48 protein-coding genes (1 of these 48 running past the window's edge) are annotated in these 57671 nt (G+C 58.5%); 35 read left to right on the top strand and 13 right to left on the bottom strand.

The genetic code is table 11. The features are described from left to right. Positions 1 to 232: 232 nt before the first annotated feature. Both cgtA and proB read left to right on the top strand, forming a co-directional pair. Positions 233 to 1432 (top strand): Obg family GTPase CgtA, encoded by a 1200-nt coding sequence (gene cgtA, locus NCG89_RS07370; protein ID WP_251089115.1) that lies wholly within the window; start codon positions 233 to 235, stop codon positions 1430 to 1432. A gap of 11 nt (positions 1433 to 1443) precedes the next feature. Beyond that, positions 1444 to 2571, top strand: a complete 1128-nt coding sequence (gene proB, locus NCG89_RS07365; RefSeq protein WP_251089114.1) for a glutamate 5-kinase — start codon at positions 1444 to 1446, stop codon at positions 2569 to 2571. On the opposite strand, the gene NCG89_RS07360 is transcribed toward proB, so the two are convergent. From NCG89_RS07360 to NCG89_RS07345, 4 genes are all read right to left on the bottom strand, one after another. Next, positions 2568 to 4400: a sensor histidine kinase gene (locus NCG89_RS07360; RefSeq protein ID WP_251089113.1), complete on the bottom strand. Its 1833-nt coding sequence runs from the start codon at positions 4398 to 4400 to the stop codon at positions 2568 to 2570. The two genes, proB and NCG89_RS07360, sit on opposite strands and share 4 nt — an antisense overlap. A 67-nt stretch (positions 4401 to 4467) precedes the next feature. After that, the gene (locus NCG89_RS07355; protein ID WP_251089112.1) at positions 4468 to 5742 is read right to left on the bottom strand and encodes an ABC transporter substrate-binding protein; all 1275 of its coding nucleotides are present in this window, start codon (positions 5740 to 5742) and stop codon (positions 4468 to 4470) included. Between the two features lie 174 nt (positions 5743 to 5916). Continuing rightward, positions 5917 to 6183, bottom strand: coding sequence for a 30S ribosomal protein S20 (gene rpsT / locus NCG89_RS07350; RefSeq protein ID WP_251089111.1), 267 nt, complete (start codon positions 6181 to 6183; stop codon positions 5917 to 5919). Positions 6184 to 6298: 115 nt separating this feature from the next. Further along, positions 6299 to 6676 carry a diacylglycerol kinase gene (locus NCG89_RS07345; RefSeq protein WP_432757885.1) on the bottom strand — a complete coding sequence of 126 codons (378 nt, stop codon included), beginning with the start codon at positions 6674 to 6676 and terminating at the stop codon, positions 6299 to 6301. A gap of 160 nt (positions 6677 to 6836) precedes the next feature. Here NCG89_RS07345 and NCG89_RS07340 point away from each other — a divergent pair, with 160 nt between their 5' ends. The 12 genes from NCG89_RS07340 (at position 6837) to NCG89_RS07285 (ending at position 18407) form a co-directional block, all read left to right on the top strand. Further along, complete coding sequence (locus NCG89_RS07340) at positions 6837 to 7670, top strand: LpxL/LpxP family acyltransferase (protein WP_251089110.1); 834 nt, start codon at positions 6837 to 6839, stop codon at positions 7668 to 7670. A gap of 2 nt (positions 7671 to 7672) precedes the next feature. Then, on the top strand, positions 7673 to 8578 hold the full coding sequence (locus tag NCG89_RS07335) for a mitochondrial fission ELM1 family protein (RefSeq protein ID WP_251089109.1): 906 nt from the start codon (positions 7673 to 7675) through the stop codon (positions 8576 to 8578). A 13-nt stretch (positions 8579 to 8591) separates the two neighbouring features. After that, the gene (locus tag NCG89_RS07330; protein ID WP_251089108.1) at positions 8592 to 9737 is read left to right on the top strand and encodes a glycosyltransferase family 4 protein; all 1146 of its coding nucleotides are present in this window, start codon (positions 8592 to 8594) and stop codon (positions 9735 to 9737) included. A gap of 72 nt (positions 9738 to 9809) precedes the next feature. After that, positions 9810 to 10850 carry a glycosyltransferase family protein gene (locus tag NCG89_RS07325; protein ID WP_251089107.1) on the top strand — a complete coding sequence of 347 codons (1041 nt, stop codon included), beginning with the start codon at positions 9810 to 9812 and terminating at the stop codon, positions 10848 to 10850. After that, positions 10847 to 11569, top strand: a complete 723-nt coding sequence (locus NCG89_RS07320) for a YrbL family protein (protein WP_251089106.1) — start codon at positions 10847 to 10849, stop codon at positions 11567 to 11569. The genes NCG89_RS07325 and NCG89_RS07320 overlap by 4 nt, the downstream gene beginning before the upstream one ends. Beyond that, positions 11562 to 12617 carry a glycosyltransferase gene (locus NCG89_RS07315; RefSeq protein ID WP_251089105.1) on the top strand — a complete coding sequence of 352 codons (1056 nt, stop codon included), beginning with the start codon at positions 11562 to 11564 and terminating at the stop codon, positions 12615 to 12617. The genes NCG89_RS07320 and NCG89_RS07315 overlap by 8 nt, the downstream gene beginning before the upstream one ends. A gap of 171 nt (positions 12618 to 12788) precedes the next feature. Then, positions 12789 to 13631: a glycosyltransferase family 2 protein gene (locus NCG89_RS07310; RefSeq protein ID WP_251089104.1), complete on the top strand. Its 843-nt coding sequence runs from the start codon at positions 12789 to 12791 to the stop codon at positions 13629 to 13631. A 36-nt stretch (positions 13632 to 13667) separates the two neighbouring features. Next, positions 13668 to 14729: a dTDP-glucose 4,6-dehydratase gene (rfbB, locus tag NCG89_RS07305; RefSeq protein ID WP_349631930.1), complete on the top strand. Its 1062-nt coding sequence runs from the start codon at positions 13668 to 13670 to the stop codon at positions 14727 to 14729. Positions 14730 to 14760: 31 nt separating this feature from the next. Then, the gene (gene rfbC, locus NCG89_RS07300; protein WP_251089358.1) at positions 14761 to 15318 is read left to right on the top strand and encodes a dTDP-4-dehydrorhamnose 3,5-epimerase; all 558 of its coding nucleotides are present in this window, start codon (positions 14761 to 14763) and stop codon (positions 15316 to 15318) included. Continuing rightward, positions 15315 to 16193: a dTDP-4-dehydrorhamnose reductase gene (gene rfbD / locus NCG89_RS07295; protein ID WP_251089103.1), complete on the top strand. Its 879-nt coding sequence runs from the start codon at positions 15315 to 15317 to the stop codon at positions 16191 to 16193. The genes rfbC and rfbD overlap by 4 nt, the downstream gene beginning before the upstream one ends. Before the next feature lie 137 nt (positions 16194 to 16330). After that, entirely contained in the window at positions 16331 to 17254 is a 924-nt protein-coding gene (locus NCG89_RS07290; protein ID WP_251089102.1) for a glycosyltransferase family 2 protein, read from the top strand. A 127-nt stretch (positions 17255 to 17381) separates the two neighbouring features. After that, complete coding sequence (locus NCG89_RS07285) at positions 17382 to 18407, top strand: YncE family protein (protein WP_251089101.1); 1026 nt, start codon at positions 17382 to 17384, stop codon at positions 18405 to 18407. Positions 18408 to 18429: 22 nt separating this feature from the next. Here the strand turns inward: NCG89_RS07285 and NCG89_RS07280 are convergent, their stop codons facing one another. The 5 genes from NCG89_RS07280 to NCG89_RS07260 all read right to left on the bottom strand — a co-directional run bounded on the left by NCG89_RS07280 (position 18430) and on the right by NCG89_RS07260 (position 22990). Further along, positions 18430 to 19122 carry a hypothetical protein gene (locus NCG89_RS07280; protein ID WP_251089100.1) on the bottom strand — a complete coding sequence of 231 codons (693 nt, stop codon included), beginning with the start codon at positions 19120 to 19122 and terminating at the stop codon, positions 18430 to 18432. A gap of 154 nt (positions 19123 to 19276) precedes the next feature. Beyond that, positions 19277 to 20239 (bottom strand): phosphate acetyltransferase, encoded by a 963-nt coding sequence (pta, locus tag NCG89_RS07275; protein WP_251089099.1) that lies wholly within the window; start codon positions 20237 to 20239, stop codon positions 19277 to 19279. A 197-nt stretch (positions 20240 to 20436) separates the two neighbouring features. Then, positions 20437 to 20769 carry an AtuA-related protein gene (locus NCG89_RS07270; RefSeq protein WP_251089098.1) on the bottom strand — a complete coding sequence of 111 codons (333 nt, stop codon included), beginning with the start codon at positions 20767 to 20769 and terminating at the stop codon, positions 20437 to 20439. A 1-nt stretch (position 20770) separates the two neighbouring features. Further along, positions 20771 to 22141: an acyclic terpene utilization AtuA family protein gene (locus NCG89_RS07265; RefSeq protein ID WP_251089097.1), complete on the bottom strand. Its 1371-nt coding sequence runs from the start codon at positions 22139 to 22141 to the stop codon at positions 20771 to 20773. Positions 22142 to 22201: 60 nt separating this feature from the next. Then, the gene (locus NCG89_RS07260; protein ID WP_251089096.1) at positions 22202 to 22990 is read right to left on the bottom strand and encodes an enoyl-CoA hydratase/isomerase family protein; all 789 of its coding nucleotides are present in this window, start codon (positions 22988 to 22990) and stop codon (positions 22202 to 22204) included. Between the two features lie 262 nt (positions 22991 to 23252). Here NCG89_RS07260 and NCG89_RS07255 point away from each other — a divergent pair, with 262 nt between their 5' ends. After that, positions 23253 to 27065 carry a PAS domain-containing hybrid sensor histidine kinase/response regulator gene (locus tag NCG89_RS07255; protein WP_251089095.1) on the top strand — a complete coding sequence of 1271 codons (3813 nt, stop codon included), beginning with the start codon at positions 23253 to 23255 and terminating at the stop codon, positions 27063 to 27065. A gap of 7 nt (positions 27066 to 27072) precedes the next feature. On the opposite strand, the gene NCG89_RS07250 is transcribed toward NCG89_RS07255, so the two are convergent. Continuing rightward, positions 27073 to 27480 (bottom strand): response regulator, encoded by a 408-nt coding sequence (locus tag NCG89_RS07250; protein ID WP_251089094.1) that lies wholly within the window; start codon positions 27478 to 27480, stop codon positions 27073 to 27075. A gap of 425 nt (positions 27481 to 27905) precedes the next feature. On the opposite strand from NCG89_RS07250, the gene NCG89_RS07245 reads away from it, so the two are divergent. Beyond that, positions 27906 to 30119, top strand: coding sequence for a TonB-dependent receptor (locus NCG89_RS07245; RefSeq protein WP_251089093.1), 2214 nt, complete (start codon positions 27906 to 27908; stop codon positions 30117 to 30119). 77 nt (positions 30120 to 30196) lie between these two features. Here NCG89_RS07245 and NCG89_RS07240 read toward each other — a convergent pair whose 3' ends face one another. Beyond that, on the bottom strand, positions 30197 to 31516 hold the full coding sequence (locus NCG89_RS07240; RefSeq protein WP_251089092.1) for an MFS transporter: 1320 nt from the start codon (positions 31514 to 31516) through the stop codon (positions 30197 to 30199). Positions 31517 to 31668: 152 nt separating this feature from the next. On the opposite strand from NCG89_RS07240, the gene cyoA reads away from it, so the two are divergent. The 15 genes from cyoA to NCG89_RS07165 all read left to right on the top strand — a co-directional run bounded on the left by cyoA (position 31669) and on the right by NCG89_RS07165 (position 50782). After that, positions 31669 to 32643 carry a ubiquinol oxidase subunit II gene (gene cyoA, locus NCG89_RS07235; protein WP_251089091.1) on the top strand — a complete coding sequence of 325 codons (975 nt, stop codon included), beginning with the start codon at positions 31669 to 31671 and terminating at the stop codon, positions 32641 to 32643. Between the two features lie 65 nt (positions 32644 to 32708). Then, complete coding sequence (gene cyoB, locus NCG89_RS07230; RefSeq protein ID WP_251089090.1) at positions 32709 to 34703, top strand: cytochrome o ubiquinol oxidase subunit I; 1995 nt, start codon at positions 32709 to 32711, stop codon at positions 34701 to 34703. Then, the gene (gene cyoC, locus NCG89_RS07225) at positions 34703 to 35338 is read left to right on the top strand and encodes a cytochrome o ubiquinol oxidase subunit III (protein ID WP_251089089.1); all 636 of its coding nucleotides are present in this window, start codon (positions 34703 to 34705) and stop codon (positions 35336 to 35338) included. Before cyoB ends, cyoC begins: the two co-directional genes overlap by 1 nt. Beyond that, positions 35335 to 35691, top strand: a complete 357-nt coding sequence (cyoD, locus tag NCG89_RS07220; RefSeq protein WP_349631929.1) for a cytochrome o ubiquinol oxidase subunit IV — start codon at positions 35335 to 35337, stop codon at positions 35689 to 35691. The genes cyoC and cyoD overlap by 4 nt, the downstream gene beginning before the upstream one ends. Positions 35692 to 35729: 38 nt before the next feature. Continuing rightward, a complete protein-coding gene (locus NCG89_RS07215; protein ID WP_251089088.1) occupies positions 35730 to 36638 on the top strand; it encodes an SURF1 family protein in 909 nt (302 codons plus the stop codon). Between the two features lie 111 nt (positions 36639 to 36749). Next, a complete protein-coding gene (locus tag NCG89_RS07210; protein ID WP_251089087.1) occupies positions 36750 to 38093 on the top strand; it encodes an ATP-binding protein in 1344 nt (447 codons plus the stop codon). Continuing rightward, positions 38077 to 38625, top strand: a complete 549-nt coding sequence (locus NCG89_RS07205) for a response regulator transcription factor (RefSeq protein ID WP_251089086.1) — start codon at positions 38077 to 38079, stop codon at positions 38623 to 38625. The genes NCG89_RS07210 and NCG89_RS07205 overlap by 17 nt, the downstream gene beginning before the upstream one ends. A 287-nt stretch (positions 38626 to 38912) precedes the next feature. Then, entirely contained in the window at positions 38913 to 39623 is a 711-nt protein-coding gene (locus NCG89_RS07200) for an energy transducer TonB (protein ID WP_251089085.1), read from the top strand. Between the two features lie 72 nt (positions 39624 to 39695). Next, on the top strand, positions 39696 to 40433 hold the full coding sequence (locus NCG89_RS07195; protein WP_251089084.1) for a MotA/TolQ/ExbB proton channel family protein: 738 nt from the start codon (positions 39696 to 39698) through the stop codon (positions 40431 to 40433). Next, entirely contained in the window at positions 40433 to 40846 is a 414-nt protein-coding gene (locus NCG89_RS07190; protein ID WP_251089083.1) for an ExbD/TolR family protein, read from the top strand. The genes NCG89_RS07195 and NCG89_RS07190 overlap by 1 nt, the downstream gene beginning before the upstream one ends. Positions 40847 to 41092: 246 nt before the next feature. Beyond that, a complete protein-coding gene (locus tag NCG89_RS07185) occupies positions 41093 to 42436 on the top strand; it encodes an efflux RND transporter periplasmic adaptor subunit (RefSeq protein WP_251089082.1) in 1344 nt (447 codons plus the stop codon). Between the two features lie 8 nt (positions 42437 to 42444). Continuing rightward, the gene (locus NCG89_RS07180; RefSeq protein WP_251089081.1) at positions 42445 to 45543 is read left to right on the top strand and encodes a multidrug efflux RND transporter permease subunit; all 3099 of its coding nucleotides are present in this window, start codon (positions 42445 to 42447) and stop codon (positions 45541 to 45543) included. Next, complete coding sequence (locus tag NCG89_RS07175; RefSeq protein ID WP_251089080.1) at positions 45540 to 48647, top strand: efflux RND transporter permease subunit; 3108 nt, start codon at positions 45540 to 45542, stop codon at positions 48645 to 48647. Before NCG89_RS07180 ends, NCG89_RS07175 begins: the two co-directional genes overlap by 4 nt. Then, entirely contained in the window at positions 48644 to 50080 is a 1437-nt protein-coding gene (locus NCG89_RS07170; RefSeq protein WP_251089079.1) for an efflux transporter outer membrane subunit, read from the top strand. The genes NCG89_RS07175 and NCG89_RS07170 overlap by 4 nt, the downstream gene beginning before the upstream one ends. A gap of 402 nt (positions 50081 to 50482) precedes the next feature. Then, complete coding sequence (locus tag NCG89_RS07165; RefSeq protein WP_251089078.1) at positions 50483 to 50782, top strand: hypothetical protein; 300 nt, start codon at positions 50483 to 50485, stop codon at positions 50780 to 50782. A 43-nt stretch (positions 50783 to 50825) separates the two neighbouring features. Here NCG89_RS07165 and NCG89_RS07160 read toward each other — a convergent pair whose 3' ends face one another. Together NCG89_RS07160 and NCG89_RS07155 are read right to left on the bottom strand one after the other, a co-directional pair. Continuing rightward, positions 50826 to 51506 carry a Fe2+-dependent dioxygenase gene (locus tag NCG89_RS07160; RefSeq protein ID WP_251089077.1) on the bottom strand — a complete coding sequence of 227 codons (681 nt, stop codon included), beginning with the start codon at positions 51504 to 51506 and terminating at the stop codon, positions 50826 to 50828. A 1595-nt stretch (positions 51507 to 53101) separates the two neighbouring features. Beyond that, positions 53102 to 55279, bottom strand: coding sequence for a TonB-dependent receptor (locus NCG89_RS07155; RefSeq protein ID WP_251089076.1), 2178 nt, complete (start codon positions 55277 to 55279; stop codon positions 53102 to 53104). A 305-nt stretch (positions 55280 to 55584) separates the two neighbouring features. Between NCG89_RS07155 and NCG89_RS07150 the strand changes: the two genes are divergently transcribed. The 4 genes in view from NCG89_RS07150 to NCG89_RS07135 are tightly spaced (at most 37 nt apart) and all read left to right on the top strand, a layout consistent with a single transcriptional unit that may run on beyond the window. Continuing rightward, a complete protein-coding gene (locus tag NCG89_RS07150; RefSeq protein ID WP_251089075.1) occupies positions 55585 to 56196 on the top strand; it encodes a PepSY-associated TM helix domain-containing protein in 612 nt (203 codons plus the stop codon). Positions 56197 to 56205: 9 nt separating this feature from the next. Further along, entirely contained in the window at positions 56206 to 56754 is a 549-nt protein-coding gene (locus NCG89_RS07145; RefSeq protein ID WP_251089074.1) for a DUF2271 domain-containing protein, read from the top strand. A 37-nt stretch (positions 56755 to 56791) separates the two neighbouring features. After that, the gene (locus NCG89_RS07140; protein WP_251089073.1) at positions 56792 to 57622 is read left to right on the top strand and encodes a DUF4198 domain-containing protein; all 831 of its coding nucleotides are present in this window, start codon (positions 56792 to 56794) and stop codon (positions 57620 to 57622) included. 19 nt (positions 57623 to 57641) lie between these two features. After that, positions 57642 to 57671, top strand: the start of a protein-coding gene (locus NCG89_RS07135; RefSeq protein WP_251089072.1) for a flavodoxin domain-containing protein. 1551 nt of this gene lie beyond the right edge of the window; only the first 30 of its 1581 coding nucleotides appear in the window; its start codon is at positions 57642 to 57644; the stop codon falls past the right edge of the window.

Here is a 57671-nt window from a genome sequence, read left to right as displayed (position 1 = left end):
TCCGAAAGCCTCGTCAGTTGACGGGGCTTTTTTGTATGGATGGGAGGCGCTGGACGGGAGACGGGAGACGCTAAAACTGGCGCCTTCGGCGCTATAAGCGCTTCGGGCGGCGAAGCCGCCCCCGCTTTTGCATCTCCCGTCTCCCGTCCAGCGTCTCCCCGCAGCTCCCCACATCCACCCGGTAACGTTATACACTTCCAAATATCGAACGCATCAAGAAACGGCGGGAACCATGAAATTTGTAGATGAGGCGGTAATCAAGGTCGCGGCGGGCCGTGGCGGAAATGGCTGCCTCAGTTTTCGGCGGGAAAAATTTATCCCCAAAGGCGGCCCCGATGGTGGCGATGGCGGTGATGGCGGCAGCGTGTTGCTGCGCGCCGATGATGCCCTCAATACCCTAGTGGATTTTCGCTTTGTGCGCAGCTACAACGCCGAGTCCGGCGAGCCGGGCCGGGGGAGCAATTGCCGCGGCAAAAGTGGCGCGGATCTCATTCTGGATGTCCCGGTGGGAACCACCGTGTTGGACGAAGATACCGGCGAAGTGCTGGGTGATCTGGTGTCGATCGGCGATACCTTGAAGGTTGCCCAGGGCGGCTTTCACGGCCTGGGCAATACTCGGTTCAAATCCAGCACCAATCGCGCGCCGCGTCAGTTTACCCGGGGCAGTGATGGCGAGGCGCGGACCCTGCGCCTCGAGCTTAAGGTGTTGGCGGATGTCGGCTTGCTGGGCATGCCCAACGCCGGCAAGTCTACTTTTATTCGTGCTGTCTCCGCCGCCAAGCCCAAGGTAGCTGACTACCCCTTTACCACCCTGGTGCCTAACCTCGGTGTGGTGCGGGTGCAGCCCCATCGCGGATTCGTGATTGCTGATATTCCGGGGTTGGTCGAGGGCGCCGCTGAGGGCGCGGGTTTGGGTATCCGGTTCCTCAAGCATTTGACCCGCACCCGTCTGTTGCTCCACCTGGTTGATGTGGCGCCCTTTGATGACAGTTCGCCGGCCGATGCGGTCGCCATTATTGCCAAGGAGCTGGCGCGATTTAGCCCCACGCTGGCCGGCCGGGATCGTTGGTTAGTGTTGAATAAGACCGACTTGCTGCCTGAAGACGAGCGCGAAGCGCGCTGTCAGGCAATCGTGGATGCGCTTGGCTGGACGGGGCCGGTCTATCGGGTATCAGCATTGCAGCAGCAAAATACCGATGCGTTATGCCGGGATATCCTGCAGTACGTGGAGGCACAGGCGGAACGGCTGCAGGAGGATCCGGATGCGGCAGAAGCCGAGCGCCAGGTTCAGGACGCCATGCAGGCTGAAGCCAGAGACCGCATACAGGCCCTCAGCGACGCCCGTCGCGCGGCGCGGCGCGGTGGCGAGGATGACGATGACGACTTCGACGACGATGACGACGGCGATGTCGAGGTGATTTATCAGCCCTAGGGTATCTGCCAGTGTCTGAAAATAGGCTGTTGTTGCGAAATGCCCGTCGGGTGGTGGTCAAAATCGGGTCGGCTTTGCTGACCAATGATGGCCGCGGTCTGGCTGCCGACAATCTTGACGATTGGGTCGCCCAGTTGGCCTTGCTCAGGCAGCAGGGGCGCGAAGTGGTTTTGGTCTCCTCGGGTGCGGTGGCTGAAGGCATGACCCGGCTGGGTTGGAAGCAGCGGCCCGACGACCTGCACAAGCTGCAGGCCGCGGCGGCGGTGGGGCAAATGGGGCTGGTTCACGCCTACGAAACCCGCTTCAGTCGATATGGGTTGCAAACCGCCCAGATTCTGTTGGGGCATGATGATATTTCCGCCCGGGACCGCTACCTCAACGCGCGTAATACCCTGCTTACTTTGCTGGAATTGGGGGTGGTCCCCGTGGTCAACGAAAATGACACGGTGGTGACCGACGAAATTCGGTTTGGCGACAACGACACCTTGGCTGCCCTCGTGGCCAACCTGATCGACGCCGATGCGCTGTTGATTCTGACTGATCAGCGAGGCCTTTTCGCCAGCGACCCCCGGGCAAACCCTGATGCGGAGCTGATTGCTGAGGCCGAGGTCGATGATCGCGCCCTCGATGCGATGGTGGGTGGAAGTGCTGGCAGCCTTGGCCGTGGTGGCATGCTCACCAAGCTGCGCGCCGCCCGGCTGGCGTCGCGCTCCGGGGCGGACACGGTGATTGCCGGAGGCCGAGAGGAGCGAGCGATAGAGCGAGTGTTTGCCGGCGAGTTGCTGGGTACCTTGCTGCTCTCCCGGCAGCCTCCAATCGCCGCGCGCAAGAAGTGGCTGGCGGGCCAGCTCCAGTTGCGCGGTGCTTTGCTATTAGATGACGGCGCGGTGCAGGTTCTTCGGCAAAAGGGACGCAGTTTGCTGCCGGTCGGGGTAACGGGGGTGACGGGAGAATTTCGCCGGGGTGACCTGGTGGCCTGCCTGGATGCTAACGGCGCCGAGGTGGCGCGGGGGTTGGTCAACTACAGCGCCGCCGAAGCCCGCAAAATTCAACGCCTTCCCAGCCATAAGATTCTCGACGCGCTAGGGTATTTAGGTGAGCCAGAGCTGATTCACCGGGATAATCTGGTGGTGCTCTAGGCGGCTTTTAATGCCTGGTGGGGTGGCTCTGCCGGCAGTGTTAGCCGGAAGAGCGTGCCCTGTTGCAGAGGTTGGTACTCCACCTCCGCGTGAATGATGTGTGCACTTTTTTTCACCATGTACAAGCCGAGGCCGCTGCCAAAGGAGGCCTCGGGGTGAAAGCGTTTAAACATAGAAAACATTTGATGGCGATGTTCGCTGGGGATGCCCAGGCCGTTGTCTTCTATCTCCAGTGTTATCCACTCCCCTTGCTGTTGCCCCCGGATCGTTAAATAGGAGTCGCTTTTCTCCAGGTCTTGGTACTTTATGGCGTTGGATATCAGGTTTTCGACGATTAGCGTGATCCGGCTGGCGCGGCTCCGCAGGGCGATATCGGGGGAAATTTGGCTGGTAACGCGCAGCCGTTGCGCGTTTTCCATGTGTGCGACCTTTGCCAGCGCGTCGTCGACAAGTGTGCCAAGGTCGATATCACTGAGGGCTTCCGGGGCATTTTTGGCGCGTGACAATGCCAGGATATCGCGCACAAGCTTTTCCAGCTTGGTGAGTGAGTCTTTCGCAAAATTCAGCGCCTGCTTGGCTTGCTCGGGCTGGTTCTGGCTGATGCTGTGGTCGACGATGTCCAGCAAACTCAGCGAGGCAACCAGGGGCGAGCGGAGATCGTGGGAGGTCCGGTAGGCAAACTCCTCAAGTTCTTCAGTTTGATTCTCCAGGTCTTGGGCCATCAGTTTGAATTCGTTGGCCGCCTTCGCCATATCGCCGACCTCATCCCGCCGTTGCTGGGCGGGAATTTTAATGTTGGCTTCACCCCCGGCCAGGCGGGAAAGCGTTCTGGTCATGGCTTTTACGGGGTTGGCGATGCCATTCGCAATAAAGATGGATCCGGTCAGGCCGGCAATGACCGCCAGGCCGGCAAACAGGTAGAGCAGTTGACCGGATTTTTTCATTTTGGCGGCAATATCGTCCCTCAGGGTGTTGGTGTGGACTTCCACCAAGTTGTCCAGCTCGCCAGAGAGCTGATTGATCTGCACATTTTTGCCGGCCAACACAACATTGATCAGCTGCAAATAGGCGCTGCGGTTGATTAGCAATTTCCGTAGCGCCTCGTTGTACCCTGCCAGGGTGAGCCTAAGCGCCTCCAGCGTTGCGCCGGCATTGGTGCTGTTCCCGGTGCGGGTAAGCCGCTCGACCCTGGATTGCACGGAGCGAAGCAGGCCGAGGCTGTCCTCAAAGGCAGCAATGTGGGTGGAGGTGCTGATGATTTTGGCGTTCGCGTAAATTTTAAGTAAATCCAGTTGCATGGCGTGTAGGCTGCTGAGCAGGGCGCCCTGATTCGATGTGCTCACCTGTTCGCTCAATGCCACCAGAGAGCTAACTGCCGCGTTGTGTAGCGTTTCAATGTCGGTTTCCAGGGTCGATTTCAGTTTCTTCTGGGTATCGACAGACTGACGAAAGAGCTGGGTATATTCATTGTAGGCGGCGGTCATGCTCGCCAGGCGCTCGGCGATCAGCTCACTGCCTGCTGTCAGGTCCGAGGCCAGCTGTAGCTCATTGCTGATTTGCTGCTCCAGGCGTTGAATTTTGTGGAGAACACCACTGTAGCCGACCGAGGAGTAAACCAGTGCAAGGCGTTGTAGCTCGAGGATATTGCGATTGATTTCGAGAAAGTCCAGGCGCTGTGCGTTTGCTTGCTTGAGTGTGTCGAGCTGGTCCTGTAGCTGTTTGACGCCGACTGCGCTCAGGGCGCTCAAGAGAATGAGAGTAATAAATACGGGCGAAAAGCCGAGAAGTATTTGGCTTCTGATCGGAAGGTTGGCTAAGAGCCTGAACATTGCCGTTTCGCCTCCGCGGTTTGTGTCGACAAGGGTGTGTTGTGAATGCTGTGTGACGCGGCCCTGGTTAAGAGAGCAGGAATTCGTGCCAGCGAGGGAGGCTGTATTCGTAGTTGTCCATCACTGTGTTCCAGACTGCAACATTGCTGAAGCGATTTTCGTACGAGCCGCCGCTGCGTACCGCGCCAGCTCTCACTGCGACGTTGCCCTTGGTGTTAAGCAAGTTGGTTGAGGTTTCCTCACCGGCATACCAATAGCGCCACTCGTCGGGGGACAGGTGAAGGCGGGCGCGCTGGGGGTTGGAGATGTAGTAGCCCTGTCGCGCAATGAAGGCGCCTGGCCAGCCAGATAGCCACCAATTCATGAACTTGTAGGCGGCATCTTTGGTATGCCCCTCGGCATTGGCGGACAGGCACATGACCCCATGCCATGCTCGGTACCCCTCCCGGGGCGCGGCATAAATGACGGGAAGGTTTTGCCCGTTTAGCGCAGAAACCGCCGGGGAGAACATGCTGGAGATGACGGCGCGCCCCTCCGAAAAAAACTTGACCGATTCCGGTACCGAGTTCCACAGGCCGCAAAAATGCCCTTTTTGTTTCAGCTCGATCAGAATATTGAACAGCTGATCTATTTCAGCCCGACTCATATTGCCAATATCGTTAAATTGCATCAGCCCTTTTGCCTGGGCCGCCAGTGCGGCATCGAAGATGCCGATCGTGGGCGCGTTGACCAGCGCTACCCGCCCGCGGTAGGCATCGTCGAGTAGCCAGCCCCAGCTCTCTGATTGATAGGGGGTGCCTCTGGCGATGTGGCGCGTGTCATAACCAAATGAATCCGTGTTGTGCACATAGGGAAGGAAGCTGATTTGCGGGCCCGGGTTCGCTCCCAGGGTGCCATCAGCCTGCAGGTAGAGCAGGGTATGCGGCGCGTCTCCGGCGCCGATTTTTGCGTTGGGTGTAATGTAGCCGGTTTTACTTAGATTATTGATTTCATTCCAGTAATCGAGCCGGTCGGTGTCGATTCCCTGGATCGCCTCGGCCCGCCACAGCACATTGATGCTGTCGGACCATTGTTCGTAGAGGTCAAATGACTCGGGTGCTGCGGATGCTTTCTGTAAGACTTCTGAGCTGCCGCCGGGTGTAAAGATGATGTCGATATCCAGCTCTCGTTGTGCCCGCTGACGAATTTCCTCCTGCAGGGTCACGTGGGTGCCGAGCACGCGGAGGGTTGGTCGTTTGTTCGCGCGCACAAAGGGCGCATTGATGCTTAAGGCGACATGGGTCGCTGCCGCGGCAGAGGCCTTCAAAAGCGAGCGGCGAGAAAGGCGAGGCTTGTCGGTCATGTGTTCACCCACTTGTGTCTTGACGCTGTGCGTCGGTCGTGGCGCCTTTTGGTGGCCAACTATGCATTAAGCAAGAGGGTGGGGTGGGAATGTATCCGTGGTTGTGACTATATTTGTGTCGTAGGGACGAAAAAAAACCCGCCTAAGCGGGTTTTTTTACATCAGGCTGATCGCTTACGCGGCCATGGCCTTGATGCGGGCATTCAGGCGGCTCTTGTGCCGAGCAGCCTTGTTCTTGTGAAAGATGCCCTTGTCTGCCATGCGGTCAAGTACGGGAATGGCTGCGCCATATGCCGCCTTTGCCGCTTCCTGGTCGCCGGACTCAATTGCAGCAACTACCTTCTTCAGGTAGGTGCGAACCATGGAGCGCAGGCTGGCGTTGTGCGTGCGACTTTTTTCCGCCTGACGTGCGCGCTTCTTTGCTTGGGGGGAATTCGCCACGCTTCTTACTCCTCGAAAACTGGCTCTGAAATTTAGGGCGGGGATTATTCAGCTTTGCCGGGATGATGTCAAGACTGTTCGGGGGAAAAGTCCGGTTTTCTGGCGATGGGGCCGCCTACTGGGTCAATCTTTCGAAAATGACCAGGCCCCAGACCACCAGGCACAGCAGCAGGCTCACCATAACCGCCGCCGAGCCAATGTCTTTTGCCTGGCCTGAGAGCGGATGGCGCTCGCTACCAATGCGGTCGATGGCGGCCTCGATAGCGGAGTTGATCAGCTCGACAACCACCAGCAGGGCCACGCTGAAGATGAGCAGACCACGCTGAGTCGCGTCTTCGCCGAGCCAGAAAGCGGCAGGCAGCAGGATGAGGGCGAAGGTCGCCTCCTGGCGAAAGGCCTCTTCATAGCGCCAGGCGGCTCGCAGCCCCCTCCAGGAATAAGTGCTGGCGGCGATGAGTCGTGATAGGCCTGAGCGGCCGGGCTTATTCATCATGATAAAAATGCGGTCTCTGGCGGAGAGCTTGCGTGCATTCAGTGTACAATGCGGCTCGGTTTTAGAACACAAAACGCTGCTATCTTATTGCGCTCTCATGACAATTCCGCGACACCTTTACGCTCCTAAACATTGGCCGACTTGGTTGGCGGTGCTGGCGATGTGGCTGATTTCACGTCTGCCGCAGCCGGTTTGCCATCACTTGGGTGAGGCCATGGGGCGGGGCTTTCACCTCTTGGCCCGCCGCCGCAGGCACATTTGCGAGGTCAACTTGCGCCTGTGCTTCCCATCTCTGAGCGCGGCAGACCACCGGCGTCTGGTTGCCAAAACCATGCGGGATCAGGGCATCGGCCTGTTGGAGACCCTGCGGATCTGGTTTCTGCCGCCGGACAAACTCGGTGTGCAGCTGGACCTGAAAAACGAACACCTAATGGAGATTGGCGAGGACGGCCGGGGTATTTTGGTGGTCGGCAGCCACTTCACTTGCCTGGATATGTGCGGCTTGCTGGTCGGGCTGCGTTTCCCAGCGGACTCTTTTTACCGCGTGCATAAAAATCCGGTGCTGGAGTGGGTGTGGAGCCGCTCCCGGGGGCGGTTTGGCGAGCCGATCCATCGTCGGGATATGAAGCGGGCGCTGCGCCGGTTGCGCGATGGGCACCGTCTTTTCTATCTGCCAGATCAGGATTACGGCCGCAAATCGGCCGCCTTTGTCGATTTTTTTGGCGTGACGGCGGCCACCACCCTGGGGACAAGCACCCTGGCCAAGGGCGGTCGGGCCAGAGTGATCTTTCCGACGTTTCGGCGCTGTGATAGCGGTCGACGCTTCGAGGTGTCCTTTCGCGAGCTTGAGGATTTTCCCAGTGATGATCCGGCGGCGGATGCCCGGCGGATCAATGCCTTGCTCGAGGAGGCAATTCTGCCGGCACCTGAGCAATATATGTGGGTGCATCGGCGCTTCAAAACGCGGCCCAAGGGCGAGCGGGGGGTCTACTGATCATGGCACTGCAGGTGTGGGTGTTTACCGATGGTCGGCTGGGGCATCTGAATCAGCTCAGGGGCCTGGTTGAGCGGCTGGCGTCGAAAGCGGATACCCATGTCTGCTATTTCAATTTGGCGGAGCAGCGGTTTCGCTACCGAGGCAAGATGTGGCTGCAGCGCGCCCTCGGCGCGCAGGCGATGCCAGACCTGATTCTGGGGGCGGGGCGTCGCTGCCACTTGCCGATGCTTTGGGCGGGCTGGCAAACGGGGGCAAAGACCGTGGTACTGATGAAGCCCAGTCTGCCGCTGCGGCTGTTTTCCGGTGCCTGTATTCCCGCCCACGATAATCCCCCCTTGAGAGACGGCATTCTTGTGACCAAGGGGGTGATGAATAATATCGTCCCCCGGGTTGAAGGGCGCGATGCCTCGAGTGGGCTGATGTTGCTGGGCGGAATCAACCGGCATTTTGCCTGGGACGACCTGGCTGTTGTTGAGCAGGTTGTCGATATTGCCGAGGCCAGCCCGGATATCACCTGGCGACTTAGCGATTCGCCACGCACTCCCACGAGCTGCCTGCCGTTGCTGCAAAAGATGTTGCTGGAGCGTGGCCTGGGCAACGTCGATATCACTCCCTACCGAAACACCGGGCCGGGTTGGTTGCAGGGCCAGTTGGCTGAAGTGGGGCGGGTTTGGGTGAGTTGCGACAGCGTTTCGATGGTGTTTGAGGCCATCACGTCGGGCGCATCGACAGGCTTGATTGATTTGCCGCCGCTGCGGGATTCGCGGGTGTGCCGGAGCATGGCGGGGGTGGTCAATGCGGGGCTTGCGCCCAGCTGGCAGGGGCCCAACACACTGTTGCCGGAGCCGGGGCTGCGATTGTGGGAAGCGGACCGTGCGGCAGACTGGATACTGGCTCGCCTGTGAGGAGCAGAATGAAGTGGCTGACATAGATATTGCCGCCGAAGGTGGGCGCCCACTCAGAGTGGTGCAGATTTTGCCCGCCCTGAATGCCGGTGGCGTAGAGCGTGGCACCGTGGAGTTTGCCCGAGAGCTCGCCAGGCTGGGGCATGAGTCGATTGTCATTTCCTCGGGCGGTCGACTGGCGAAGACCATTGAGAGTGAGGGCAGTCGGCACATTGACATGCCGGTACATCGCAAATCCTTGTGGTCACTGTGGCAGGTGCGGCCAATGCGCCGCCTGTTAACTGAGTTGGCCCCCGATATTGTCCATGTGCGCTCCCGGGTGCCGGCCTGGATTGCCTGGCTGGCCTGGCGGAAAATGCCTGTGGCCACCAGACCGCGGCTGGTCAGTACCTTTCACGGTATGTACTCGGTCAATGTTTACAGCGCGATTATGGCCAAGGCGGAACACTGCATTGCCATTTCGCACTGCGTTGAGGGTTATATTCGCGAAAACTATCCGCAAGCGGCTGACCGAATTACGCTGGTGCCACGAGGGCTCGACCCAAACGCGTTTCATGCTGATGCCTGTACGCCAGCGTGGTGTGAGGCCTTGTATGAGCAATATCCTCAGTTGCAAGGCAAGCAATTGATTTTAATGCCGGGCCGCCTGTCTCGTTGGAAAGGCCAGGAGGCCTTTCTGCAAATGATGGCCACGCTGACCCAGCGCCGCGGCGACTGCCATGGCGTGGTAGTGGGTGATGCGGAACCCGGAAAGCAGCATTATTTGCAAGAGCTATTGGCTCAGCGTGACGCGCTGGGGCTGCATGACAAAGTGACCTTTGTTGGCCATCGCAATGACATTGCTGCTTTCTATGGCCTGGCAGCGATCACCTGCCATATGTCCAGCAAGGCTGAGCCCTTCGGACGCACCGTACCCGAATCCCTGGCGGCGGGCACACCGGTGGTGGCTTATGACCGGGGCGGGGCCGCAGAGTCGCTCAATGAGGCGTTTCCCGAAGGGTTGGTAAAGGCAGATGATGTCGGCGCCTTTGCTGAGCGGGTGGCGTCACTCATTGATCATCGCCGCCACATCAGCCTGCCGGAGGAATATTACCTGCAGCACCAGGTGTCGGCGACGCTTAAGATTTATCGGAATTTGCTGGATAAATCGGCGCTGTAGCGGTTTGGACGCCGATGCTATAGTGACCGGCATTGTCCGGCGCTGTCACAAAATGATGAGAAAGCGATAACAATGAGAGTGTTACATATTGCCTACCAGCAATTGCGTCGCTACGGCGCCACGCGGGTCAGCTGGGCCCAAAAGCTGAGTTTTGGGCTGATCAAAAACGACCATTATTTGCAGACATTCAGCGACCGGGATGTTGCTGCCTTTGAGGCGCCGCTGGGAATACGCGATCTTGGTGTAAGCAAGGCGAACAAGCGGCTGCTGGAAATGGTCGAAGCGATGGAACCTGAGCTGGTGATTGCCGGCCACTGTGACATGATCAGCAACGCCACGCTGCAGGAAATCAAAAAACGTAATCCCCACTGTTTTATCGCCCACTGTAACAATGACCCGTTGTTTGTGCCGAGCAATGTGGAGCGGATCAAATCCAGGGCCGCGGTGACGGATGCGATTTTCGTTTCGACCGGGCGGCGGGAGTTGCGCCAGTTCGAGGGTATCGGGGCACGGGTTTACCATATGCCCAACCCAGTGGAAGCCTCGGTGGAGAATCTCGATAACTCCCAGCGCGAGGATCTGCCCATTGATCTGCTGTTCTGCAGCAACAGCACCAACTTGACCAAGCGCCTTGAAATGGTAGGGCGGATCAAACAAGCGGTAAGCGGCGAAATGAACTTCAAGACCTACGGTAGTTTTGGTGAAGCGCCGGTGTGGGGGCGCGACTATGATCGCGCCTTGGCCGACAGCAAAATGGGCTTGAACTTGAATCGTCAGGAGGGGGATTACTGGTATTCATCGGCCCGCATGGCTCAGCTGGCCGGCAACGGTATTTTGCAATTCACCCATAGCGGCCCCAAATTCGACGAGCTGCTACCCCCTGAGTCCGCCGTTTACTTTGACGATGAGGCGGACCTGCTGGCAAAAATTCGCGAGTTTCACGGGGATGATGCCAAGCGTCGGCAATGGGCGGCGCGAACACGCGATTTTTTCCACCGCGAAATCAATTCCAAGCTGTACGCGCAATACATTCTTGAGGCGTCGACCCTGCAGGCTTTCAGTCATGACTATGTCTGGGCGCGGGACATTCACCTGGATGGCAGCCAGCGATGAGCCTGGAGCTCAAACCATTAAAACCTTTTGCCCAGGGCGGAAACCGCCTGTGCTATGTGCATCCGGAATTCCCAGATCGCTGTATCAAGGTCCGGCGTCCGGACTTTACCCTCGAAGATCGGCGGCGCAAAAAAGGCTTTCCCAAAAACCTCAAACCCCTGTCGAGCTTTGACGATAACCTGGACGAATTCCGGGTTATGCAGCAATTTCAACAAGATTACGACGACGGCATGTTCAACCATATCAGTCGCTGTTTCGGTTTCGAAGACAGTGATATGGGAAAAGGGCTAACGTCGGAATTAATCCGCGATAGTGATGGGCGTATTTCCATCACGTTAAAACAATATCTTTGGGATTTTGGCTACCCGGAGACGCTCCAGGCGGCGGTTGCGGAGCTTTGCCAGCATTGGCGGCATTACCGGGTGCCCTCGCGGGATTTGCTGGTTCACAATGTGGTGGTTCAGCGTGAGTGGCGCGCAGAGCAGGAAATTATTCGGCGGTTGGTCGTCATTGATGGCTTGGGAAGCGCAGATATCATTCCCTTGGCATGGCAGCCTGAGCGCTGGCGACAAAATAAAACCGAGCGCAAGCTCAGTAATTTTCATCAGCGAATTGAAGACATGTTAGCGACGCGCGGCAATGAGACATTTCCCGGTTACCATGGCCTGTTGTTCCACGATGGCTTGGGAGAGCAGGCGGGAGAGCGCCTAAATGACTGAACGTTCCGGCAATGCGCCTATTCGCGTGGCCCAGGTGTTGGCCGGTGCCGAGCAGGGTGGCGCCGAAAATTTCTTTGTTCGCTTAACCACTGGATTGGCAGAGCAGAATGCGATGACTGTCAGGGCGTTCTTACGCCGTCATCAGCACCGCCTGGATGCTCTTCGTCGCCAAGGCGTTGACGCTGAGGGCTTTCGTTTTGGTGGTAAGTTCGATTTTTACGATCGCTGGGTATACCTGCGCCGCCTAAAGGCGTTTAACCCTGATATCGTGATGACCTGGATGGGCCGGGCCAGTGCGGCCACCCCGAGCGGGGATTACGTTTTGGTGAACCGGCTGGGGCACTACTACAACCTCAAATACTATCGCCAGGCAGATTACTGGGTTGGCATTAGCAAAGGCATTTGCCAGCATTTGATTGATGGCGGTATGCCAGCCGATAAGGTCGTTCATATCCCCAATTTTGCCGATGAAACCCCGGTCACGCCGCTGCCACGGGAGAGTTTTAATACCCCAGACGGCGTGCCACTGATTCTCGCCGCCGGGCGCCTGCACCAGAATAAGGGCTTCGACACCCTGTTGCGTGCGCTGAAAGCCATTCCCGATGCGGTACTGTGGCTGGCCGGTAGCGGCCCCGAGGAGGCGGCATTGAAAGGCCTGTGCAACGAGCTAGGCCTGGATGACCGGGTGCGCTTTCTCGGCTGGCGCAATGATGTCACGGCCCTGATGCGCTCCGTTGATCTGTTCGTTTGCCCCTCCCGGCATGAGGGGCTCGGCTCGATTGTGATGGAGAGTTTCTGTCACGGCTGTCCTATCGTGGCGACCAACTCCCAGGGGCCGGGAGAAGTCATTGAGGACGAGTACAGTGGCCTGCTAACAGAGATCGATAATGTTGACCAATTGGCGGCTGCCATCGCCGGGCTGTTGGCCAACGACAAGGCGAGAAACCGACTCGCTGAGAACGCCAGGTCGGTTTACCAGAGCACCTATAGTAAGCAGGTTGTCATCGATGCCTACCACGCGTTTTACCAGCGTATTGCGGTTAAGTAAGTCTGGCCGGGTGGCGGTAATGATAGTGGGTATGACCCTGATAGGTGCGCGTCTCAACAACGAATGGACAATGATTGAGGTGCCTGAGTGGGAATGTTAAAGGCTTATCAGGCGCGCCGTCGAGCGCGCCGCGCGCGCGAGGAGATCCGCGCTGCGATAGCGCAAAAAACGATGGCGCTGACAATCCAGTATCAGGACTATGCGCTACATCGGCAGGAACCGGGGGTGGCGGCAAACTCCCCTCGAGAACTGATTGTTTCGCTGACGAGTTTTGGTAAGCGTATTCACGACGTCTACCTGACGGTGGAGAGCCTGTTTCAGCAGTCCCACAAGGCTGACAGAATTTTACTGTGCTTATCTGCCGAGGAGTTTAATGAAAGCAATCTGCCGGCTGTGCTGAAAGCCCAGCGCCAGCGCGGTTTGGAGATAGAGTTTGTAGAGAAGGATCTAGGCCCTTATACCAAGTTTTACTATGCCCTGCGCAAATACCCTGATGCGCTGTTGATCACTGTCGATGATGATATTTTGTATCCAATCGATATGGTTGATCGCTTATACAGTGCCCACCTGCAAGCGCCGGAGATGATTCACTGCGGCCGGGCACACCGCATTGCATTGGATGAACATGGGGCGTTGCTGCCCTACAAAAAATGGTGGCGATCCAGCAAAGCGGCGGAAAGCTCGTTGCTGATTTTCCCCACTGGCGTTGGCGGTGTACTTTACTTCCCGGGCTGTTTTGATGAGGAGATTTTTAATCAAGACGCTTTCTTGCGGCTGGCGCCGGGTGCTGACGATGTTTGGTTAAAGGCGATGAGTCTAAAACAGGGGGTGGAGTGCCGCGTATTCGAGCAGCGAGGCAATTGGATGCTTAATCACCCCTCGATTATCGGCAGCCAGGAAACTTCGCTGAAGCGCAGGAATAAAAGCACAGGCGATGGCAATGATGTGAAAATTCGGGCGGTGTTTGACGAATATTCATTGCTGCCCGTCATTCGAAAAGCGCAAATTGAGTAACGACTACTTCTTTCGCTTCGATGGCGGCGCACACTAATGTCTGGGGTGAAAACAATTCTCGTGACCGGTGGCGCCGGTTTTATCGGGAGCGCGGTCGTTCGCCATATTCTTTCCGAAACGGATTTCAGCGTTGTTAATGTCGATGCCCTGACCTATGCCGGTAGTCTCGACGCTATCCCCATCGCCCTGCAGCGTTCGCACTATGTCTTTGAGCGCGCTGATGTTTGCGACGGCAAAAGAATGGCCGAATTGCTTGAGCGTTATCGCCCCGATGTACTGATGCACCTCGCTGCAGAGACTCATGTGGATCGCTCGATTGAGGGGCCGGATTACTTCATTCGAACAAACTTCGTTGGCACTTATACCCTGTTGGAGGCGGTGCGCGTTTATTGGCAGGGCCTGTCGGTTGATCGCAGAAAGGCCTTCCGTTTTCATCATGTGTCCACTGATGAGGTCTATGGCGACCTTGGTGCGCGGCCGGAATGGCTCGCCACCGAGGATTGTGCTTACGCCCCCAGCTCACCCTACGCCGCCAGTAAAGCGGGCGCGGATCACCTTGTTAGAGCCTGGGCGCGCACCTACGGCTTGCCCGTTGTGTTGTCAGCGTGCTCAAACAACTACGGCCCGTATCAATATCCGGAGAAGTTGATACCCAGGATGATTTCCTGTGCGCTCGCCGGTAGGCCACTGCCTGTTTACGGTGACGGAAACCAAATGCGAGACTGGTTGTATGTTGAGGATCACGCACGGGCCCTGCTGGAGGTCGCCTGTCGCGGTGAAGTTGGCCATACCTACAATATCGGTGCGCGCTGCGAACAACGAAATATCGATGTAGTCCGGGCGGTTTGTGAGCTTCTGGAGTTATTGGCGCCGAACAATCGGCATTCCCGCGTGTCAGGAGCAGGGTACGCCCAGTTAATTCGGTTCGTATCGGACCGTCCCGGTCATGATGCTCGGTACGCCGTTGATCCGAGCAAGCTTGAGGCCACTTTAGGGTGGCGTCCTCGGGAGCGTTTTAGCGAGGGGTTACACAAAACCGTTCAGTGGTATCTCGACCACCCCGAATGGCGGCAGCGCGGCGGCAGTATCGAGTCCTAGGCGACGTAAGTGAACTTATTGGCAATAGATGATGAACGTGATCCCTACTTCGTTGAGTAACTGTGTTGTGATCGAGCCCAACGTACACAGCGACCGGCGCGGGCTGTTTCTTGAGTCGTATCACGCTCAGCGTTTCTCCCAGGAGGCCGGTATTGACCTGCCCTTTGTGCAACACAATTTTTCTGTTTCAGTTCGTGGCGTTTTGCGGGGGCTGCATTTCCAGCGCCGCCAGCCTCAGGGAAAGCTGGTGCGAGTTACTCGTGGCGAAATATTTGATGTGGCGGTCGATATTCGGCAGGGGTCGCCTAGCTTTGCGCAATGGTTTGGCGTAACGCTTTCATCGGCGAGCCATCGTCAGCTTTGGGTGCCACCAGGGTTTGCACACGGATTTTTGGTGCTCAGCGATGTTGCCGAGGTGGAGTACAAATGCACTGCCTACTACGCCCCTGAAGATGAGGCGAGCATAGCTTGGGATGATCCAGTGCTGCAGATTGCTTGGCCTTTACCCTCGGGCGTGATACCGATCCTGTCTGACAAAGATGCTGCCGCTCCCGGGTTTGAATGGTTTTGCAACGAGGGGGTATTGTGAGAATTCTGCTCGCCGGCGCAGGCGGTCAGTTGGGCCGTTGTATTCAGGATGCCATTGATCCAAATCGCCATCAGCTGATCGCCCTGGATCGATCAGCTTTGAACGTTGCCGACGGAACGGCGGTGGCGAGGGCGGTATCGCGATTGGAGCCAGATGTTGTTATCAATGCTGCGGCCTTCACGCAGGTAGATAAAGCGCAAGCTGAGCCAGAAATGGCCGCCCTGATCAATATACAAGGTGCGGCAAATCTTGCGGCGGCCAGCCAGTTATGTGGTGCGTTGATGATTCAACCGTCATCAGATTATGTCTACGACGGCGCCAAGGCTGCCCCGTATTACGAAGATGATGCTACCGGACCTATCAATGTTTATGGGTTTACCAAGCTCCGTGGCGAGGAGGAGGTTCGGCGACGCTGCGAACGGCACGTCATTTTGCGAACCTCGTGGTTGTTCAGTAAATACGGGCAGAATTTCGTTGCCACCGTGCTGCAATTGGCCCGCGAAAAGGGCGTGCTGCAAGTAGTAGATGATCAAATTGGGTGCCCAACCTTTGGGCCTGACCTGGCTGCAGCCTGCCTCGCGCTGTGTGATGCCCAATCCATGGGGCAGGTTACGTATGGCGTCTTTCATTTTGCCGGGGATGGCCATGTCAGCCGCTACCAGTTCGCCGGGGAAATTTGTGATGCTGCGTTTCAGCAAGGAATGCTCCTGGGTCAAACCGAGATTCGACCCATTACCTCAAATCAGTGGCAGGCGGCTGCTCCCAGGCCACTGAACTCGCGTCTTGGCGTTGCCAAATTTGAAGACTGTTTTGGCCCTGTGCCGCGGAACTGGCGGCAGGGGCTTGATCAGCTGATCCGCTCGGGTATGCGCTAAGGTTTCTGGTTTTCGCGTAGTCCGTGTGCGAAGTCAGCGGATTACCAAGGCGGCGCGTTGCGGTTACAATCCCTTATCACTCATTTCTTGGTCGCTTCGCTTGCCGGTGAAACGAACTGAATAACCCCGTTGGAAACATGAAAAAGCCTCTAATAAATATCGCTGTGTGCACTTGCCAGCGTCTGAAGTTGTTGCGGATTTGTCTGGCGAGCCTGGTTGAGATGTCGCTACCGGAAGGGGTTGAGGTCTGTTTGTCGGTAATCGATAACGACGTAGAGGGCTCGGCTCGCGATCTGATTGCCGAGTTTGCCGATGGCTGCCATTTTGCAATCTACTATGTTCATCAGCCTAAGCGGGGCATCCCTGTCGCCCGAAATACGGCAGTTGAAAAAGCCCATGCGCTGAATGCCGATTATTTGGTATTTATTGACGACGACGAGTGGGTCGAAGTTGACTGGCTACTCAATCTGTACGCTTATGCAATGGAAGTGGGTGGCGACAAGGTCATTTCCGGAGCAGTTTGTCCCGAGGTGCCTGCGGATGTGCCTGAGCACCTCGCTAAACTGTTTGTCATGAAAGAGCGAAGAACAGGGACTCGCCTGGAAACTTGCGCAACAAACAACGTCATGATCCCGTCGTTTGTGACTCGGGATATCGGGATGCGCTTTGATGAAAGCCAACCCTTGGCCGGCGGCACAGATACCTTGTTTTTTTTGGCTGCCGCGGCCAAAGGGGTGGTGATTCTAAAATGCGCCGAGGCTCTGGTACATGAGCTGATTCCCCCTGGACGTGTCAGCCTAGGTTGGCTGTGGCGGCGCAAATACCGGGTCGGGATTACGCTGGCGGGGCGTCGGCAGCAACAGGGACGAGGGGTACACGGCCTTTTTCTGTCGTCGATAGTGAAAGTATTGGGGCATGGTTTGGTGGCGCTAGCCTGGGTCGTTATCTGGCAGCCGCTGCTGCGCAACAAGGCCACTCTCAAAGCGGCCCGCGACATGGGGGTGGTTGTGGGTTGCCTGGGTGGGCGCATAGACAGCTATTCCACCGTAGATGGTCAGTAAATAGCGCCGCCTGCGGAGCGGTGTGGAACCGGCATTGCCCGTAAGTGTTTCCGTTATTGCTCCCCACCTTTGTCTTGCTCTAATATCGAGGCTCCCCGATTGCCGCTTTTTAAATGGAAGGCTTGTCATGTCTGCGACAGCAAAAAAGATGGATTTTTCCAGTGTTGAGACCGTCAAGGTTGATCTGCTGGGGGAGCCAATCCCCTTTCCGGTGCCAGAGCCCCACTATGCGTATGTTAGGTCTCTGCGGCGAAACTCCGGGCTGACCTCGGTGCGCTGGTACGATCAGGAAACGCTGTTTGCGGGTGACTTTGCTGCCAAAGCCGTATACCGGGTAAAGCCTTTCTCCGCTGATCCCATTGTTGACTGCATTCCCACACCGAGCGGTCAGGGCCTCCCTACTGAAACAGACCTGATGGATATTCGCGGCGATACCATGGTCATGACCAATTTTTATACCGGCGAAGTGGCGTTCTATGATGTCGGGGTCGATAAGTTAGCGTTCTCTCACACCATTGAGCCCCCCTCGTTGATAGAAAACAAACGCGGTTGGCTCAGCACCATGGTGCGCAGGGCCAAAGGGAAGAAACTGACCGGTCGCCGGAAAATCCACGGCGCCATCTTTGTACCGGGATATGATGACCTGCTGTGGGTATCCTACTGCGATGCGCGGGATAAAGGGGCTGAAATCGTAAAATTGAACGGTGACCCTGTTCATTCGCTGAAATTGCCAGAGCAAGGTCAGGATGTGGCCTTTCTGGAAATCGATGGTCAGCACTACGCGGTGCAGGCCGCGCGCACAGACCACATTACCGTGGACAAACCCAATGAGCGCAATATCTACGTTACGATGTTTGTTTACCGTCTGCCGAAGGACCTGCATTCTGAGTCGCCAGAGCTTGTGCTGACAGAGTATTTCCCGGGACACTTGGATGCGATCAAGCCGTACAAGGGCGCGATCTATGCCGCTAACCAGCACGATAGCTGCGTCGACGAATTCTTTTATGATCCCGCCCAGAACGCATTGACCTTGCTGCGTCGGTTTACCGGCTTTGATATGCCGCATGGCTTAGATGTCAGCCCTGACGGGAAAGTCGCTGTCACGAACTACGGCCCTGCAAACGATTTGCGCATTTTCCAGCTGGATCGCTAGCCAGCGCAGGCTGTTCTCTTTTTTAAGTCGGGTCGCGTTGGAAGTGGTTGATTGCGCTCTCCAGCGCCGCCCGATCGATGTCTGGGCGTTCTACAAAGACTGCCATCCTGCCGACCATGCCGGAAAGCCGGGCAAATTTTTCGATTGCCTGGTAGCGGTATTTGCCGTGATATTCGTAGTCATCCACCAGCAGCTCCCAAGATTTTCGGTGTCCACTGAGGTGTTTGATAGCGCATAGCGCGCTAGCCACCCGGAAGCGCCCGTCGACCAACACCAGGTCTGGGTTGTGCGCTGTGGTCTGTCGCCAAGGTGCCTCGCTGTAAGCTCGCCAACGATTCAAACGCTTGCGTGAGTGCTGAGTGAACAGGGGCTTTCCCCATTCTTTGGTCAAGCCAATGTCTGCGTGCAGGAACTGCTGGGTATCGGGCGACAGGCACCCGCGGTCGCGGATTTTGCTGACCACTGAGTCCAGAAAGATGGGGTCAGAGTCCACTGACGTCATTGGCTTCCCTTTTTCGGCCGCTAACACCGTTGAGCCACCGGAGCCGTACTCCAGGTATCGTTGGCAGCGATCCAGCGCCGCGACAAAGTAAGCGGTGCTATCCGGATCAAAATGAGGTTGCTCTGGTACATCAAAGCCGTACAAGCGCCGGTGTGCGAAGAAGGTGAGTAGGTTGATGCGCTTTCTTAGCGATTTTGCCAGCTTGGTAGCCATTACGGCCCTCTTGCAGAGATTAAAAACGGTTAGGTTTTTATCTCTGCCGAGGGTTTCAGTTGGACTGCGCGTCAGATGTGATCTTGTTCAAACTAACCAGAAGTAATCTCGCGCCTGGGGAAATGGGGTGTCTCCTGATTGACTGCCCGCTCTCTTACCCCAGCACCCCCGCAATCACCGCCACATCCACAATATCCTCAGCACTACACCCCCGGGACAAATCCATCCACGGTTTTGCCAGGCCTTGCAGCAACGGCCCCAGGGCTTTTGCGCCACCGATACGCTGGGTAATTTTGTAGCCGATATTGCCCGAATCCAGGTCGGGGAAGATAAAGACATTGGCATGGCCGGCAACGGCGGAGCCCGGTGCTTTTTTCTCACCAATGGCGGGCACAAAAGCGGCGTCAAACTGCAGTTCGCCGTCGATGGCCAGCGCTGGCGCGGCCTGTTTGGCCAGGTCCAGTGCGGCGCGGACTTTGTCGACTCGGGGGTGCTCGGCACTGCCTTTGGTGGAGAAGCTCAGCATGGCGACCTTGGCTTCTTCGCCGGTGAGGCGTTGGTGGCTGGCGGCGCTGGCCACGGCGATTTCCGCCAATGCGGCGCTGTCGGGGTCGGGGATGACGCCGCAGTCGCCATAGGTCAATACCCGGCCATCGGTAAGTTCCATCAGGAAGAAGCTGGAGACTTGCTTGGCGCCCTGGGCCAAACCAAGGCCCTGAATTCCAGCGCGCAATACATCAGCGGTGGTGGCGGTGGAGCCGGCGACGCCGCCGTCGGCAAAGCCTAATTTGAGCAGTACTGCCGCCAGCAGTACGGGGTTTTTCAACTGCTCGGTGGCTTTTTCTGCAGTCATGCCCTTGGCGGCGCGGGCTTCGGTAAAGGCCGCGATGGCTTTGTTAGTCCACTCGGCGGCGTCGCTACGCTGGCGGAAGACTTCAACACCGGCAGGGGCTTCGTTGATCTCGTCGGGCAGGTCGATCAAGACAGGCACCGCCAGCTGGCGCTCGGCCAATGCGGTGGCGGCGGCAATCACCCGCTCGTCGTAGTGCTCGGGCAGCAAAATTCGGCGGGCTTGGGTCTTGGCGGTGTGGCGGAGGCTGTCGAGGATTCCTGTCATGCTTGGGCGTCTCTTGGTTAATGGCATGGGGGATTCTGGGCGGTCTTTTCCCCTGATTCCAGCCCTCTCCCGAAGCGTTGGAGCTCACGCCGGGAAGGGGTAACGAGTTGTGCTGGTTGGAGAATTAAAAAAGGCCGGGATTGCCGGCCTTTAGAACAAGCCGTGGTTAACAGCTTGCTGACTTACTGCTTAGCTTTTTAGGCCAGCAGCTCGTCGGGAACGTCCATCTCCAGGTACAACATGGCCAGACTGTGAACCTTGCCCTGGGCATCCATAATCAGGGTCTCGGTGCCGCCACCGCCCAGGGAGTCTTCCAGGATGAAGTTCAGTACGTTGAGGTTGTCCAGCTCGTAGCGGGTGACCTCGCCAAAACAGATTTCCTTGAAGTGCTCTTTGACGACCTCAGTGGTCAGGTTGGCTTTCAGGAATTCGTAAATGGCGGGGGTTTTTGCCTTCACGCCGACGTTGCTGCCGTCGCCCTTGTCGCCGCTGCGAGCAATGGCGATGTCCATCAATTTTACTTTAGCCATCTTAAACTTCCTCTACGGTGACAGTGGTGTGTACTTTGGTTTTGTCCATCAGCGCCGGCCAGTAGCCCACGATCTCGGTGGGGCGGGGACGACCTGCGGCAAAGCCAGTCACGCCAACGGGGCCGCTAGTGATCAGCGGGGCCAGTTCACGGCCGAGGATGTTGAGCAGGTTTTTGTCGTCGCTCTTGGCGCCAACACGCAGCATGACTTCGCCGGGCTCCTGCTCTTGCTTGTAGATGCCCTTGTAGCAGACGTTGGTGCCAAACAGTTCTACAAAGCGATCTTCTTTGGGGATCTCTTTGCCGTACATGCCCACCCGCTCAAACAGGATTTCGGCGGCCAGTTCAGCTTTCTCCACCGCGTCGGGGGCGGTGTAGGTCAGCTGACCGACGATTTTGTAGCCGTTTTCAAAGGCCATAGACACTTTGTAGGTCGGGGTGGGCTCGCTGCCTTTGATGCCCCAGACCTTAACCCGGTCTTTGCCGTCCTGCTCCATCTGGATGGTGGTGAAGTCAGATTTGCAGTCGGGGCCGAGGTAGTTTTTCGGGTCGCCCAGTTCGTACATGATCTGAGATACCACGGTATCAACGGTGACCAGACCGCCGGTGCCTTCGTGCTTGGTCACGGTGAAGGTGCCGTCTGCCTTGGCTTCGACAATGGGGTAGCCGATGCGGGCAAAGTTGGGCACGTCGCGCCAGCCGTTGTAGTTACCGCCGGTACACTGGGCGCCGCACTCGAGGATGTGGCCCATCACGGTGCCGGCGGCCAGTTTGTCGTAGTCTTCCATGGACCAGCCGAATTCGTGGATCAGGGGCGCAACCACCACAGAGGGGTCGGTGGCACGGCCGGTAACCACGATGTCAGCACCTTGATCCAGCGCGTCAGCGATGGGCTTGGCACCGATGTACACGTTGGCGCTGGAGATTTTGTCGAGCACGTCCTGAATCGGCGCGCCGGTGTCTAGGTTTTTGAACTCTTCGCCAGAGGCGATCAGCTCGGGCAGCTGGTCGAGGATGTCGTCACCCTCAACGATACCGATCTTGATGCCCGTCAGGCCCAGCTCTTTAACCACCTCTTTAATGGCCTTCAGGCAGCCCTTGGGGTTAACACCACCGGCGTTGGCAATGACCTTGATGCCCTTTTCTTTACAGGTCGGCAGGATTTCCTTGAGCATGGATACGAAGTCAGTGGCGTAGCCCGCTTCTGGGTTGCGCAGTTTCTGCTTCTGCATGATGCTCATGGTGACCTCGGCCAGGTAATCCAGGGTCAGATAATCCAGAGGGCCTTCTTCTACCAGGCGCTTGGGGCCCAGGAGGCTGTCGCCCCAGAAACCCTGGCCATTGGCAATCAGAACCGTTTTGTCGTCGCTCATAGTGTTTTACCTAAACGTCAGTGTTTTCGGTGAGTGGGTGTCCCGTGTTTAGACAGGGGCTTATTGAATCCAGTTGGGCTTGCGCTTTTCGAGGAAGGCAGTAAGACCTTCCTGACCTTCATCAGAGCCCCGGGTTTCGGCGATGCGCTTGCTGCTATCGGCGATCAAATCCGGGGTGATTTCCTGGTTGGCGTAATCCAGTACCAGGCGCTTGGCTTCGCCAACGCCACGTGGGCCATTGCGCAACAGGCCTTTCAGAATACCGTCGATGGTGTCGTCGAGCTGGTCAGCCTCCACCAGCTCGGAAACCAGACCAAGGGTATGTGCTTTCTCGGCGGTGATCAATTCAGCGGTGGTGAAATACCGGCGCGAGGCGCGCTCGCCAATGGCATTGATGACATAGGGGCTGATGGTTGCCGGAATCATACCCACTTTGACCTCGCTCAGACAAAACGCGGCTTGGGGGGCGGCAATCGCCATGTCACAGCAGCTTACCAGGCCCACGCCACCGCCAAAGGCAGGGCCTTGCACCCGTGCGATGGTCAGCTTGGGCAGGGTGTTCAGGCGGCGCAGCATTTCAGCCAGAATGGTGGAGTCGCGCAGGTTTTCTTCATAGCCGTACTTGGCCATGCGCTTCATCCAGTTCAGGTCGCCGCCAGCACAAAAGCTTTTGCCGGTGGAGGCCAGAATAACCGCGCGAACAGCCGGGTCTTCGCCCGCCTTTTTAAAGGCCTCGCTCAACGCGCCAACCACCACGTCGTCAAAGGCATTGTGAATCTCGGGGCGGGTCAGGGTGATGGTGGCGACACCCCGTGAGTCGACGGCGTAATCAATGGCCTGGTCAGACATATCCTGGTCCTGTTGTCGGTTTGCGCATCACTCTGTCGCGGCAGAGTGGTAATAAGATTCGCTGCATAATAATACACGAGCATACCATAATGCGAGCGGTGTTGGCGCCTCGCGCGCGTCAGCCGGGGAACGACCTTAGGCGCGGTATGCTAATTCATTGATTTTTGTGCGTTCTATTGTGCTGGTTTTCCGTTTACTCTGCAGGTAATACTGTCGGCATCAGCGCATTATTCTATGCAGGCTGTGCGCAGGGGAGTGCAGGATGGCAAAAACCGTGAAAGCAATACTGACAATGCGGCCAACCTGGGGCGTTCTGCTGGTGTCTCTTGCGGTGAGCGGTGCCATTGCCTGGGGCCTTGAATTGCGCAACCAGCGGGAGATGCAACAACAGCTGGCGAGTCTGACAGATCAGGTCGTCGCCCGGGTGAGCGACCGAATCGAATTGTATCAGTACGGGCTCCGAGGGGCGCGCGGTGCGATGGTGAGCCTGGGGCCGGAGGGGCTTAGCCGCCAGGCCTTCCGGCGCTACAGCGAAACCCGTGATACCGACAGCGAATTTCCCGGTGCCCGCGGCTTCGGCTTTATTCGGCGGGTGCCGATTGAGCGCGAAGCTGAATTTGTGGCGCGTGCTCAAGCGGATGGCTGGCCCGACTTCAGTATTCGCCAGCTCACCCCCCATGATGGTGAGCGCTTTGTCATTCAGTACATCGAGCCGGTATACCGCAATGTGCAGGCGGTGGGGTTGGATATTGCCTCGGAGGCAAATCGGCGCTGGGCCGCTGAGGAGTCCATGCGCACGGGGCAGGTGCGGCTTACCGGCCCGATTACCCTGGTGCAGGCCAGCGGCGAGGCCCTGAAGTCCTTTCTGATCATGATGCCGGTGTTTGAATCTGCTGCGCTTCCGCCCAATGAGGCTGAGCGGCGCGCCCTGGCCTATGGCTGGAGTTATGCGCCGCTGCTGATGGAAGAGGTGCTCGCCGATGCCGATATTTTTCAGGACCGGGTCCGCCTGACTCTCCACGATATTACCGATGAAACCTACGACGAGCCCTTCTTTACGGGCAAGTTTTCAGGGCGGTTGATTGATCTGGTCAGCACGGACCAATTTACGGTCTATGGTCGGCGCTGGCAGGCTCAGGTGCAGGCGAGTGAGCAGTTTGTGGCGTCGCTGGCATTAAATTCGCCGCTGGCAGTATTTGCCATCGGTGGGGTGGTGTCGCTATTGCTCGCACTGCTGGCGGGTTCGATCAGCAAAACCCGGGAGAATCACCGGCGGATTCGGGCAGAAGAGCAGAATTTGGCCAGCCTGGTGGAGAGCTCCGCCGATGCCATTATCTCGGTTAGCCCAGCGGGTACCGTGCTGAGTTGGAACCGGGGCGCAGAGCTGATGCTGGGGTATAGCAAAGCGGATGCGGTGGGCCATGATCTCGCCGATCTGGTCGATCAGAAGGGGCTTATCTCATCATTGATTGAGGACACTCTCGCCCGAGTGGACAGCGAACCGGACGGTGTCGAAGGCCAATGGCAGACCAAGTTTGGCGGACGGGTTCCTGTTGAAATCAGCCCGTCGGTGGTGCGCAGCCAGAGCAAAGGCCCGCTGACACTGTCGCTGACGGTGCGGGATATTGCCAAGCAGAAGCAGCTCGATGCCAGTATCAGAGAAATTAACGAGCGCCTGGAGCGCCAGGTGGCCGCCCGCACCGTGGAGTTGAGCCAACTCAACCGGCTGTTAGGCAGCATTATGGATGCGGCGACCCAAGTGGCCGTGGTGGCCAGTGACAGTGAGGGTCGCGTTACCGTGTTCAATTCGGGCGCGGTCAACCTGATGGGCTATCACGACAGTGAGGCGGTCGGAAAGCTGTCGCTGACCGATCTGGTCGACCCCGCGGCATTGGCACAAATGCAGGCGGAGGTGCGCGCCAGTGAGGGCCTGGATTTGCCACCCTTGGCGGCGCTGGTGTTCGGCGCGGATGCCGGCAAGGCCGAGATTTGCGAGTCTCAATTACGACGCAAGAGTGGTCGGCTGTTGCCGGCGCAACTGATGCTCAGTGCAATTCGTGATGGCGAGGGAGGGGTTGTCGGTTATTTGCTGATTGCCCTGGATATTACGCAGCAACAGGAGTCTCAGCAGGAGCTGCAAGCGGCCCTGAGTAAGTTGTCGATTGCCTCCGAGGTGGCCCACTTGGGGGTGTGGACCTGGTATCCCGGCGATGATGCCCTGGATTGGAACGACAAAATGTTCGAGCTGTACGAACAGCCGAAATCCCTCGCTGGCAATGGCCTGAATTATGAACACTGGATTTCCCGGGTCGCCGAGCAGGACCGGGAGCTGGTCGTACAGCATCTGGACGATGCGTTGTCAGGACGGCGGGATTTCGCTCCCGAGTTCCGCCTGGATTTGCCCTCAGGCCGAGGCCGGGTCATTCAGGCCGGCGGCATGGTGCTGAGAGATAAGTCTGGCGAGGTGCAAAAGATCACTGGCTTTAACCGCGATATCACCGCTGAGGTGGAACTGGAGCAAAATTTGCGCGTGGCCAAAGCGCAATCCGACGCCGCCAGCGCGGCAAAATCCAGCTTTCTGGCCAACATGAGTCACGAAATACGCACCCCGATGAATTCGGTGCTGGGCATGTTGAGCCTGCTGCAGCATAACGCCCTCAACACCCAGCAGCGAGACTATGTGGACAAGGCCCATGTGGCGGCCAGTTCGTTGCTGTTGTTGCTCAACGACATTCTGGATTTCTCCAAAATCGAAGCGGGCAAACTGGCGCTGAGTGAGCGGGAATTCAACCTGGAGGCCATGCTGGAGGAGGTCGCGACCATCCTGTCCGGCAACATGCAGGATAAATCCTTCGAGCTGTTTTTTGAGTTGCCCTTTGACTTGCCCGAAACCGTGCGAGGGGACGATCTGCGGATCAAGCAAGTGCTGGTTAACCTCATCGGCAATGCCATTAAATTTACCGACGAGGGCTACGTGTCCGTGCGGGTGGAAACCCAGCGGCTGCCCGGTGAGCGGCTCGCTGTGGCAATGGAGATTGAGGACACCGGCGTCGGCATGGGCAAAGATTTCCTGGCTCGGATTTTTGGTGGCTTTGAGCAAGCGAGCCACAGCACCTCTCGCCGTTATGGCGGCAGCGGCCTTGGTTTGGCGATCAGTCAGCGGCTGGTTGAGCTGATGGGTGGGACCATTTCGGTAACCAGCCAATTGGGTAAAGGCAGCTGTTTTCGGGTGGCTCTGGCGTTGCCTGGCGCGTCCAGGCCAGTTCAGGTGACGTCCGACTTACTGGCGGGTACCCGGGCGCTGCTGGTGGCCGAGGCAGATTTGCTGGGCGATTGTGTTGCCAAGGACCTGGGCCAAACTGGCCTGGAGGTGGTGCGTACCGACGCTGCTGGTGTGGTGGCATTTCTGGGCGCGGCGCCAAATAACCTCGATATTGCCGTGGTCGTTGCGGGCCGCGCCTTCGGTAATGAGGCGGCGAAGGTGGTCGCGTCGGCGCTTTCCAGTCATCGGTTGCCGGCCTTGCTGATCCGATCGGCCGCTCTGGGGGCGTCCCGGTTGCCGGCGCTGGCAGAGGTAGCCACCACAATGGCGCTGCCCTACACGCCGGGGCAATTGATTGCGCGCCTGCGGGAAACTATGGGCGCGACGGCCAAAGCCGCTGTGCCTTCGTCCCTCGAGTCGGGCTTGCCGCTGGCCGGCATTCGGGTGCTAGTGGTAGATGATATGCCGGTGAATCGGGTGGTGGCAGAACAGTCGCTGATGATGGAGGGCGCCGAGGTTGAGTGTGCTGCGAGTGCCGAGCAGGCCCTGGCCTTGCTTGAGTCGGCGGCAGAGTTCGACCTGGTCTTTATGGATATGCAAATGCCGGGCACCAACGGGGTCGAGGCCACCCGCATGATTCGGCGCAACCCCAGGTTTGCCAACTTGCCCATTGTGGCGATGACGGCCAATGTGATGGCAGAGGAGGTTCAGGCCTGCCTTGATGCGGGCATGAACGGTCATTTTGGTAAGCCGTTTCAGCGGGCAGAGCTGGTCGACACGGTGCGGCGGTTCTGTTTAGCGGACGTGATCTGATACGCGCTTAGCGATTGAAGTTAGCGGTCATGATATTCGCGATTTTGCCCAGGGTGAGGGGTTTGGTGATGAAATGCTTCACCCATTTGTTGCCTCTGGCACGCTGCAAATTTTCCTGGATATTCGCATCGCTCAGCACGCAGATAATGCTTTTGTAAGTACACTCTTCGGGCAACTCGGCGAAGCTGTCCAAAAAATCCCAGCTGCTCCCGTCTGCCAATGCCAGCTCTAACATAATCAGCTCAGGTGTGGGGTAGCCCAGCTCAGTTGGTGTGACCAGGTAGTCCAGAGTGTCGTGCGCGTTTGTCATCTCGACAATGTTGTGTGCCACACCGGACTGGGTGAGCACCAGTCGGTTGAGATAGCGACTGGTCTTCACATCATCGATGAGCAGGGCTTGTTTAACTTTCTTCAACGTCCTTTTCTCCAGTCAAACTTTCCGCGGGCGGTACTGCCTGGGAGGGCGGCGCTTGATTGACCTGCTTTAACGCAAATCATCAAAAAAGTAACTTTGTGTTGCCCGGCGCGAGCTAGTGTGTCTGGGCGCCGTGTTGGGGTCAAGGCGGGATTCAAAAGAAGGCCGGTGATGTCGTGTGGGAAAATAGTTTCGAGGAGCACAAATACGCACTTCTTTTCTAGTGAAAAGTAGTGGGCTGAAATTTTTGAAAGCGGTGTGGTTGGCGTGTTTTATATCGTCGTTTCAGACGACGATACCCGGCTTGCAGCGTAGAAAATAACAGTAAGGTTATGCCATAAGATAGTTGACTTTGTGACGTAGCGGTCCCCGTTCGCAATGCAACTATCGAAATAAAAATCATAATTGCTGGAGAATTGATCTACATGAAAACGAAACGGTATTCGTCATTTTGTCGTGCTTGGCTGCTCCTGTTCCCTGTCACTGCGGTCAACGCAGGTCCGGTGTTAGAAGAGGTTGTAGTGACGGCCCAGAAGCGGGCAGAGAATCAACAAGAAGTGCCGGTCGCAATCTCCGCTTTTACCGCCGCCACCCTGGAGCAAAAAGGCATCACCACCACCGACGATCTCAGTATCGTCACACCGGGCCTGCAGGCGGGGCGACAGACCAGCTCCAGCACGCCGTATCTGCGCGGCGTGGGCACCCAGTCAGCAGCGGCGGGGGACGAAAGCAGTATTGCCATGTATGTCGATGGTGTTTACTCGCCAACCACCCGCTCCAATACCATGTCGTTTAATAATGTCGAGCGCATAGAGGTCTTGAAAGGCCCTCAGGGGACGCTGTTTGGCCGCAATGCCACCGGCGGTTTGATTCATGTGATTACCAAAGACCCCTCAACGGAGTTTGGCGGTAAATTGGAAGGCTCCATCGGCAACTACAACACCGTCGGTAGCAAGCTCTACATTACAGGCCCCCTCAGTGACACCCTGGCGGCAGATTTGGCGGTGTTGTACGAAGATCAGGACAAAGGATGGGGGAAAAACCGGGTCACCGGTAATGATGTCAACCTGGCCAGTACCACCGCCTTGCGCAGCAAGTTTTTGCTGATGCCCTCGGACAAAACCGAAATAAAACTGGGTCTGAGTTATACCGACAGTGAGGGGGATATCGGGATGGCGCGGCAGGTGGCGCCGGGGTTCCTTGGTGCTGATGGCGCGGTCTATTACCAGGGCTGCCTCGCGGGGCCCAACCCTGACCCGGCCACCTGCGGCGCCTTTGCGGCTCAGAATGCCTCCAGGTACACCGGCGATTGGTACGACGTGGCCACGGAAAAGGACGTTTTTTCAAACGCGGAAGATTCCGGCGTTTCACTCCATGTTAGCCACAGCTTCGAGCATTTTGATCTGCTTAGCATTAGCGCCTGGCAGGACAACGACATCGAGCAGTTTATGGATGTCGATGCCTCGGCGCTGTTATTCCAGTCTGCTGACTTGAGCTATACCACCGAGACGGTCACCCAGGAGTTCCAGTTGACCTCCACCAATGATGGGCCCTTTAACTGGATAGTGGGGTTCTTTTACATGGACTCCACCGCCGATTACGCACCCTTTGAACTTTACGTGGTCGGCATGCCCTCGCCCTTCCTGACCTCCACCAACGCTCAGGACACCACCTCCTATTCGGTGTTCTTGCAGGGGGACTACCTGCTGACCGACACAACCAAGTTGACTTTGGGCGTGCGCGGCACCAAAGATGAGCGGAAGCTGGACGCCGACCTGACCTTCTACAATGCCGATGGCTCAATGATGCCGGTTGGCTATTACACCGTCACCGACGAGCTGGAGGAGGATTGGGTCGAGCCCACTTGGCGGGTGTCCCTGGATCATCAGCTCAATGACGATATGCTGCTGTTTGCTAGCATCAGCCGTGGCTTCAAGAGCGGCGTCTACAACCTGGCGGGCTTTCCGGCTGATCCGGTGGACCCCGAAACCCTGGATGCCTATGAAGTGGGCTTTAAGTCAGATCTGTTGGCGTCCAGCCTGCGCTTGAACGGCTCGGTATTTTTCTACGACTACAAAGACGTGCAGCTGCAACGGGTAGAGCAGGGCTCGGCCTTCCTGGTCAACGCGGCAGCCGCCGAGATCTACGGTCTGGAGCTGGATGCTCTGTGGCTGGTGAGCGAGGCCTTGACCCTGACCGCAGGTTTGTCGGTGACCGAGAGCGAGTACACGGATTACCCGGATGGCACGGTCAACACCCCGATCGGTATCGGTGGCAACGCCCAGTCCTCAGCGGATCTGTCCGGCAACAAGGTGATCCGCACACCGGATTTCACCTTTAATTTTGGGGTGAGCTACGCCTGGCAGGTGGCCGCGGGCGAGGTGGTTGCCAGCGCGAATTACTATTACAACGACGGTTACTTCTGGGAGCCTGAAAATCGCCATGAGCAGCCGTCCTACGAACTGGTCAACGCCGACCTCAGCTTCACCACCGCTGATGAGGAGTGGAAATTTAAATTCTTCGTGAAAAACCTGATGGACGAGGAGTACTCCTATTACGGCAACAGCTCTGCTGCAGGGGATGCAGTGTCAGCCGCGCCGCCCCGGACTTTCGGTGTTGCAGCGGAGTATCGCTTTTAATTCTGGCAGGTAAAACGTCAAACGCCAGCACGTGTTTAGCGTGCTGGCGTTTTTGTTTGTGGGGCAGGTGGTAAGGTTTACTGGGCCTGCCCTTCCAGTGACCGGCTGATACGCAGGGCCAGCAGCGTACAGATGGTGCCAGACAACAGGTAGAGACTCACTGCGGCCAGACCAAAATGAACGGATACGCCCAGCGCGATCAGGGGGGCAAAGGCGGCGCCAAACAGCCAGGCAAAGTCGGAGGTAAGGGCGGCGCCGGCGTAACGGTAGCGGCGCTCCAGTTTGGCGGTTACGGTGCCGGCAGACTGGCCGTAGGACACGCCCAGCAGGGCAAAGCCCAGCAGAATAAAGGTGTTTTGCAGGGCGGGTGAGCCGCTCATCAACAGGGGGGAAAGGATGGCAAACACCCCGATCAGCACCGCCATCAAGCCTACGGTATTGCGCTTGCCGATGCGGTTGGCGATCAGGCCCGAGGCCAGGGTCGCCACAAAACCGACCACGGCACCGAAAATCTGGATGTACAGCACCCGGTGGATTTCCTGGGAGGCATTAATGGAAATCCATGACAGGGGAAAGATGGTCACAATGTGGAACAGGGCATAGCTGGACAGCGCGGCGAAGGCGCCCAGGAAAATATGGGGCCCTTGCTTGTCGAGCAGTTCCTGGGTGCTTACCGGGTTCAGCGCACTCTCTTCCAGGGCCAGGGTATATTCTTCCGTCAGCACCAGGCGCAGGCGGGCGAACAGGGCGACCACGTTGATGGCAAAGGCCACAAAGAAGGGGTAGCGCCATGCCCAGGCCTGAAAGTCCTCGGCGCTGACCGCACTGACTAGATAGAAGAACAACAGGTTGGCCAGCAGGAAACCCATTGGCGCGCCTAACTGGCCGAACATGGTGTACCAGTTGCGTTTGGCCTTCGGAGCGTTCAGGGCAAGCAGCGAGGGCAGGCCGTCCCAGGAACCGCCCAGGGCAATGCCTTGTAGAGTGCGGAACAGGGCCAGCAGGAAGATCGACCAACCGCCCAGTGTCTCGTAGCCGGGCAGAAAGGCGATGCCGGCGGTGGCGGTGCCCAGCAAAAACAGCGAAGAACTGAGTTTGACACTGCGTCCCCAGTGGCGTTGTATCGCCATAAACAGGGCGGTACCGAAGGGCCGGGACACAAAGGCCATGGCGAAAATGGCAAAGCTGTAGAGGGTGCCGTCCAGCCGGTCGGTGAAGGGGAAGAACACACCGGGGAACACCAGTACACAGGCGATGCCGAACACGAAAAAGTCAAAGTGCTCGGAGGCGCGACCGATGGTAACTCCCACCGCGATTTCTGCGGGGGCCAGGGGTGAGTGCCCGGCGGGGGTTTGCATATCGGTGTGGTGGGATTGCGGTGTGCTTACATTGGCCATGCGCGGAGTTCTTCCGGGTAGTTCATCACAAAGTGGGGCAAGACTACTCGCTTTGCCTCAGTGCAACCATAGGACAAATTGTCCAATTCAAACAGGTGTTGCTTTCGCTTAAAGTCTGCATCCGAATTCAATAGCCGGATTTGCGAGCGCTAATGTCGATTTTACCCTCTCCTTCGCTGAAAAAAGCCCTGCCGCTCGCCGCCGCAGCGGTTCTGTTGCCGGGCTGCGACTGGGTGGTTATGTCGCCCTCAGGCGATATTGCCGCCCAGCAGGCCGACCTGATTATCTGGGCCACCATCCTGATGCTGCTGATTGTGGTGCCGGTCATTGTGATGACCCTGCTGTTTGCCTGGCGCTACCGCAGCTCCAACCGGGATGCGACCTATTCGCCCGACTGGGATCACTCCACCAAGCTGGAGCTGGTGATCTGGGCTGCGCCGCTGGCCATCATCATTGCCCTGGGCGCCCTCACCTGGGTGAGCACCCACAAACTTGATCCCTATCGGCCGCTAGAGCGTATCGCCGAGAAGCAGCCCATCCCCGAGGGGGTCGAAACCTTGGTGGTAGAAGTGGTCGCCATGGACTGGAAATGGTTGTTCTTCTACCCCGAGTACGGCATTGCCACGGTCAACGAGCTGGCGGCGCCGGTGGACCGGCCGATCCAGTTCAAGATCACCGCCACCACCATGATGAACTCCTTCTATATTCCGGCATTGGCGGGGCAGATTTATGCCATGGGCGGCATGGAGACCCAGCTGCACGCGGTGATTAACGAAGTAGGCAGTTACGAAGGCTTCTCCGCCAACTATTCCGGGGCCGGCTTTAACGGCATGCGCTTTACCTTCCTCGGGAAGTCTGAGGCCAAGTTTGACCAGTGGGTGGCCAAGGTGCGCAGTGAGGGCGAGGCCCTGAGCTACGAAACCTACAAGGCGCTGGAAAAGCCCAGCGAATATCACCCAGTGGCCTACTACACCGACATCATGCCCGAGCTCTACGACAAGATTCTCAACCGCTGCGTCGACCCGGGCACGATGTGTATGAAGGACATGATGGCAGGGCACAAGGGCCACGCCAAAAAGCACAGCCCTTTCGACGGGCATGAGCACCATGGTCACAAAGCACATTGATACCGCAGGACGATTGCCGAACTGCGCAGATTTTTCACAGATTTTAAGGGGCGCCAGTACTTCCCATGTCTGACAACGTTGAATTGAGCAAGCTGATTTTCGGTCGGCTCACCTGGGACTCGATCCCGCTGCACGACCCGATCATTCTGGCCACTTTTAGCATGGTGGCCATCGGTGGCATTGCCCTGGTTGTGGCGCTGACCAAGTACAAGGTCTGGGGCTACCTGTGGCGGGAGTGGATCACCAGCATCGACCACAAACGCATCGGTGTGATGTACATGATCCTGGGTATCGTGATGTTGCTGCGGGGCTTTGCCGACGCCTTGATGATGCGGATTCAGCAGGCGATCGCCTTTGGAGATTCGGCGGGGTATCTGCCGCCAGATCACTACGATCAGATATTCACCGCCCACGGCGTCATCATGATCTTCTTTGTGGCGATGCCCTTTGTAGTTGGCCTGATGAACTACATCGTGCCCCTGCAGATTGGCGCCCGGGATGTGGCCTTTCCCTTCCTGAATAACTTCAGCTTCTGGATGACGGCCTCTGGCGCGGTGTTGATCATGGTCTCACTGTTTGTGGGTGAGTTCGCCAAATCGGGCTGGCTTGCCTACCCGCCACTAACGGGGATCATGCAGAGTCCCGGGGTCGGGGTGGACTACTATATATGGGCCTTGCAGATCGCCGGGGTGGGGACCCTGCTCTCCGGGGTCAACTTTGTGGTGACCATCGTCAAGATGCGCGCCCCCGGCATGAACATGATGAAAATGCCGGTGTTCACCTGGACGGCCCTGTGTACTAACGTGCTGATTGTGGCGGCCTTCCCGGTGTTGACGGCGGTACTGGCGCTGTTGTCTCTGGACCGCTACCTGGACATGAACTTCTTCACCAATGATCTTGGCGGCAACGCCATGATGTACGTGAACCTGATCTGGATTTGGGGTCACCCGGAAGTATATATCCTGATTCTGCCGATCTTCGGGGTGTTCTCCGAGATTGTCGCCACCTATTCCGGCAAGCGCCTGTTCGGATACTCCTCCATGGTTTACGCCACTGTGGTGATCACCATCCTGTCCTACCTGGTATGGCTGCACCACTTCTTTACCATGGGCAGCGGCGCCACGGTGAACAGCTTTTTTGGTATCACCACCATGATTATCTCCATCCCCACCGGGGCGAAGATTTTCAACTGGCTGTTCACCATGTATCGGGGCCGGATCAAATTCGATGTGCCCATGCTGTGGACCATCGGCTTTATGGTCACCTTTGTGATCGGCGGTATGACCGGCGTGCTGCTGGCCGTGCCCCCGGCGGACTTTGTGCTGCATAACAGCCTGTTCCTGATCGCCCACTTTCACAACGTGATTATCGGCGGGGTGGTGTTCGGGGTGTTTGCCGCGATCGCTTACTGGTACCCCAAGGTAACCGGTTACAAGCTGGATGAATTCTGGGGCAAGCTGTCCTTCTGGTTCTGGCTGGTGGGTTTCTACTTTGCCTTTATGCCGCTGTACGTGCTCGGCCTGATGGGGGTGACCCGCCGCATGAGCCAGTTTGATGATCCGTCCCTGCAGATCTGGTTCCAGATCGCCCTGTTCGGTGCGGTGCTGGTGGCCATCGGTATCTTCTGCTTCCTGATGCAGTTCTACGCCAGCTACCGCAAGCGCGAGTTCCTGCGGGATGAAACCGGTGACCCCTGGAATGGCCGCACCCTGGAGTGGTCCACTAGTTCGCCGCCGCCCAAGTACAACTTTGCTTTCACACCCAAGGTCTACGACAACGATGCCTGGTGGCAAATGAAAGCCGAAGGTTTTGAGCGGCCCAAGGATGGCTTCCTGCCGATCCATATGCCCAAAAACACCGCGGCGGGGATTGTGATTGCCGGTATCGCCACGGTATTTGGTTTCGCCATGATCTGGCACATGTGGTTGCTGGCCGGGCTGTCCTTCGCGGCACTGGTTGGCGGCACCATCATCCATACCTTCAATTACAACCGGGATTACTACATCCCCGCTGAGGAAGTGGCCGAGACCGAGGCCAAACGCGATGAGGTAATTGCCTGATGTCTACGACCGTGTCTACCACCGTGTCTACCAACGAAACCGGAAAACGCGAATTTCTGGTAACCGGCGAGCACCACGTTGCCAACGGCACCCTGCTGGGTTTCTGGCTCTATCTGATGAGCGACTGCCTCATCTTTGCGGCCCTGTTTGCCACCTATGGCGTGCTCAGCTCGGCCTACGCCGGTGGCCCAACGGGGGCCGAGCTGTTTGACCTGCCTCTGGTGGCGCTGAACACCACCTTCCTGCTGTTGTCGTCCATCACCTATGGCTTTGCCATGCTGCAAATGCAGCAGAAAAAAGTGAAGGGCACGATGACCTGGCTGATGATCACCGGCTTTCTGGGCCTGTGCTTTTTGGCGGTGGAGCTGTACGAATTCCAGCACATGATCCACCTCGGTGCCGGTCCCCAGCGCAGCGCCTTTTTGTCGGCCTTTTTTGCCTTGGTCGGCACCCACGGTCTGCACGTCACCTTTGGCTGCATCTGGTTGGTGACCCTGCTGGTGCAGATCAACAAGCACGGCTTGAACACCGCTAACCGTCGCCGGGTTTATTGTCTGTCTATGTTCTGGCACTTTTTGGACGTGGTCTGGATTGGTGTCTTTACCTTTGTTTATCTGATGGGGTCCATGTCATGAGCGATCATCACTCACATAACGATCACGACCACCACGAGGAAGAAGGCCCCCACGCCAGCTTTAGCGGCTACATGATCGGCTTTCTGGCCTCGGTGTTTCTCACCGCCATTCCCTTCTGGCTGGTGATGGGCGATGTGTTTACCTCCCAAAATGTCACCGTGATGGTGATTCTGGCCTTTGCCGTGGTGCAGATTGTGGTGCACATGGTGTACTTCCTGCACATGAACTTTCACTCGGAGGGTGGCTGGAACATGCTGGCACTCATCTTTACGGCGGTGCTGCTGTTTATCACCCTGTTTGGCTCCCTGTGGGTGATGTACCACATGAATGCCAATATGATGCCGGGCATGTGACGGGCACCGCCCTGAATCACTGCTGCTAAGGTTTTCCGATGGCATCGCATCAAAAATCCCGCACCCGCCTCCGGCAGGTCGCGGGATTGTTGTTTCTGGGGCTCGCGTTGATCAGCCTGGTGGGCTTTGTGTTGCTGGGCAATTGGCAGCTTGAGCGGCGAGTGTGGAAGCTCGATTTGATTGAGCGAGTAGAACAGCGCGCCCATGCCGATGCGGTCAGTGCACCGGTTCGCGCCGAGTGGTCCGCGGTGACCCGAGACGCCGCTGAGTACCGGCGGGTGTGGGTCAGTGGTCAGTTTCTGCAAAATGCTAACACCCAGGTCGTGGCGGCTACCGAGCTGGGCAGCGGCTACTGGGTGCTTACGCCGCTGCAGCGGCCCGACGGCACCCTGGTGTTGATCAATCGCGGTTATATCGGTCAGGGCGAGAGCCCGGCGCCGGTTCCCGAGGGGCAAGTGCGCCTTGAAGGTTTGCTGCGCATCAGTGAACCCGGTGGCGCCTACTTGCGTGACAATGATCCCGATGCGGATCGCTGGTACTCCCGGGATGTGGCCGCCATCGCCGAGGCCAAAGGCTACGGTCAGGGCCGACCTCTAGCGCCCTATTTTATCGATGCCGACGCCGCTCAGCCCGGCAGCCCCGGTTCAGCGGCGGTGTCCGCCGAGCCGGCCGGTGGGCCCGTCGGCGGTCTGACGGTGATCACTTTCCACAACAGCCATCTTGTCTACGCCCTCACCTGGTATGGCATGGCCTTGTTGATGGTGGTGGCCGCGGGACTGATTGGCCGGGGGCTGCTGCGGGATTGGCGCGGGGCGGTCGGACGTCGGAAGTCGGAAGTCGGACGTCTGACGCGAAACCCGCTCGGCAGGGTTCTGCTGGCCTGGGGCTCCGGCACTTGGAAGCCTGGCAGTATGCATTGCGGGTATTGCCGCTGGATCTTGCCCTAGACGTCAGACGTCAGACGTCCGACTTTCGACCCAGACCCTCCAAAGCTGCCACCCTCTGCCCAAATGCGTATACTTCCCGGCTAGCACTTCCAGCTCAGAGGTATCCCGACAATGGGGCTGTACGCCGCCGGTAACTCCAGCGCACTGATGAACTCAGCGCTGGTGAACACTGAGGATTCCAACACCCTCGGCAAACACATGCGCGAGCTGGTCAAGCTGCGCTGGGTGGCGGTGCTGGGCCAGTTGCTCACCATTGTGGTCACCCATTACAGCTTCGGCATTGAGCTGCCTCTGCGCTTGATGTTTACCGGCTTGGCGGTGCTGGTGTTCTTCAATGCGCTTTATGAAGTGAGTTTTCGGGTGCGGCGGCGTATCCATGCCCGGGAGCTGTTGCTGGGGCTGGTGGTGGATATGATCACCCTGACCTTCCAGCTCTATCTCAGCGGCGGTGTCGCCAATCCCTTTGTCTTTTTGTATCTGTTTCAGGTGGCGATGGCGGGTGTGCTGATGGCAGCGCCCTATGCCTGGGCGCTGCTGGGCCTGGCCTCCCTGTGTTTCTTCTGGCTGGCCGAGCGGGCGCCGACCATCAATCTGCCCCACGACTACAGCCAGGGGCTGGACAGTTATTACGTGCAGGGCATGTTTATCTGCCTGCTGCTGAATGCGGCCCTGGTGGTGGTGTTTGTCAACCGCATCAATCGCAACCGGCGGGAGCACGACGCCCGGCTGGCGGAGCTGCGCCAGCGCAGTCTGGAGGGTGAGCATATATTGCGCATGGGCCTGTTGGCGTCGGGGGCGGCCCATGAACTGGGCACCCCGCTGGCCACCATCGCGGTGATTCTGGGCGACTGGCGGCATATGCCAGCGCTGATGAAAGATCCGACGCTGCGGGAAGAAGTGGAAGACATGCAAACCCAGGTGGCGCGCTGTAAATCTATCGTTAGTGGCATATTGCTGTCGGCGGGCGAGACCCGGGGCGAGGAGTCCGAAGAGACCAGCGTCTGCGAGTTTTTCGAACAGCTCACCGAGGAGTGGCAGCAGACCCGCAAGACCCAGGCCTTCCACTTCGACAACGAGTTTGGCGATGATGTGGATATCGCCTCGGACTCGGTTCTCAAGCAAACCGTCTGCAACCTGCTCGACAATGCGCTGGAGGCCTCGCCCACCTGGGTGGGCTTGCGACTGTCTCGCCAGCAGGACGCGGTCTTGCTGCAGGTGCTTGATCGTGGGCCGGGTTTTGACCGTAAAGTCATTGAGAATCTGGGCAAGCCCTACCAGTCCACCAAAGGTCGGCCCGGTAGCGGTCTCGGCCTGTTTCTGGTGTTTAATGTGGCCCATATTCTGGGTGGCCAAGTAAGCGCAAAAAACCTGCCCGAGGGCGGGGCTGAAGTGAGCTTGCGTTTGCCCCTGAGCGCCCTGCGATTGAAGGAGGATGGCGATGACCCACGCCGCTGAAGCAGTCCGTCAATTGCTATTGGTGGAAGATGACGACACCTTTGCCCGTACCCTGAGCCGCTCCTTTGAGCGGCGTGGCTACCAAGTGTTTCGCGCCACTGGCCTGGACGGTTGCAAGGAGGTTTTGAAAACCTGCACCCCGGGGTACGCGGTGGTCGACCTGAAACTGGAGGGCGAGGCCTCCGGGCTGGCCTGCGTGCAGGAGCTCAATACGCACGACGCGGATATGTTGATTGTGGTGCTGACCGGCTATGCCAGCATTGCCACGGCGGTTGAGGCGGTCAAGCTGGGTGCCTGTCATTATCTGGCCAAGCCGTCTAACACCGATGATATTGAGGCCGCCTTCCAGAGTGTGGAAGGCAATGTTGAGACCAAAATTACCGGCCGCTCGACCTCCATCAAAACCCTGGAATGGGAGCGAATTCACCAGACCCTGGCCGAAACCGGTTTTAATATTTCCGAAACCGCCCGTCGCCTGGGCATGCATCGCCGTACCCTGGCGCGCAAGTTAGCCAAGCAACAGGTCAAGTAACCCCCCTCTGTTTTCAGTCTGGCGTTCGCCGCGGCCAAGACTCATCTGGCTTTTTATCCCTCTGTGAGCGCCCTGGTGCGAAGGGGGCTTCGCGGGTCTTTCTAATTGCAGATGCAAATAATATGAATTATCATTTGCATATTTGCGCAGTAGGCCAGTCGCCCGTTAGGTGAGTATCAGCTGAGCCATCTTGGGTGAAGTTTGCTTTGGATAAGCCGCACTCAGGAGCGTCGCCACTCACTGGTGTGGGGCGACAAGGTCTTTCTGCGCAGACGAGATTTTAGCTAATGCATTTGAAGGATTCCTGGCTGGGGCTGGTTTTGGTTGTGGCTGTGCACGCTGGCGCCATTGTCTGGCTGACCCGGGCGCCTACGCCAGCGGCCGAGACGTTGGTCATGCCGACCCTGGCGGGAGTGCTGGTGCCTGCACCGCCGGCGGAACAGGTGCAACAGCCCAGTGCCAGCAAGGCGCCACCGCCAAGGCCCAGGGAAAAGGACCAGCCCAAGCCAAAGCCGGACCCGAAACCCAAACCAAAGCCCAAACCAAAACCCAAGCCCCGGCCTGAACCCAAGACCCAGCCGCCGCCAGTGGCGGCGCCGCCCTCGGAAAAGGCGATTACCCAGGAGCCCGTAGAGCCGCCTCAGCCGGAGCCGGTAGCGGAGCCGCGGAAAAAGTCGGCGCTAGCTGATAAACAGAACGATCATCAAGGCGCACCGGTGACGCCACCCCGGCACGATGCCAATCCGATGAACAACCCGGCCCCGGCCTACCCGAGTATTTCACGGCGGCTGAAGGAAGAGGGCATCGTGGAGTTGCTGGTGTTGATACTGCCCGATGGCAGTGTGGGGGAGATCAAAATCAAGGTATCCAGCGGCTATCCCCGGCTGGACAAAACGGCGGTGGCGGCGGTCAAGCGCTGGACGTATCTGCCCGCCAAGCGCGGTGATACCCCCATTGCCTTCTGGTATCTGCAGCCCCTGGAGTTTTCCCTCAATTGATGGGAACGGGGCGCAGGCTGAATTGAATACTGCGGCGTGCCAGAAGGCGGCCGCGCGAATGAGGACAGAGCAATGAATAACCCCTACGGTGTCGAGGCAATGTGGAACCAGGGCGATGCCATCATCAAGGCGGTGGCGATAACCCTGTTGCTGATGTCGGTGGCTTCCTGGTTTGTGATTGTGGTGCGCACCTGGCGTCTGAGTCGGCTGCGTAAATCGGAAGCGGCGCTGCAAAAATTCTGGCATACCCACAGTTTTGAAGAGGGCCTGGCGCTGTTTGGCCCGGTCAAAGATAACCCCTACCGCAACCTGGCCGAAGAGGGCGAGGCGGCGGTGGCGCACCACTTGCACCATCGGGATGATCTGCACGGCCATATGCCCCTGGCCGACTGGGTGACTGCTTGCCTGAAGGGCTCCATTGACGAAAGCGCCGAGCGCCTGCAACGGGGCCTGGCGATTCTGGCCTCGGTGGGTTCCACTGCGCCCTTTGTCGGCTTGTTCGGCACCGTGTGGGGGATTTATCACGCCCTGGTGGGGATCGGCGTTTCCGGTCAGGCCAGTATCGATAAGGTCGCCGGCCCGGTGGGGGAGGCGCTGATTATGACGGCCTTCGGCTTGGCAGTGGCGATACCCGCGGTGCTGGCCTACAACGCGCTGGCCAAGGCGAACAAAGGGGTGATCGGCAAGCTCAACCGCTTTGCCCACCAGCTGCATGCCTACCTGTTAACCGGCGCGCCACCGTCCCCCAAAAAGTCGGCCATTCCTGTCGCCGTGAGCAAGTTTAGCCTCGCCCGGCAGGAGGCGAACTGATGTCTTTTGGTGGTGGCTTTGATGATGACGGCGAGGTAATGAGTGAAATCAACATGACCCCGCTGGTGGATGTCATGTTGGTGTTGCTGATTATCTTTATTATCACCGTGCCGGTGATTACCCACTCGGTGAAAGTGGATCTGCCCCGGGCGAGCAATACGCCAAACCAGGTCAAACCCGACACGGTAAACCTGGCGGTAAACGCGGCGGGGGTGATTCACTGGAATACCGATGAACTGACCCCGGCCGAGCTGGATGCGCGCTTGGCTGAAGCGGCCCAAAAGCAACCCCAGCCCGAGATTCACCTGCGCGGCGATCGCAAGGCCAACTACGAGGAAGTCCTCAAGGTGATGGCGGCAGTGCAGCGGGCGGGCATTTTGAAGCTGGGGTTTGTGACGGATCCCCAAGGCTAAGCGGTTGCGCTGAGCTTCAGCGCTGAGTCTGAGCGACAGATTATTCTGCAAAAAGTCCGAAGGGTTTTCTTCCTTGCTGTGTTAAATACTCCAAGGGCGCCGGTTAAGTTGCCGCTGCGCCCTTTCTTTTCGAGCTGACCACCATGACGACTGTGGGTGGTCCCAACGAGCCCACCGTTGATTGCTGCCGCTAACCCGAGGAGGCAGGCTGCCGGTCAGTGGTCCGCGACAAGAGAACGTCATTTCATGAGCCAATCTTTTCCCTCCCGTCAGCAACGCAATGTGATGATCTGGTTGCTGCTCCTGCTCGCGCTAATTGGCGGTGCCTGGTATCTGCTCAGTGCCAGCGGCGGTGAAAGTCAGCCCGAGCCGATGCGCCGGGGGTGGGGCGGGCAGGCGACCTCGGTGAGGGTGGTGCCTGCCGAACTGGGCAGCCTGAATGTGCGCCTGCATTCCATCGGTACCGTGACTGCCCTGAATACGGTGGTGGTACGCAGCCGGGTGGCCGGGGTGTTGGATGAGGTGTTGTTTGCCGAGGGGGCCATGGTCGCCGCCGGCGACACCCTGGCTCAGATCGACCCCGCGCCCTTTGAGGCCCAGCTTGCCCAGGCTGAAGGTCAGCTGCAGCAGAACCGCGCTCAGTTGGAAAACGCCGAGGCGGATTTAAAGCTTTATCAGGGGCTGTATGACGAAGACTCCATTGCCCGCCAACAACTGGATAGCCAGGCGGCGCTGGTGCGTCAGCTGCGCGGTGCGCAAAAGACCGGCCAGGCCGAGGTGGACGATGCCCGACTGCAACTTTCCTGGACAACGATCAAGGCGCCCATTGCCGGGCGGCTCGGCTTGCGTCGGGTAGATGCCGGTAATTTGATTGCCGCCAATGAGGAAGAGGGGCTGGTGACCATTACCCAGACCCAGCCCATCGCCGTCTTTTTTACCGTGCCGGAGGTGCAGGTGGGTGCGCTGCGGCGGGCGATGGTCGAGGCGAACTCGCCTTTGGTGGTAGAGGCATTGAGCCGGGACGAGCAGCAAGTCATGGCCAGCGGCATCCTGCAGAGCCTGGATAACCAGATTGATACTGCCACTGGCACCCTGCGCATCAAGGCGGTGTTTGCCAACAGCGATGAAGTCTTGTTTCCAAACCAGTTTGTAAATGTGCGTCTGCGTCTGGCGCAAATCGACGATGTGCTGACCATCCCTACCGACGCGGTGCAGCATGGCTCCCAGGGCGATTATGTGTATGTGGTTGAAGACGGCAGCGCCTTTTTGCGGACCGTCGAGTTGGGCGCCAGCGATGCCGACCGGGTTGCGGTGACCCATGGCTTACAGGCCGGGGCTCAGGTGGTGCTGGAAGGCCTGGACCGTTTGCGAGATGGCCGCCCAGTCGTGGTTGAAGGGCAGGAGGCCGCTGCCAGTGCACCGGTGGATGGCGCTGCGCCTGTTCAGCGTGGTGAAGGGCTATCGAGTGAGGGACTGCGTGGAGAGAGACAGCGCGGCGAGGGCAAAGTGGGCACGGGCCAATCGGGTCAAGGAATGCCCAGGCCGCCCCGTGATGGCAATGGTCCCGGTCAGCGCTCGGCCCAGGGGTAACTCAGCCGATGAACTCCCTGTCGCAACCCTTTATTCTCCGCCCCGTCGCCACCTCATTGCTGATGGCGGCCCTGCTGGTGATGGGCCTGCTGGCCTGGCGCTTGCTGCCGGTGGCCGCTCTGCCCCAGGTGGAATACCCCATTATTCAGGTGTTCACCTTTCACCCCGGTGCGGGACCGGACGTTACCGCCCGAACTATTACCGCGCCGCTGGAAAAACAGCTGGGGCAAATTCCCGGGCTGAAACAAATGTCGTCCACCAGTTCCGGTGGTGCCTCGGTGATTACCCTGCAGTTTGCCCTTGAAGTGGACTTGGGGGTGGCCGAGCAGGAAGTGCAGGCGGCGCTGAACGCCGCCGATAATTTATTGCCCTCTGATCTGCCCACGCCGCCGATTTACCGCAAGGTGAATCCGGCGGACGCGCCCATTCTCACGCTGGCAATCAGCTCGGGCAGTTTGCCACTGCCAGAGGTTTACGACCTGGTCGATACCCGCATGGCCCAGAAGCTGGCCCAGCTGACCGGGGTGGGGCTGGTAACCCTGGCTGGCGGCCAGCGTCCGGCGCTGCGAGTGCAGGTGAACCCCACCGCGGTAGCGGCTTACGGGCTGAGTCTGAACGATATTCGCAGCGCGATTGCCGCCACCAACGTCAATCAGCCCAAGGGCAGTTTTGACGGCGAGTATCGCAGCACCATGCTCGATGCCAATGATCAGATTCGCTCGGTGGCAGATTACGAAAAATTGATTATCGCCTGGCAGGATGGCGCACCCCTGCGCCTGGGGGATGTGGCGACCATCTCCAATGGCGCCGAAAATCGCTTTATGGCGGCCTGGGCAGATACCCAGGCGGCAGTGCTGCTCAATGTACAGAAGCAGCCGGGCGCGAACGTGATTGAGGTGGCGGACCGGGTTCAGGCCCTGTTGCCCCAATTGGCTGCAACCCTGCCTAACGCCGTGGATGTGGCGGTGCTGACCGACCGCACCGACAGCATCCGCGCCTCGGTGCGGGACGTGCAAAAGGAATTGCTGTTCGCCATCGCCCTGGTGGTGCTGGTGACCTTCGCCTTTTTGCGCAGCATTCCCGCCACCCTGATTCCCAGTATTGCCGTGCCCCTGTCCTTGGTGGGCACTTTCGGCTTTATGTATCTGGCGGATTACTCGGTTAACAACCTGAGCCTGATGGCCCTGACCATCGCCACCGGCTTTGTGGTGGACGATGCCATTGTGATGCTGGAAAACATTGCCCGCCACCGGGAGGCGGGGGAGTCGCCGCTGATGGCGGCATTGAAGGGGGCCAAGGAAATCGGCTTTACCCTGATCTCGCTGACCATCTCGCTGATTGCGGTGCTGATTCCGCTGCTATTTATGGCCGATGTGGTGGGGCGCATGTTCCACGAGTTCGCCGTGACCCTGGCGGTTGCCATCGGCCTGTCGTTGGTGGTGTCGCTGACCCTCACCCCAATGATGTGTGCCAGGATGCTGCGCCAGCCTCTGGCCCCTAATCAGGCACATGATCAACATGAGCAGGGCGCCATGGCCCGGCTGATTTGTCGCTACGGAATCGCCTTGGATTGGGTGTTAGCTCGCCGGGCGGCCACCATGCTGGTGATGCTCAGTACCATCGCCCTGACGGTGCTGCTGTACTTTGCCGTGGATAAGGATTTCTTCCCGGTTCAGGATAGCGGCGTGATTCAGGTGGTGACCGAAGCGCCCCAGACCTCCTCCTTTGCCAATATGTCCCGGCGTCAGCAGGCCCTGGCGGCGGCCCTGCTGGAAGACCCGGGGGTGGCGAGCCTGTCGTCCTTTATCGGCGTAGATGGCAGCAACACGACGCTGAACAGTGGTCGGATGATGATTAACCTGCCCCCTCACGGTGAGCGCGATGAGTCGGTGTTTGAGGTAATCCGTCGTCTGCGCGAGCGGGCTGCAGAGGTGCCGGGCATTACGGCCTGGTTTCAACCGGTGCAGGAACTCAGTATTGAAGACCGGATCAGCCGCACCCAGTATCGCTTTACGCTGACCGCAGCCACCAGCGCCGATCTGGCCGAGTGGGTGCCGCGGCTTATCAGCGCCCTTGCCGAGCGCCCGGAGCTGGCCGATGTGGCCAGCGACATGCAGCAACAGGGTCTGGAAGCCTACGTGGATATTGATCGGGATGCCGCCGCCCGGCTGGGTGTCAGTGTTTCCGATATTGCCGACACCCTGCAAAACGCTTACGGCCAACGCCAGATCGCGACCCTGTTTACCCAGGCCAACCAGTACCGGGTGGTGCTGGAAGTCGATCAACGTCAGGCCCAGGGGCTGAGCGCGCTGGCGAGTTTATATGTACCGACGGCCTCGGGCACCCCAGCGCCGCTGAGCAGCGTGGCCACGGTGAAGCAGCGACCGGCCGCATTGCTGATAAATCATCAAGGCCAGTTTCCCTCGGCCACCTTGTCTTTTAATTTGAGCGACGACGCCTCGCTGGGTGAGGCCATTGATGCCATCGACGAGGTGCAGGCAGAAATCGGTTTGCCGTTGGGGATCGAGAGTCGCTATCAGGGCGCGGCGGAGGCCTTTCAGGCATCCCTGGCCAACAGTCTTTGGCTGATACTGGCGGCGGTGGCGACCATGTACGTGGTGCTGGGGGTGCTGTATGAAAGCACCATCCACCCGGTCACCATTTTGTCTACCTTGCCCTCAGCCACCGTGGGTGCTTTGTTGGCCCTGCTGATTACCGGTCGACCGCTGGATCTGGTTGCGGTGATCGGGGTGGTGCTGCTGATCGGCCTGGTGAAGAAGAACGGCATTATGATGGTGGACTTTGCCCTCGACGCCCAGCGCAACCAGGGCATGTCGCCGGAGGTGGCCATTCATCGGGCGGCAATGCTGCGCTTTCGGCCCATTTTGATGACCACCCTCGCGGCGCTGTTTGGCGCCCTGCCGCTGATGTTTGCCGGTGGCTCTGGCGCCGAGTTGCGCCAGCCACTTGGTCTGGTGATGGTCGGCGGCCTGCTGGTGAGTCAGGTGCTGACCCTGTTTACCACGCCGGTGGTTTATCTGTTCTTTGATCGCTTCTCGTCGCCGACGGCAGCCCCGGCCTTGACTGCCGACGAGGCCCGCCGGTGAACCTGTCGCGGCCCTTTATTCTGCGGCCGGTTGGCACCGGCTTGCTGTCATTGGCACTGGTGCTGGTAGGTATGTTGGCCTGGCGGATGCTGCCGGTGTCGCCCCTGCCCCAGGTGGATTTTCCGGTGATTAGCGTCACTGCCAGTCTGCCCGGCGCCAGCCCCGAAAGTATGGCCAGTACCGTGGCGACCCCCTTGGAGCGGGCGCTGGGGTCCGTGTCGGGGGTAACTGCCATTTCCTCCTCCAGCAATCAGGGCAGCACCCAGGTGGTGCTGACTTTCGATCTGGAGCGGGACATTAACGAAGCCGCCCGGGACGTGCAGGCCGCCATTAACAGCGTGCGCAGTCAGTTGCCCTCGGGGATGCCGGGCAACCCCGAGTTTCGTAAGGTCGACCCCTCCCAGGCGCCGATTATGGGCCTGGCCCTGAGTTCACCCAACCTGATGTCGGCCCAGCTTTACGATGCCGCCTCAACCATTCTTGCCCAACGTTTGGCCCAGGTGGTCGGGGTGGGTGAGGTGAGTGTGAGCGGCGCGTCACTGCCCGCGGTGCGGGTGCAGCTCAACCCCGGCGCGCTGCTGCATCGGGGCCTGTCCCTGGATGAGGTGCGCAGCGCCATCAGTCAGGCCAATGCCCTGCGGCCCCTGGGGGTGATTGAAGACAGCCAGTACCGCTGGCGGGTCAGCACCAGCGATCCCTTGCGCAAGGCCAGCGAGTATCGGCAGCTGGTGGTCAGCCAAAACGAGGGCGCTGTGGTGCGTCTGGGTGATGTGGCCGAGGTGAGCGACTCGGTAGAAAACCGCTATAGCAGTGGTTTTCACAATGACCGACCGGCGGTGATTCTGATGATCAGCCGCCAAAGCGGCGCCAATATTGTGGAAACCATTGACGCGATTTACGACGAGCTGCCCCGGTTGCGCGCGCTGATGCCCGCCGACAGCGAACTGGCGGTGATTATGGATCGCTCCCCCGGCATTCGCGCCACCCTGAGCGAAGCCCAGCTCACCCTGTTGATTTCCGTTGCCCTGGTGATTCTGGTGGTGTGGGGGTTTCTGGGCAGTTTGCGCACCGCCTTGATTCCCACCCTGGCTATTCCGGTGTCGCTGATCGGCGCTTTTGTGGTGATGTATTTTTACGGCTTTTCGCTGAACAACCTGTCGCTGATGGCACTGGTGATTGCCTGTGGCCTGGTGGTGGATGACGCCATTGTGGTGTTGGAAAACATTGAGCGGCACATTGAGGCCGGGCTATCGCCTCTGCAGGCTTCCCTCAAAGGCACCAGCGAAGTGGGCTTTACCCTGCTGGCGATGAACCTGGCCCTGGTAGTGGTGTTTGTTTCCATCCTGTTTATCGGCGGGGTGGTAGAGCGGCTGTTTCGGGAGTTTTCCATCACCCTGGCCGGCGCCATGCTGATCTCGCTGGTGGTGTCTATTACCCTGACGCCAAGTTTGAGCGCCCGCTGGTTGGTGGGCAGAGAAGCCCGCCAGCAGGGTCGCTTTGCGCGAATGTCTGCCGAGTTGTTTGAATCCCTGCAGATTGCCTACGGCAACAGCCTCGACTGGGTGTTGCGCCACGGGGTGCTGGTGATTCTGCTGCTGGCGGGGGTGGTGGCCTGCAATGTTTACCTCTATGCCAGCATCCCCAAGACCACCTTGCCCAACCAGGACACCGGACAGGTGCGGGGTTTTGTGCGCGGTGACGACGGCTTCTCTTTTCAGGTTATGCAGCCCAAGATCGAGGCTTTTCGCCAATACCTGTTGCAAGATCCGGCAGTGGCCGATGTGACCGGCACCAGTGGCGGCGACGGTGGCCTCACCAACGCCCAACTCACCGTTAACCTCAAACCCTTGGCCGAGCGCAAAGTATCGGCCCAGGCGGTGGTGGATCGCTTGCGGGAAAATGCGCCGCTGGTATCGGGCGGTCGACTCATGCTGATGGTCGATCAGGATATTCGTCTGTCGTCGCCCTTTCGGCGCAGCGAGTATGAATTGCTGCTGCGCTCGGACTCTCTCGAAGACCTGAAAATTTGGGCCACCAAGGCCGCCATTGCCATGCAGGATCTGCCCGAGCTGGTTGACGTGGATGCCCCCGGCGGCGATGAAACCCAACAGATCGTGCTGAATATCGATCGGGAAAAGGCCCGCCAGTACGGTGTGGATATGAACACCATCGCCACCATGCTCAACAACTCCTTCTCCCAGCGGCAGGTTGCGACCCTGTTTGATGAGATGAACCAGTATCGCGTGGTGATGGAGCTCACCCCGGGGTACACCTCAAGCCCCGCAGTGCTGGGGCAGTTGGAAGTGGTGACCAGTGAGGGCAATAACATCCCGCTGTCGACCATTGCCAGCTGGGAATACGGTATGGCGGAAGATCGCATTCGTCATGAGGGTCAGTTCGCCTCTGAGGGCATTGGCTATGCCCTGGCACCGGGGGTCACTCCGCTGCAGGCCGAGGCGGCGCTGGCGGAGATGGTGGATAAAATCATGCTGCCGACCAAAGTCCATGTTGCCGGTGACGACGATACCGGCCGGGATTTTGGCGCAGACCTCAGTCAGCCCTGGCTGATCTTATGGGTGTTGCTGGTGGTGTATCTGGTGTTAGGAGTTTTGTATGAAAGCACGCTGCACCCGCTGACGATTCTCTCGACCCTGCCTTCTGCTGGCATTGGCGCGCTGGCCGCATTGAAAATTTCTAACAGCTATCTCAGCTTGATTGCCCTGTTAGGCTTGTTCCTGCTGATTGGCATCGTGATGAAAAATGCCATCCTGATGATCGATTTCGCCCTGCAAGCCCAACGCCGGGACGGCCTGACACCGCTCGAGGCCATTCGTAAGGCCTCCGTGCTACGCCTGCGCGCCATTTTGATGACTAACCTGGCGGCCCTGCTCGGCGCGGTGCCGCTGGCGATGGGCTTTGGTGAAGGCGCCGAGCTGCGCCGCCCCCTCGGTATTACCATTATTGGTGGCTTGCTGGTCAGTCAGTTGCTGACCTTGTACACCACCCCGATTATTTATCTGTACCTGGAGCGTCTGCGCCAGCGCTTTATTCGTCACGATGCGCTGCCGGCCGATGCCGAACCTGCCGCGATGGATCAATCATGAACCGCTTTACCCAAAACCTCCCACGCAAGCCGCTCGCGGCGCTGATGGTTAGCGCTGTGCTGGTCGGTTGCGCCGCTGGCCCCGATTACGTCAAACCGGAAATCGATTTGCCCTCCACCTACAAGTACGAGGCGGGCTGGCAAACGGTCACTCCCCAGAGCTGGGCAGCCCAGGGCAAGTGGTGGCAGGCCTTTAACGATCCCATGTTGGACAACCTGATTCGCCAGGCAATGTCTGCCAACCAGACCCTGGCCCAGGCTGAGGCCCGCTATCGCGCAGCCCGGGCACAAGTGCGAGGCGCGCGCAGTGACTATTTTCCGCAGCTTGATGGCTCCGTCGCCGGTACCCGCAGCGGCGGTGATAATACTGACCTGCAGGAGCGGTACCGAGCGGGCCTTAGCCTGAGCTGGGCGCCAGATGTGTGGGGCCGGGTACGCCGTCAGGTGGAAAGCCAGCAGGCCAGCCTGGAGGGCAGTGCTGCCGATCTGGTGGCGGCACAACTGAATATCCAGCTGGCGGTGGCGCAAAGCTATATTCGTCTGCGGGCCTTTGATCTGCAGCGGCAGATTCTGGAGCAAACCCTTGTTACCTATGATCGCTCCTATGAGCTGACCAACAATCAATACAAGGCGGGCATTGCGCCGCGCTCCGATGTGATTCAAGCCCAGACGCAGCGCCAGTCATTGTTGGCGGATATGACGGATCTGAAAAATCAGCGAGCGCTGGAGGAAAACAGCATCGCCGTGCTGCTGGGCAAGGCGCCGGTGAATTTCAGTCTGGTGCAGGGTGAACCGCTGCCATTCGTGCCGGCCATTCCCGAGCAATTGCCGTCTACTCTGATTGCCCGCCGACCGGATGTGGTGGCTGCCGAGCGGCAACTGGCGGCGGCCAATGCTCAGATTGGTGTGGCCAAAACGGCCTGGTTACCCAGCTTTAGTATCAGTGCCAGTCAGGGTGTCGAGGCTGCCCAGTTCAGCCGCTTGTTTGATGCGCCCAGTATGGTCTGGTCGGTTGGGCCGAGCCTGGCCCAAACGCTGTTTGATGGTGGTGCCCGTCGCGCCGATCTTGAATCGGCCAAGGCGCAGTACGACGAGCAGTTGGCCAACTATCGTCAGACCGTGCTCGATGGTCTCGCCGAGGTGGAGAGTGCCCTGGCCAGTATTAGCTTGCTGGCAGAGAAAGGAGTGCAACAGCAGACTCTGGTGGAGTTGGCGGAAGAGAACGAGCGTATCGTCAATAATCGTTACAAGGCTGGCATTGTCAGCTATCTGGAAGTGGCCACCGCCCAGAACCTTACACTTAACGCCAAGCGTGCTCAGTTGAACAACAGCGCAGATCGTTTGCAGGCGGCTTTGCAATTGGCTGCCGTGATTGGTGGCGGCTGGCAGTTGGATGATCCTGTGATCCAGTCGGTACAGCAGGCAGATGAGTGAGCAAAATCTGGTAGTGCTCCGCATTTTTGACAATGGGTGCTTGATGGTCGGTTGTGACTTAGGCAGTTTTTGTTGTAAAGACCCATTGCCATAAGTGTATTGCAAGGCTATAAAATAGCGGGTCAGCCTCTTTTTGGTTGACGCAAGCCCGATGTGGCATCAGGGATGGTGTGTGCAGTAACGGCGCTTTAATAGCGTGGGTCAGCGTGAGGTGGGTAGCGGGCGCTGGGTCTTTGCTGTGATGGCGCTTAGTTCGTCAGTCGCTCAGGTAAAGGATTATCACAATGGCATCAGCACGTTGCGGCGCTTTTTTCTCCGAATTTTTCTCATCTCGCAGAGTGCCTTTGGCGCACTCCGCCTCACAGTGGTTTTCTGGGCGCCGCCTGTTTGGAAGTTGGCGCCATGGTTAAACGCATATTGCTAGGGCTGCTCGCATTGGCGGCCACGGTTGCGGCGGTGACCTTTGCCTTTCGTTTTCTGGTCCCCGATATCATTGAGCGCTGGTATTTGATGACTTTGAGCGGTGATCGAACCCGAGAGGATGAGATCTGGCTGTGTTTGATCTACCTGTTGACCTACCTGCTAGTGCTCAATCTGACCTTGCTCAGTAAACCTTCTATCTCGCTGTCCGGACCTCCCTCTCCCGACCCGCAAGGTGATCACAGCGGGCGATTGAAGTACTTCTCTAGTGGTAAGAAGTAAGCCCGCTTGCGCTGGTGTGTAGTGTTTCTTTTGGGTGGGGCCCCTAAGTTTGGGCCCACTGGCGCAGCAGATTGTGATAAACACCGGTCAGTTGAATGATCGCCGGATCGTCTTCCTTTCCCTGACTCAAATTCTGGATCGACATGTCCATGTCGAACAACAGGCTGCGTTTCTCGTCGCTGGCTACCATGCTTTGTAGCCAAAAGAAGGAGGCCAGCCGCTGGCCCTCGGTGACGGGGGTAACGCGATGGAGACTGGTGGAGGGGTAGAGCACCATGTCGCCGGCGGGCAATTTAATGCTGTGGGCGCCGTAGGTGTCTTCGATAATCAGTTCGCCCCCCTGGTACTCTTCCGGCTCGGAAAAAAACAAGGTCATCGACAGGTCGGTGCGTACCTTCACGGGTGTGCCCGGCACCTGCCGAATAGCGTTGTCGACGTGAACGCCAAAGGCGTGTCCACCTTGATAACAGTTAAATAGAGGCGGGAAAATTTTCAGTGGCAATGCGGCCGACATGAACAGGTTGTTCTTGGCCAGTGTGGCCAGAATGATGTCGCCCAGCTGTTTTGCAGCATCGGAGTTTTCAGCAATTTGAATATTGTTCTTGTTGCGGGCGGACTGATAGCCGGCCGTTACCTTGCCATCGACCCAGGGGGCCTCGGCCATGATCTGGCGGCACTGGGCGACCTGCTCCTTGCTTAGCAGCTGGGGGATCTTGATCAGCATGGTTTGTTGGCCTGTGGTGGTTTGTTTGATCAAAGGTTGAGTGTGGTGATTTCACCCGGTTGTTGTAAAGCCCGAGTTGAAAGTTGCGTTTGCTGCCTATTCATCGCGCTGCCCATGGTTATTAAGACGGGCTTTGGCCCGCTGCCTTAACTATGGACCCTTCCCCTGCGTTCCACTTCGGGTCAGGGAGCGACGGCGGGGGTTGGAATTACTGAACCCATCCCGCCGCTTCCTCCCCGTCGTTCTCTGAGCGCAGCGAAGAGCGGCACGATCATTCCGATTGCTGCCTTGCCAATGGACCCTTCCCCTACGTTCCACTCCGGGTCAGGGAGCGACGGAGAGGGCTGGCATTACTGAACCCATCCCGCCGCTTCCTCCCGGTCGTTCTCTGAGTGCAGCGAAGAGTCCATGAACAACGGCACGATCATCCCGATTGCTGCCTTTCCAGTGGACCCTTCCCCTACGTTCCACTCCGGGTCAGGGAGTGACGGCGGGGCTGGCAGTGCTGAACTGAACCCATCCCGTCCCTTACCCCCCGTCGTTCCCTGAGCGCAGCGAAGGGTCCACGAACAACGGCACGATCATTCCGATTGCTGCCTTGCCAATGGAGCCTTCCCCTACGTTCCACTTCGGGTCAGGAAGCGATGGCGGGGGCTGGCATTGTTGAACTGAACCATCCCGCCCCTTCCTTCCCGTCGTTCTCTGAGCGCAGCGAAGAGTCCACGAACAGCGGCACGGTCATCCAGGCTACTGCCTCAAATATGGACCCTTCCCCTGCGTTTCACTCCGGGTCAGGGAGCGACGGCGGGGGCTGGCAGTGCTGGACTGAACCCATCCCGCCCCTTCCTTCCCATCGTTCTCTGAGCGCAGCGAAGAGCCCACGAACAGCGGCACGGTCATTCAGGCTACTGCCTTGAATATGGACCCTTCCCCTACGTTTCACTCCGGGTCAGGGAGCGACGGCGGGGGCTGGAATTACTGTGTGCTCATCCCACTTCCATTCCTTCCCATCGTTCTCTGAGCGCAGCGAAGAGTCCACGAACAGCGGCGCGGTCATTCAGGCTACTGCCTCGAATATGGACCCTTCCCCTACGTTTCACTCCGGGTCAGGGAGCGACGGAGTAGGCAGCCGCAAATCTTTGCGCTTTCCCCCACCGCTCCCGTCGTTCTCTGAGCGCAGCGAAGAGCCCACAAACAGCGGTACGGTCATCCAGACTACTGCCTTGAATATGGACCCTTCCCCTACGTTTCACTCCGGGTCAGGGAGCGATGGCGGGGGCTGGAATTACTGTGTACTCATCCCACTTCAGTTCCTTCCCATCGTTCTCTGAGCGCAGCGAAGAGTCCACGAACACTGGCACGATCATCCAGACTACTGTCTCAAATATGGACCCTTCCCCTACGTTCCACTCCGGGTCAGGGAGCGACGGCGGGGGTTGGAATTACTGAACCCATCCCGCCGCTTCCTCCCCGTCGTTCTCTGAGCGCAGCGAAGAGTCCACGAACGGAGACGCGGTCATCCCGAGCGCCGCCATCCAGATGGATTCTTCCTTTGCGCGGACAACGGGTGGACCGCGCTAACCGCCTGAGCTGTGTTAGAACTCCACGCTTGCCGTCAGGGTAATGCTGCGACCGGTGCCGGGCACACCGCGGCTGCCCCGGGGTTTGAGCAGGTACTTCTCGTCGGTCAGGTTGTTGCAGTTGAGCTGCAGCTTGATGTTGTCGGTGGCCTGCCATGCCGCCAGGACATTGACCAGGGTCACCGAGTCCAGTGAGGTGCTGCTGCCGTTGTCGTATTCACCGATGTACTGAAAGCCGCCGCCCACTTCCCAGTCCTGATTCAGCAGGTAGGTCGCCCACAGATTGGCTGAATGCTCGGGAATATTAAACAGGTCGGTGCCTTCCTCGTCCGGGTCGCCAGATTCGGTAATCTCGGTATCGGTATAGCTGTAATTGGCAATCACTGACAGTCGATCATTGATGGTGCCGTTCAAGCCCAGCTCCAGACCGCGTACCTGCTGCTCGCCATCGAGGACCAACAAGTCGTTCTCGTCGGTGGTTTGGGCGTTGGTTTTGGTGGACTGGAAGATCGCCGCGGTGGCCAGCAGTTTGTCGCCAAACAGCTCCCACTTGGTGCCCAGTTCAATCAGTTCGTCTTCTTCCGCGTCGATGTCTTGCTCATCTTCGCTCAGGGTCAGGTTGCTGCCGAGTGGGGTTTGGGCGTTGGCCAGACCGAGGTAGACCGTGCCGTTTTCCACCGGTTTGTAGCTGACCGAGGCATTCCAGCTGACCAGCGTGTCGTCAGTTTCATACTTGAAGGGTGGGGTGTCGCCGCCGCGACCGGATGACGTGTAGTTTTGCGAATATTCCTGATCGTACTGCTCGGCGCGCAAACCCAGGGTCGTGCTCCACTGGGGGGTGAAGGTAATGGTGTCGCTGACAAACAGCGCGATGGAGTCGTAGCTGCCTTCATTCTCGCCACCACCACGGCGAATGCTGCCAGTGTAAGCATCGTCGGTTTGCGGGTTGTAAAGATCAACTTCGGCGGGGTCGTCATTTTCGGTAACCATTTCATAGCGAACGTATTCTTCCTGGGTAAGGTCGATGCCGGTTACCAGGTCGTGTTTCACAGAGCCGCTGGTGAACATTGAGCGCAGGGTGGTCTGGTTGGAAAAGATATCCCGATCTTCGTCCCGGGCTTTGACACCACCACGACGAACCATGCCTGTGTCTGAGTTGAAGCTGGGCCGGGTAAACGCCGCACTGGTTTCGGTTTGGCCTATAAAGGTCTGGTTGCGCAGGCTCAGGTTGTCGTTGAACTGGTGGTCCACCGCAAACTTGAAGCTCAGCACTTCGTTGTTGTCGTAGTCCCGGTTCTCAACACCGTAGTAGTTTTCAGCGGTGTCTTCATCGAGGTAGCGCTTGCCATTGGCATCGGTCAGCAGGGGAACGCCGCCGTCGGGCAGGTTTTCCTGGTCGAGGTAGGTCACACCGCCGGTCAGGGTGGTTTTGGGGCTGAGTTTGAAGGTTAGGGCGCCGGCAACGCCGGTGGATTCCCGCTCGGTAACGTCCCGGCCGGGTACGCCGCTATCTTCGGTCATCAGGTTGAGGCGACCGGCCACGGTGTTGCTGAGCTGGCTGTTAACGTCAATGGCGGCGCGCAACTGGCTGTCGTTGCCGACCATCACGTTACCCCGTTTGAACTCTTCAAACTTCGCGGTTTTGCTGACAACGTTGATCGAGCCGCCGGCCGAGCCGCGACCGCTGGTGGTTGAGGAGGGGCCTTTGGTGACTTCTACTGCCTCGAGGTTAAAGGTGTCACGGCTGTAGGAGCCGATGTCGCGGACGCCATCAACGTAGAGATCGTTAGTGGCATCAAAACCGCGAATGCTCAGGTTGTCGCCGGCGGCCACGCCGCCTTCACCCGCCTGCATGGTAATGCCAGAGACGTTGCGCAGGGCGTCGCGCAGGGTAGTCACCGCCTGATCTTGCAGCACTTCCTGGGTAACCACGGTGATGGTCTTCGGGGTTTCAGCCAAAGGCTGAGTGTAAATCGGTGATGAGGCCTTATTTGCCTTGTAGGGCGTAATGGCGTCGGCTTCCACTTGCACTTTGGGCAGGGTTGCGGGGGCGTCGGGGTCGGGCTGTTGTGCCCAGGCGTTCATGCCGCTGCCCATCAAGCCCAGGGCAATCGCCTGGGCCAGGACGGTTTTTTTGCCAAAGCTGGCGGGGGTATTGCTATGGTGCCCGGTGGTGGTAGTCATTTTGTCCATATTGCTTGGAAGCTCCTCGATAGTGGTTACCCTTGGGCCGGCGGTCCTGGGGACGGGTCGAAATGGGACTCGTGCCGGGCAAGTGCCTGGTTACGGCGGTGGTTTGTTGTCTATGGCGATTCGTGACGAGACGACTTCGGCTCGACGGGCGACAAATATAAATAATAATAATTCTCAAATGCAAATATAATTTGTTATCATTCCCAAATTGCCAGGGGTGTTATGCCAGCGGCAGGGATAGTCAGGAAGCAAGTTTGTGGTGACATCGATATCAGTAGGTCGCGGGCTTGGCGAAGGGGTGGCAGGTGAATAGCCTCCGGCGTTGGGCACTGGGCAGCCTGCGGCAATGGCACTGGATTAGCTCGGCGGTGTGCCTGGTGGCCATGCTCGGTTTTGCGATTACCGGGGTCACCCTTAATCACGCCAGTTGGATTCCGGCGACGCCGACGGTGGTGACGGTAGAGGCCGCCGTGCCCGAGTCGGTGTTGGCCAGCCTGCAGGCGGTGGATCGAGACTCCCAGCGGGTGCCGGCCGAGCTCAGACGCTGGCTGATAAGTGAAAAGCAGGTGTATTTGCCCCCGGTGCGCTCGCTTGAGTGGAGCAAAGAAGAGCTGTACCTGGCCATGCCTCAGCCCGGCGCTGACGCCTGGTTGAGTGTCGATTTAGCCAGTGGAAACTTGCTTTACGAGCGCACGGATCGAGGCTGGGTGGCTTACTTTAACGATCTGCATAAGGGCCGGGATACTGGTCTTGCCTGGATCGTGTTCATTGATGTCTTTGCCGTAGCCTGCGTGGTGTTTTCGATCAGCGGCTTGCTGTTGTTGCAGCGGCAGACCCGTCAACGGCCGAGCACCTGGCCAGCCGTCGCCCTGGGGCTGCTGATTCCTGCATTGATTCTTGTGTTGTTTGTTCATTAGAGGATTGAGATGAAAAAGACCTTGATGTGGATTGCGCTGGCGATGGTGCCAGCCTGGTCGCCGGTGCAGGCCGACCCCGCGCCAACCGACGGGCAGAGTTACCTGGCGCTAACGGTGCCGAACATTGATGTGGCCGAGTATCACCGACCCTATGTCGCGGTGTGGCTGCGCAATCAGGACAGCGGCGAAATCCACAATATTTCGGTGTGGTACCAGTTAGGCCGGGGCGGCCCTGCCGGTAAGGGTGGGGACGATAAGGGCGAACAGTGGCTGAAGGACATGCGCCAGTGGTGGCGTTACAGCGGCCGTCGTCTGGATATGCCGGTGGATGGCATCAGTGGTGCAACCCGTCAGCCCGGTGATTATCAGTTGGCGCTGCAATCGACGTTGTCGACCCTGGCGCCCGGCCAGTACGTGCTCAATGTGGAAGCCGCCCGGGAAGTGGGCGGCAGAGAGATGCTCAAAATTCCCTTTGTTTTGCCGGTGAGCAAGGTGGCGGTACTGACCGCAAAGGGAGAATCCGAGCTGGGTGAAGTGGCTTTGCATTTGGTGCCCTGAGCGGTCGCCAGCAACAAACGATGGTTAAGGAGAAGCAATGAAGCGCGTACAGTTCTATTTCTTGGCAGTATTGTGTTTGCAGTTGGGGTTGCCGTTGACGGCCAACGCCCACCGGGCCTGGTTTCTACCCGCGGCGACCGTGCTGTCGGGTGAGGCGCCCTGGGTGACAGTGGACGGCGCCGTGTCCAATGATATTTTCTACACTGACCATGCGCCGCTGCGCCTCAACGAACTGCAGGTGCTGGCGCCGGATGGCAGTGCGGTTGAGGCACAAAACCCCCACACCGGTAAGCACCGCAGCAGTTTTGATCTGCAGTTAACGCAGGAAGGCACTTACAAAATTGCCATTGCCAGTAGCGGCCTGCGGGCGCGCTGGGAAACTGCCGATGGTAAGCGCGGTGGCTGGCCGGGTCGTGGCCCCAATGCCACCAACGCGCCCTTTGAAAAAGCGGTGCCTAAAGATGCCAAAAATCTTGAGGTAAGCTATTCGTCTCGCCGGATCGAAACCTTTATCACGGCGGGGCAGCCCTCGACCAAGGTGTTTACCCCAACCGGCCAGGGCTTGGAAATGCAGCCCATCACCCATCCCAATGACCTGTTTGCCGGTGAGCCAGCCAAGTTCACCTTCTTGATCGACGGCAAACCGGCGGCGGGCACCAAGGTGACGTTGATTGTTGACGGCATGCGTTACCGCAATAGCCAAAACGCCATTGAGCTGACCGCCGATGACAAAGGCGTGGTCAGCGTGACCTGGCCGGAGGCGGGGCGTTATTGGCTTGAGGCCGAGTATCAGGACAACAAAGCAAAAGCGCCCGCCACTACCCGTCAGGGCGGCTACGTGGCCACGCTCGAAGTGCTGCCCCTGTAAGGCTTGTTGAGCGAGACCGGTGATTCTCTGGCACAAACTGCTGGTCACG

The organism is Spongiibacter taiwanensis, assembly GCF_023702635.1.
GTDB classification, from domain to species: domain Bacteria; phylum Pseudomonadota; class Gammaproteobacteria; order Pseudomonadales; family Spongiibacteraceae; genus Spongiibacter; species Spongiibacter taiwanensis.
Note: the sequence above shows the minus strand (reverse complement) of the source record. Positions and strands in the feature narration are given on the sequence as shown.

What these genes read in the sequence shown, in the direction of transcription:
- cgtA (WP_251089115.1), top strand. Translation starts at nt 233, where the DNA reads ATGAAATTTGTAGATGAGGCGGTAATCAAGGTCGCGGCGGGCCGTGGC.
- NCG89_RS07360 (WP_251089113.1), bottom strand. Translation starts at nt 4,400, where the DNA reads ATGTTCAGGCTCTTAGCCAACCTTCCGATCAGAAGCCAAATACTTCTC.
- NCG89_RS07355 (WP_251089112.1), bottom strand. Translation starts at nt 5,742, where the DNA reads ATGACCGACAAGCCTCGCCTTTCTCGCCGCTCGCTTTTGAAGGCCTCT.
- NCG89_RS07345 (WP_432757885.1), bottom strand. Translation starts at nt 6,676, where the DNA reads ATGATGAATAAGCCCGGCCGCTCAGGCCTATCACGACTCATCGCCGCC.
- NCG89_RS07340 (WP_251089110.1), top strand. Translation starts at nt 6,837, where the DNA reads ATGTGGCTGATTTCACGTCTGCCGCAGCCGGTTTGCCATCACTTGGGT.
- NCG89_RS07335 (WP_251089109.1), top strand. Translation starts at nt 7,673, where the DNA reads ATGGCACTGCAGGTGTGGGTGTTTACCGATGGTCGGCTGGGGCATCTG.
- NCG89_RS07325 (WP_251089107.1), top strand. Translation starts at nt 9,810, where the DNA reads ATGAGAGTGTTACATATTGCCTACCAGCAATTGCGTCGCTACGGCGCC.
- NCG89_RS07320 (WP_251089106.1), top strand. Translation starts at nt 10,847, where the DNA reads ATGAGCCTGGAGCTCAAACCATTAAAACCTTTTGCCCAGGGCGGAAAC.
- NCG89_RS07315 (WP_251089105.1), top strand. Translation starts at nt 11,562, where the DNA reads ATGACTGAACGTTCCGGCAATGCGCCTATTCGCGTGGCCCAGGTGTTG.
- NCG89_RS07310 (WP_251089104.1), top strand. Translation starts at nt 12,789, where the DNA reads ATGGCGCTGACAATCCAGTATCAGGACTATGCGCTACATCGGCAGGAA.
- rfbB (WP_349631930.1), top strand. Translation starts at nt 13,668, where the DNA reads ATGTCTGGGGTGAAAACAATTCTCGTGACCGGTGGCGCCGGTTTTATC.
- rfbC (WP_251089358.1), top strand. Translation starts at nt 14,761, where the DNA reads ATGAACGTGATCCCTACTTCGTTGAGTAACTGTGTTGTGATCGAGCCC.
- NCG89_RS07290 (WP_251089102.1), top strand. Translation starts at nt 16,331, where the DNA reads ATGAAAAAGCCTCTAATAAATATCGCTGTGTGCACTTGCCAGCGTCTG.
- NCG89_RS07285 (WP_251089101.1), top strand. Translation starts at nt 17,382, where the DNA reads ATGTCTGCGACAGCAAAAAAGATGGATTTTTCCAGTGTTGAGACCGTC.
- NCG89_RS07280 (WP_251089100.1), bottom strand. Translation starts at nt 19,122, where the DNA reads ATGGCTACCAAGCTGGCAAAATCGCTAAGAAAGCGCATCAACCTACTC.
- pta (WP_251089099.1), bottom strand. Translation starts at nt 20,239, where the DNA reads ATGACAGGAATCCTCGACAGCCTCCGCCACACCGCCAAGACCCAAGCC.
- NCG89_RS07270 (WP_251089098.1), bottom strand. Translation starts at nt 20,769, where the DNA reads ATGGCTAAAGTAAAATTGATGGACATCGCCATTGCTCGCAGCGGCGAC.
- NCG89_RS07265 (WP_251089097.1), bottom strand. Translation starts at nt 22,141, where the DNA reads ATGAGCGACGACAAAACGGTTCTGATTGCCAATGGCCAGGGTTTCTGG.
- NCG89_RS07260 (WP_251089096.1), bottom strand. Translation starts at nt 22,990, where the DNA reads ATGTCTGACCAGGCCATTGATTACGCCGTCGACTCACGGGGTGTCGCC.
- NCG89_RS07255 (WP_251089095.1), top strand. Translation starts at nt 23,253, where the DNA reads ATGGCAAAAACCGTGAAAGCAATACTGACAATGCGGCCAACCTGGGGC.
- NCG89_RS07245 (WP_251089093.1), top strand. Translation starts at nt 27,906, where the DNA reads ATGAAAACGAAACGGTATTCGTCATTTTGTCGTGCTTGGCTGCTCCTG.
- NCG89_RS07240 (WP_251089092.1), bottom strand. Translation starts at nt 31,516, where the DNA reads ATGGCCAATGTAAGCACACCGCAATCCCACCACACCGATATGCAAACC.
- cyoA (WP_251089091.1), top strand. Translation starts at nt 31,669, where the DNA reads ATGTCGATTTTACCCTCTCCTTCGCTGAAAAAAGCCCTGCCGCTCGCC.
- cyoB (WP_251089090.1), top strand. Translation starts at nt 32,709, where the DNA reads ATGTCTGACAACGTTGAATTGAGCAAGCTGATTTTCGGTCGGCTCACC.
- cyoC (WP_251089089.1), top strand. Translation starts at nt 34,703, where the DNA reads ATGTCTACGACCGTGTCTACCACCGTGTCTACCAACGAAACCGGAAAA.
- cyoD (WP_349631929.1), top strand. Translation starts at nt 35,335, where the DNA reads ATGAGCGATCATCACTCACATAACGATCACGACCACCACGAGGAAGAA.
- NCG89_RS07215 (WP_251089088.1), top strand. Translation starts at nt 35,730, where the DNA reads ATGGCATCGCATCAAAAATCCCGCACCCGCCTCCGGCAGGTCGCGGGA.
- NCG89_RS07210 (WP_251089087.1), top strand. Translation starts at nt 36,750, where the DNA reads ATGGGGCTGTACGCCGCCGGTAACTCCAGCGCACTGATGAACTCAGCG.
- NCG89_RS07205 (WP_251089086.1), top strand. Translation starts at nt 38,077, where the DNA reads ATGACCCACGCCGCTGAAGCAGTCCGTCAATTGCTATTGGTGGAAGAT.
- NCG89_RS07200 (WP_251089085.1), top strand. Translation starts at nt 38,913, where the DNA reads ATGCATTTGAAGGATTCCTGGCTGGGGCTGGTTTTGGTTGTGGCTGTG.
- NCG89_RS07195 (WP_251089084.1), top strand. Translation starts at nt 39,696, where the DNA reads ATGAATAACCCCTACGGTGTCGAGGCAATGTGGAACCAGGGCGATGCC.
- NCG89_RS07190 (WP_251089083.1), top strand. Translation starts at nt 40,433, where the DNA reads ATGTCTTTTGGTGGTGGCTTTGATGATGACGGCGAGGTAATGAGTGAA.
- NCG89_RS07185 (WP_251089082.1), top strand. Translation starts at nt 41,093, where the DNA reads ATGAGCCAATCTTTTCCCTCCCGTCAGCAACGCAATGTGATGATCTGG.
- NCG89_RS07180 (WP_251089081.1), top strand. Translation starts at nt 42,445, where the DNA reads ATGAACTCCCTGTCGCAACCCTTTATTCTCCGCCCCGTCGCCACCTCA.
- NCG89_RS07170 (WP_251089079.1), top strand. Translation starts at nt 48,644, where the DNA reads ATGAACCGCTTTACCCAAAACCTCCCACGCAAGCCGCTCGCGGCGCTG.
- NCG89_RS07165 (WP_251089078.1), top strand. Translation starts at nt 50,483, where the DNA reads ATGGTTAAACGCATATTGCTAGGGCTGCTCGCATTGGCGGCCACGGTT.
- NCG89_RS07160 (WP_251089077.1), bottom strand. Translation starts at nt 51,506, where the DNA reads ATGCTGATCAAGATCCCCCAGCTGCTAAGCAAGGAGCAGGTCGCCCAG.
- NCG89_RS07155 (WP_251089076.1), bottom strand. Translation starts at nt 55,279, where the DNA reads ATGGACAAAATGACTACCACCACCGGGCACCATAGCAATACCCCCGCC.
- NCG89_RS07145 (WP_251089074.1), top strand. Translation starts at nt 56,206, where the DNA reads ATGAAAAAGACCTTGATGTGGATTGCGCTGGCGATGGTGCCAGCCTGG.
- NCG89_RS07140 (WP_251089073.1), top strand. Translation starts at nt 56,792, where the DNA reads ATGAAGCGCGTACAGTTCTATTTCTTGGCAGTATTGTGTTTGCAGTTG.